The sequence below is a fragment of the Veillonella parvula genome, from assembly GCF_002005185.1.
GTDB classification, from domain to species: Bacteria; Bacillota; Negativicutes; order Veillonellales; family Veillonellaceae; genus Veillonella; species Veillonella parvula_M.
The window spans coordinates 1,200,001-1,257,671 of sequence record NZ_CP019721.1 but is presented as its reverse complement, the minus strand read 5'-3'; the positions used below and the strand labels follow the sequence as shown (position 1 = coordinate 1,257,671).

The 57,671-nt window shown below is 40.1% G+C and carries 49 protein-coding genes, 2 rRNA genes and 1 riboswitch (2 of these 52 only partly in view); of the genes, 3 read left to right on the top strand and 48 right to left on the bottom strand.

Features of this window, described 5'->3' with window-relative positions; translation table 11 throughout:
• From B1A77_RS05800 to B1A77_RS05715, 18 genes are all read right to left on the bottom strand, one after another.
• Positions 1–955: the 5' end (the start) of a SpoIVB peptidase S55 domain-containing protein gene (locus B1A77_RS05800; RefSeq protein WP_077708244.1), read on the bottom strand. Its footprint begins 1,028 nt before the window's first position; only the first 955 of its 1,983 coding nucleotides appear in the window; it begins with the start codon at positions 953–955; the stop codon falls past the left edge of the window.
• A 12-nt stretch (positions 956–967) separates the two neighbouring features.
• Positions 968–1,252, bottom strand: coding sequence for a biotin/lipoyl-containing protein (locus B1A77_RS05795; RefSeq protein WP_004695449.1), 285 nt, complete (start codon positions 1,250–1,252; stop codon positions 968–970).
• 88 nt (positions 1,253–1,340) lie between these two features.
• Complete coding sequence (locus B1A77_RS05790; RefSeq protein ID WP_077708243.1) at positions 1,341–2,681, bottom strand: phosphodiester glycosidase family protein; 1,341 nt, start codon at positions 2,679–2,681, stop codon at positions 1,341–1,343.
• A 213-nt stretch (positions 2,682–2,894) separates the two neighbouring features.
• On the bottom strand, positions 2,895–4,280 hold the full coding sequence (gene mreB / locus B1A77_RS05785) for a rod shape-determining protein (RefSeq protein ID WP_012864056.1): 1,386 nt from the start codon (positions 4,278–4,280) through the stop codon (positions 2,895–2,897).
• Complete coding sequence (murA, locus tag B1A77_RS05780) at positions 4,261–5,526, bottom strand: UDP-N-acetylglucosamine 1-carboxyvinyltransferase (protein WP_004695444.1); 1,266 nt, start codon at positions 5,524–5,526, stop codon at positions 4,261–4,263. The genes mreB and murA overlap by 20 nt, the downstream gene beginning before the upstream one ends.
• Positions 5,527–5,727: 201 nt before the next feature.
• On the bottom strand, positions 5,728–6,690 hold the full coding sequence (glpX, locus tag B1A77_RS05775) for a class II fructose-bisphosphatase (RefSeq protein WP_004695442.1): 963 nt from the start codon (positions 6,688–6,690) through the stop codon (positions 5,728–5,730).
• A 59-nt stretch (positions 6,691–6,749) separates the two neighbouring features.
• On the bottom strand, positions 6,750–7,394 hold the full coding sequence (fsa, locus tag B1A77_RS05770) for a fructose-6-phosphate aldolase (RefSeq protein ID WP_058948504.1): 645 nt from the start codon (positions 7,392–7,394) through the stop codon (positions 6,750–6,752).
• Positions 7,395–7,407: 13 nt separating this feature from the next.
• A complete protein-coding gene (serS, locus tag B1A77_RS05765) occupies positions 7,408–8,688 on the bottom strand; it encodes a serine--tRNA ligase (protein ID WP_004695438.1) in 1,281 nt (426 codons plus the stop codon).
• A gap of 125 nt (positions 8,689–8,813) precedes the next feature.
• Complete coding sequence (locus tag B1A77_RS05760) at positions 8,814–9,767, bottom strand: cation diffusion facilitator family transporter (RefSeq protein ID WP_021147868.1); 954 nt, start codon at positions 9,765–9,767, stop codon at positions 8,814–8,816.
• Positions 9,768–9,919: 152 nt separating this feature from the next.
• Positions 9,920–11,206, bottom strand: a complete 1,287-nt coding sequence (guaD, locus tag B1A77_RS05755) for a guanine deaminase (RefSeq protein ID WP_021147867.1) — start codon at positions 11,204–11,206, stop codon at positions 9,920–9,922.
• 129 nt (positions 11,207–11,335) lie between these two features.
• Entirely contained in the window at positions 11,336–12,685 is a 1,350-nt protein-coding gene (locus B1A77_RS05750; protein WP_024060965.1) for an NCS2 family permease, read from the bottom strand.
• Positions 12,686–12,738: 53 nt separating this feature from the next.
• A riboswitch (purine riboswitch) is annotated at positions 12,739–12,837 on the bottom strand.
• Positions 12,838–12,987: 150 nt separating this feature from the next.
• Positions 12,988–14,307, bottom strand: a complete 1,320-nt coding sequence (potE, locus tag B1A77_RS05745) for a putrescine-ornithine antiporter (RefSeq protein ID WP_021147865.1) — start codon at positions 14,305–14,307, stop codon at positions 12,988–12,990.
• A 62-nt stretch (positions 14,308–14,369) separates the two neighbouring features.
• Entirely contained in the window at positions 14,370–16,544 is a 2,175-nt protein-coding gene (locus B1A77_RS05740; protein ID WP_021147864.1) for an ornithine decarboxylase, read from the bottom strand.
• Positions 16,545–17,100: 556 nt separating this feature from the next.
• Complete coding sequence (gene lysS, locus B1A77_RS05735; protein WP_021147863.1) at positions 17,101–18,615, bottom strand: lysine--tRNA ligase; 1,515 nt, start codon at positions 18,613–18,615, stop codon at positions 17,101–17,103.
• A 29-nt stretch (positions 18,616–18,644) separates the two neighbouring features.
• Positions 18,645–19,118 carry a transcription elongation factor GreA gene (greA, locus tag B1A77_RS05730; protein ID WP_004695428.1) on the bottom strand — a complete coding sequence of 158 codons (474 nt, stop codon included), beginning with the start codon at positions 19,116–19,118 and terminating at the stop codon, positions 18,645–18,647.
• Between the two features lie 123 nt (positions 19,119–19,241).
• Positions 19,242–20,228 (bottom strand): tRNA dihydrouridine synthase DusB, encoded by a 987-nt coding sequence (dusB, locus tag B1A77_RS05725; RefSeq protein WP_021147862.1) that lies wholly within the window; start codon positions 20,226–20,228, stop codon positions 19,242–19,244.
• 94 nt (positions 20,229–20,322) lie between these two features.
• Positions 20,323–21,090, bottom strand: coding sequence for a type III pantothenate kinase (locus tag B1A77_RS05720; RefSeq protein WP_004695423.1), 768 nt, complete (start codon positions 21,088–21,090; stop codon positions 20,323–20,325).
• Between the two features lie 9 nt (positions 21,091–21,099).
• On the bottom strand, positions 21,100–22,074 hold the full coding sequence (locus tag B1A77_RS05715; RefSeq protein ID WP_008715815.1) for a biotin--[acetyl-CoA-carboxylase] ligase: 975 nt from the start codon (positions 22,072–22,074) through the stop codon (positions 21,100–21,102).
• A gap of 171 nt (positions 22,075–22,245) precedes the next feature.
• On the opposite strand from B1A77_RS05715, the gene B1A77_RS05710 reads away from it, so the two are divergent.
• Complete coding sequence (locus B1A77_RS05710) at positions 22,246–23,589, top strand: threonine/serine exporter family protein (RefSeq protein ID WP_004695419.1); 1,344 nt, start codon at positions 22,246–22,248, stop codon at positions 23,587–23,589.
• A 53-nt stretch (positions 23,590–23,642) separates the two neighbouring features.
• On the opposite strand, the gene ftsH is transcribed toward B1A77_RS05710, so the two are convergent.
• From ftsH to B1A77_RS05605, 21 genes are all read right to left on the bottom strand, one after another.
• Complete coding sequence (gene ftsH, locus B1A77_RS05705; RefSeq protein ID WP_021147861.1) at positions 23,643–25,571, bottom strand: ATP-dependent zinc metalloprotease FtsH; 1,929 nt, start codon at positions 25,569–25,571, stop codon at positions 23,643–23,645.
• 88 nt (positions 25,572–25,659) lie between these two features.
• Positions 25,660–26,205: a hypoxanthine phosphoribosyltransferase gene (gene hpt, locus B1A77_RS05700; RefSeq protein WP_021147860.1), complete on the bottom strand. Its 546-nt coding sequence runs from the start codon at positions 26,203–26,205 to the stop codon at positions 25,660–25,662.
• A 23-nt stretch (positions 26,206–26,228) separates the two neighbouring features.
• Positions 26,229–27,227, bottom strand: a complete 999-nt coding sequence (gene tilS / locus B1A77_RS05695; protein ID WP_021147859.1) for a tRNA lysidine(34) synthetase TilS — start codon at positions 27,225–27,227, stop codon at positions 26,229–26,231.
• Entirely contained in the window at positions 27,196–28,092 is an 897-nt protein-coding gene (locus B1A77_RS05690) for a Ppx/GppA phosphatase family protein (protein WP_004698482.1), read from the bottom strand. The genes tilS and B1A77_RS05690 overlap by 32 nt, the downstream gene beginning before the upstream one ends.
• Positions 28,093–28,189: 97 nt before the next feature.
• Positions 28,190–28,591, bottom strand: coding sequence for a S1 RNA-binding domain-containing protein (locus B1A77_RS05685; RefSeq protein WP_077708241.1), 402 nt, complete (start codon positions 28,589–28,591; stop codon positions 28,190–28,192).
• A 69-nt stretch (positions 28,592–28,660) separates the two neighbouring features.
• Positions 28,661–28,993 carry an FtsB family cell division protein gene (locus B1A77_RS05680; protein ID WP_004698500.1) on the bottom strand — a complete coding sequence of 111 codons (333 nt, stop codon included), beginning with the start codon at positions 28,991–28,993 and terminating at the stop codon, positions 28,661–28,663.
• Between the two features lie 177 nt (positions 28,994–29,170).
• Positions 29,171–30,118 carry an L-lactate dehydrogenase gene (locus B1A77_RS05675; RefSeq protein ID WP_058948503.1) on the bottom strand — a complete coding sequence of 316 codons (948 nt, stop codon included), beginning with the start codon at positions 30,116–30,118 and terminating at the stop codon, positions 29,171–29,173.
• Between the two features lie 94 nt (positions 30,119–30,212).
• The gene (locus B1A77_RS05670) at positions 30,213–31,028 is read right to left on the bottom strand and encodes a hypothetical protein (RefSeq protein ID WP_058948502.1); all 816 of its coding nucleotides are present in this window, start codon (positions 31,026–31,028) and stop codon (positions 30,213–30,215) included.
• Between the two features lie 101 nt (positions 31,029–31,129).
• Positions 31,130–31,600 (bottom strand): 2-amino-4-hydroxy-6-hydroxymethyldihydropteridine diphosphokinase, encoded by a 471-nt coding sequence (gene folK, locus B1A77_RS05665; RefSeq protein ID WP_058948501.1) that lies wholly within the window; start codon positions 31,598–31,600, stop codon positions 31,130–31,132.
• Positions 31,600–31,962: a dihydroneopterin aldolase gene (gene folB, locus B1A77_RS05660; protein WP_058948500.1), complete on the bottom strand. Its 363-nt coding sequence runs from the start codon at positions 31,960–31,962 to the stop codon at positions 31,600–31,602. The genes folK and folB overlap by 1 nt, the downstream gene beginning before the upstream one ends.
• Positions 31,962–32,795 (bottom strand): dihydropteroate synthase, encoded by an 834-nt coding sequence (gene folP / locus B1A77_RS05655; RefSeq protein WP_077708240.1) that lies wholly within the window; start codon positions 32,793–32,795, stop codon positions 31,962–31,964. The genes folB and folP overlap by 1 nt, the downstream gene beginning before the upstream one ends.
• Positions 32,788–33,357 carry a GTP cyclohydrolase I gene (gene folE, locus B1A77_RS05650; RefSeq protein WP_077708238.1) on the bottom strand — a complete coding sequence of 190 codons (570 nt, stop codon included), beginning with the start codon at positions 33,355–33,357 and terminating at the stop codon, positions 32,788–32,790. Before folE ends, folP begins: the two co-directional genes overlap by 8 nt.
• Before the next feature lie 8 nt (positions 33,358–33,365).
• Positions 33,366–34,922, bottom strand: coding sequence for an ABC-F family ATP-binding cassette domain-containing protein (locus B1A77_RS05645; RefSeq protein WP_077708236.1), 1,557 nt, complete (start codon positions 34,920–34,922; stop codon positions 33,366–33,368).
• 110 nt (positions 34,923–35,032) lie between these two features.
• Positions 35,033–36,172 carry an amidohydrolase gene (locus tag B1A77_RS05640; protein WP_008603490.1) on the bottom strand — a complete coding sequence of 380 codons (1,140 nt, stop codon included), beginning with the start codon at positions 36,170–36,172 and terminating at the stop codon, positions 35,033–35,035.
• A 126-nt stretch (positions 36,173–36,298) separates the two neighbouring features.
• The gene (locus B1A77_RS05635; RefSeq protein ID WP_004695389.1) at positions 36,299–37,237 is read right to left on the bottom strand and encodes a S66 peptidase family protein; all 939 of its coding nucleotides are present in this window, start codon (positions 37,235–37,237) and stop codon (positions 36,299–36,301) included.
• Between the two features lie 89 nt (positions 37,238–37,326).
• Positions 37,327–38,928, bottom strand: coding sequence for a peptide ABC transporter substrate-binding protein (locus B1A77_RS05630; protein WP_077708234.1), 1,602 nt, complete (start codon positions 38,926–38,928; stop codon positions 37,327–37,329).
• A complete protein-coding gene (locus B1A77_RS05625) occupies positions 38,925–39,743 on the bottom strand; it encodes a serine hydrolase (RefSeq protein ID WP_077708233.1) in 819 nt (272 codons plus the stop codon). The genes B1A77_RS05630 and B1A77_RS05625 overlap by 4 nt, the downstream gene beginning before the upstream one ends.
• Before the next feature lie 12 nt (positions 39,744–39,755).
• A complete protein-coding gene (locus B1A77_RS05620; RefSeq protein WP_077708232.1) occupies positions 39,756–40,703 on the bottom strand; it encodes an ABC transporter ATP-binding protein in 948 nt (315 codons plus the stop codon).
• Positions 40,703–41,683, bottom strand: coding sequence for an ABC transporter ATP-binding protein (locus tag B1A77_RS05615; RefSeq protein ID WP_008603495.1), 981 nt, complete (start codon positions 41,681–41,683; stop codon positions 40,703–40,705). The genes B1A77_RS05620 and B1A77_RS05615 overlap by 1 nt, the downstream gene beginning before the upstream one ends.
• On the bottom strand, positions 41,683–42,582 hold the full coding sequence (locus B1A77_RS05610; protein WP_008603497.1) for an ABC transporter permease: 900 nt from the start codon (positions 42,580–42,582) through the stop codon (positions 41,683–41,685). The genes B1A77_RS05615 and B1A77_RS05610 overlap by 1 nt, the downstream gene beginning before the upstream one ends.
• Entirely contained in the window at positions 42,575–43,507 is a 933-nt protein-coding gene (locus B1A77_RS05605) for an ABC transporter permease (protein ID WP_004695374.1), read from the bottom strand. The genes B1A77_RS05610 and B1A77_RS05605 overlap by 8 nt, the downstream gene beginning before the upstream one ends.
• 135 nt (positions 43,508–43,642) lie before the next feature.
• Here B1A77_RS05605 and B1A77_RS05600 point away from each other — a divergent pair, with 135 nt between their 5' ends.
• Positions 43,643–44,476, top strand: coding sequence for a pyridoxamine kinase (locus B1A77_RS05600; protein WP_077708230.1), 834 nt, complete (start codon positions 43,643–43,645; stop codon positions 44,474–44,476).
• Between the two features lie 21 nt (positions 44,477–44,497).
• Positions 44,498–45,082: a DUF805 domain-containing protein gene (locus B1A77_RS05595; protein ID WP_042466700.1), complete on the top strand. Its 585-nt coding sequence runs from the start codon at positions 44,498–44,500 to the stop codon at positions 45,080–45,082.
• 129 nt (positions 45,083–45,211) lie between these two features.
• Here the strand turns inward: B1A77_RS05595 and B1A77_RS05590 are convergent, their stop codons facing one another.
• The 9 genes from B1A77_RS05590 to B1A77_RS05550 all read right to left on the bottom strand — a co-directional run.
• Entirely contained in the window at positions 45,212–46,381 is a 1,170-nt protein-coding gene (locus tag B1A77_RS05590; protein WP_004695368.1) for a hypothetical protein, read from the bottom strand.
• Between the two features lie 272 nt (positions 46,382–46,653).
• Complete coding sequence (gene cydD, locus B1A77_RS05585) at positions 46,654–50,241, bottom strand: thiol reductant ABC exporter subunit CydD (RefSeq protein WP_077708228.1); 3,588 nt, start codon at positions 50,239–50,241, stop codon at positions 46,654–46,656.
• Positions 50,242–50,441: 200 nt separating this feature from the next.
• Complete coding sequence (gene cydB / locus B1A77_RS05580) at positions 50,442–51,461, bottom strand: cytochrome d ubiquinol oxidase subunit II (RefSeq protein WP_077708227.1); 1,020 nt, start codon at positions 51,459–51,461, stop codon at positions 50,442–50,444.
• Positions 51,452–52,840, bottom strand: a complete 1,389-nt coding sequence (locus B1A77_RS05575; RefSeq protein WP_077708226.1) for a cytochrome ubiquinol oxidase subunit I — start codon at positions 52,838–52,840, stop codon at positions 51,452–51,454. Before B1A77_RS05575 ends, cydB begins: the two co-directional genes overlap by 10 nt.
• An 84-nt stretch (positions 52,841–52,924) precedes the next feature.
• On the bottom strand, positions 52,925–53,356 hold the full coding sequence (locus B1A77_RS05570; protein WP_021147851.1) for an RrF2 family transcriptional regulator: 432 nt from the start codon (positions 53,354–53,356) through the stop codon (positions 52,925–52,927).
• Positions 53,357–53,581: 225 nt separating this feature from the next.
• Positions 53,582–54,076, bottom strand: a complete 495-nt coding sequence (locus tag B1A77_RS05565; protein ID WP_077708224.1) for a MogA/MoaB family molybdenum cofactor biosynthesis protein — start codon at positions 54,074–54,076, stop codon at positions 53,582–53,584.
• A gap of 8 nt (positions 54,077–54,084) precedes the next feature.
• Positions 54,085–54,945, bottom strand: coding sequence for a polysaccharide deacetylase family protein (locus tag B1A77_RS05560; RefSeq protein WP_077708222.1), 861 nt, complete (start codon positions 54,943–54,945; stop codon positions 54,085–54,087).
• A gap of 639 nt (positions 54,946–55,584) precedes the next feature.
• A 5S ribosomal RNA gene (gene rrf, locus B1A77_RS05555) occupies positions 55,585–55,701 on the bottom strand.
• A 222-nt stretch (positions 55,702–55,923) separates the two neighbouring features.
• A 23S ribosomal RNA gene (locus B1A77_RS05550) occupies positions 55,924–57,671 on the bottom strand (it continues 1,187 nt past the right edge of the window).

Sequence of the window (57,671 nt, the reverse complement as noted above, 5' to 3'; positions counted from 1 at the left end):
TCATTTCACCATCTTCAATAACCTTTACAGAGCTAGTTCTATCACGTCCCATATCAAGATCTTTTAAATGGAAGCGCAATGGAATACCAGGAGAAATCACGCCAGATACGCCAGCAATGCCTGCCCCTCTATCTTCAGTAACTGAGCCTATTTCTTTCCCCATGGAGCCAAGTTTAAAAGCAGCATTATAGCTTTTTACAACGGTAAAGATACTTGCATTGTGCATGAAATAATTAGATGAACCATGTTTTAAGAATGGATGACCAAAGGCAACAACCTTTTCACCATCTACATGAGTCACAGTACCAATAGCGCCCAATTTGAGGTCACCATCAACTAACAAAGCAGCTACAGAGCCACCAGCCTCTAGTGGTTTTGCAATTTCATCACCACTAGCACTTGCGGTATCATATGTTTCATATTTATATTGTGGTAGCTTCGATTTAAAGTAATCCATTGATGCCGCATCGAAGCCATACGCCATAAGGGGAGTACCTAAAGGAATCAATTGTGTATCATCCCAAGGTTTAGATAAGTTTTTCTCATATGGTATATTCCATAGTTTGACCATATCCTCAATAGGAGTAATCATACCTATCGTACCATCTGCAAACCCCCAGCCATAAGCAACAGCCCCAACGAGTTTACCATTTATATATACAGGGCTACCACTCATACCATGCGCAATGCCACCAGTTTGATCCATAACGGGTCCAGAAAACTTTGCTAAGATAAGATGACCAGATGGTCCCTTATCCTTCATGACACCCAGTACCTTTACATCAAAGGTAGAAATAGTATCCCCTACGATTACAGTTTTTGCAATACCTTCCATACCTGTTGTTACATCATTGACAGGCATAAAATCAATAGCCTGTGCAGTTGTAAGTGAAGTACAGAAGAAAAGCGCCAGTATCGATTTTCTATACCGACGCCAAGAATGAGAAAACTTCATTCCTTCTCTCCTTTATTTACTTTCTACAGTGACAACGATTTGATCACGAGAAACGTCTGAACCCACTGTAACATTAACCGCCGTTACAGTACCAGTTACAGTAGATTTAGCAGCAGCCATAGGACCAGCCAATGTCTCTACAGTCACCAAGGTTTGGCCTTCTGTTACAGAAGTACCAACAGAAACTGTAGAAGCAACTTTACCTGTTAATACACTTTGGTATGATACAGGGGCCGCCATTACAGAGCTAACACTTAAAATGCCTAATGCAGCTAAAGCTAACACTACTCTTTTCATAACGATCCCTCCTTTTACAAAATTAGTTATGTATTTATAGTATACTAAATTATTAGTAATATTTCAAACAAAATTGTATGCAACGAATCTATTTTATGATTACTATATCCTCATAACTCATAGGTGCAGAAGATTTGTGTACATAATCATCATTGATAACTATATCTATGCTACCTTGATTTGATAATTCAGCGCCATCAACAACACCTAATTTAGACAATAACTGAGCTCCTTCTTTTTGAGTCACACCTACAGATTGAAGTTCGGATTTATCAACTGTTAGCACAACTAAATCATGTTCCTTTGTGGTTCCAATGAAGCTACGACCTTTGTTATTAGATTCATCAGCTCCTACATAGCGACCGCCTTTCATCACCATAGTGCCCACTTCTAAACTAGCTCCACCAGTAGTACTAACTTGAGCAAGTTCTTCTCTATTTTGAATCATAATAGGTGTTCCAACTTTTAATTTACGTAAAGCATTTCCAGATTCGCCATGACCAGACAATACGTATTGGTTTTCCCCAATTTTAGAATTTCCCTTTTGTTTACTAATAACCTTGCCATTAGCTACAGTCACTTCATAACCATATTCATTGGTCTTTGTAGAAGGACCATAAGTTGACGTATAAAGGGTCAAGGCATTCTCTTTACGAACCGTATCAACGGAGGTGATTACAAAACTCTCATTCTTTGTTTTAGCTTGAAGCAAAGGTTTTTTCTCTTCTATAAAGTATCCTCTATTAGGCGTATATCGTAACGTACCACGATTAGAAATACGCTCTAAATCAATGGCTCCATCACTCGCCACTGAGTAAGGTCGTTCAAAACTGCCCCCTTTTACCTTTGCTCCAATGATAGCTGTATGAGCTTGAGTAACAGAAGATAATGGTTTACCTTCTGGAACATGCGCCACCACCATAGGTGAATCATTATCTACGGTCAATGCAAAGGCTTGAATTTTCCCTTCAGCTACGGTGTTATTAATTTTGCTATACGTTACAGATTTATTTACATCTTTTGTAGTCTGTTGCGCATAGCCAGAAAATAAATCCACTACTATACGCGAAGGCTTTTCTAATGCAAACTCATGATGTTGTACATCCTTATTCGCTGTTAATGTTACTCGTAAGGCCCCATTAATCGGTTGTAAGCCAATGCCTTTAAGAACTCCCGTTTTTTTATCATTTTGTGATATGGGGCCAGTTAAACCATTTGTAGTACCCCCTAAATTCAATGTAAGAGCATGTGTTTCTTCATTATAGGATTGAGTCCAAGATACAGGCATTTCAGATACATCTAAAACAATTCGGCTTGTACCTTCATGATTAGATACGCGCACCCCTGTTAAATTACCGGCCTCAGCATGAGGAACGGTACTACCCAGTAGACCTAAAACAGCAAAAGTCATATACAGATATCGTTTCATCTTTAATTCCTCTATAGCTACAAACCATAATAATGGCCTTATATTATTACATCAATTTTACACAATATACTTTTACTATAGTATACAGCATAAAGATAAAAAATTCAAAAAATAAACGAAAAACGAGGTTACAGTCTAAAGATACTCCATACATAAAATAGAATAACTGTAGACCATAACCTCGTCAATTTAAGCTTACATCATCATGATATATTATTGTAACTCATCTAATGTATCACGAAGCTGTGACATTTCATCTAAAGCCTTTGCAACACCTTTAATCACTGCATATCTTGGAGATTCTACAAGGTATGCCGCGATTCCAATAGAACGTGTAATAACACGGTCTAATCCATCGATGAGCGCGCCACCACCAGTAAGAATTATGCCATGATCGTTGATAGCGGCCACAAGTTCCGGTGGAGTTTTTTCTAGAATAGACTTAACGCCTTCCAAAACATTCATCACTTGTGCTTCTAGAGCACGTTGAATCTCTAAAGAATTCACCGCAACCATCTTTGGTAATCCAGAACTTGAATCTCGTCCTCGTACCTCAATCGTGCGCTCCTTTGCACGGCGATCCACAGTCCCTACAGAAATTTTAATTTTCTCTGCTGTTAGCGGACCAATAACCAAGCGTTTCTTACGACGGATATAGCGAATAATAGATTCGTTAAAAGAATCTCCACCGATGCGAAGTGATTCACTTACAACTACACCCGTATCACAAAGAACGGCAATATCCGTAGTGCCACCGCCAACATCGACAACCATCGCCCCTACGTGCTTAGCATCATTGAGGCCAGTCCCCATAGCAGCAGCCAATGGTTCTTCAATAAGGACTGTCTTTTTTGCACCAGTTCTGAGTAAAGCTTCCAAAATAGCGCGTTTTTCAACTGGTGTAATGCCCGACGGAACACATACAATAATACGCGTCTTCATCAATCTAGAAGCAGGTACAACGGAGCGAATAAAGTACTTCAACATGAATTCTGTCATATCATAATCTGCAATAACGCCCGCTTGAACTGGACGGATGACGGAAATCCCTTTTGGAGTACGGCCCACCATAGAACGTGCAGCCTCACCTAAAGCAAGAATATCACCGGTTTTATCATCCCGTGCAATATACGCAGGTTCATCTAATACCAAGCCTTTACCCTTCGCAAAAATGAGGATATTTGCAGTCCCTAAATCAATTCCCAAATCGAAGTTTAAGGATCGATTTAAACGACTCATAAAATCTCCGACTTGCTCAGGTCGAACTAAACGTTTTAATGTCATGGCTGGTGTTGTTTTAGCAATCGCTACAGTCTCACGACTACGTCGTTCAGCACGGCGCATTTTTGTAACTTTAATCATGGTCTCACGCATATTGGAGGCCAAATGATTAGCTTGCTTTGCCACGCCATTTGAAAGCTTAGTAGACTTACGTTTTGTCCTTCTCAATGGTTTGCGTGTAGTACTCACTTTCGAATTTTCAACCTTTGCAGCACCTAAGTTCTGTTGCTCGTTGTATAAAGCCGGCCCTTTAGAGCGCCGGCTTCTTTTCTTTTTATTTTGTTTTGGCTGTGTACTCTTATTCGTCAACCCGAACAATATCAGCACCTAACCTTTGCAATTTACCTACAAAATCATCATAACCTCGGTCAATATGATGTAAACGACCGACTTCTGTTCTACCTTCCGCAGTCAATGCAGCGCATACCAGCGCCGCTCCAGCACGCAGGTCAGTAGCATTCACTATAGCCCCGTGTAAGCTTGGCATACCTTCGACAATAGCTTGACGATTATCGATGTCAATATGCGCCCCCATTTTACGAAGTTCAGCAACATGCATAAAACGATTTTCAAATACAGTTTCTGTTACTGTACTAGTGCCTTCCGCAATCGTGGTAAGAGCCATGAATTGAGCTTGCATATCTGTTGGGAATCCAGGGTATGGCAAGGTTTTAATATCGACAGCTTTAATGCCTTTACCACTACTGATAACGCGAATGCCGTCGATTTCTTCCTCTACTGTTACACCAGCTTCCTTTAATTTAGCCACTACTGGTTTTAGATGTTCTGGCAATGCATTTTCTACGAATACATCACCACCTGCCATAGCAGCAGCGATTAAATATGTACCAGCTTCAATGCGATCAGGAATAACTGTATGAATAGCACCGTGTAATTGAGGTACACCTTCAATACGAATCACATTTGTACCAGCTCCGCGAATATTAGCTCCCATAGCATTTAAGAATGTAGCTAAATCAACAATTTCAGGCTCTTCTGCAGCATTTTCGATAACGGTTTTACCTTCCGCCATAGAAGCAGCCATAATTACATTCTCTGTAGCCCCCACACTTGGGAAATCCAAATAAATTTGAGTCCCTTTAAGTCCTTCCGGAGCATGAGCATATACATAATCTTCAGTAATTTCAATTTTTGCACCTAATGCTTCAAATGCTTTTAAATGAAGATCAATGGGACGTGCACCGATAGCACATCCACCAGGCATTGAGATTTTAGCCTCCCCTTTACGAGCCAAAAGTGGACCCATGACAAGAAAGGATGCACGCATTTTACGCACAAGTTCATAAGGAGCTTCCGTAGCAGTCAATGTAGAAGCATCGAAAACAATTTCACCATCTGCATTATTACGAGTGATTTTAACCCCCAAAGACTCGATAACTTGGCAAATCGTGCCTACATCTTCTAAATTTGGAATTTCAAGCAATTTACTAGGCGTTGATGCTAGCAAAGTACCGGCAATAATAGGGAGTACTGCATTTTTAGCACTACTAACACGTACACGTCCTTCCAATCGATTGCCACCTTGAATGATTAACTTTTCCAACAGAATTCCTCCTACACTTTATATCGTTCATCTTGTATAAGCTACAAGACCTTGTATTTATAACGTCATATACTAAATGTTATTATACTATTTTTCGATATATCTCATCAAGAGAATGAGAGAAAATACAAAGAAAAAAAAGCCCTGAATATATCTCAAAAATTTGTGCCAAATTTTTGAGTATATTTCAGGGCTTTATTCTTATTTAGCTTTTAATGTTTTAAGTTTATGATCCATATGCACTGTATCAAGGAAACGAACCGTACCAGTTTTAGACCGCATCACAATAGTATGTGTACGCGCACCACCTGGGAAATATTGAATTGGATTTAATAAGTTACCACGTGTAATGGCAGTAGCCGCAAAAATAACATCATCAGTACGAACTAAATCATTTAATGTGAGCACTTGGTTTACATCGGCAATGCCCATTTCATGGCAACGACGAATTTCTTCTTCCGTTTCTGGTTTTAAGCGAGCTTGCATATCGCCGCCTACACATTTTAAGGCTGCAGCCGCTAATACACCTTCAGGTGCACCACCAGTACCTACAACCATGTGCACCCCAGAACCTTCGATACAACATTCCATAGCTGGATTAACATCACCATCAGAAATGAGCATAATACGAGCCCCTACTTCACGAGCCTCTTTCATCAAGCCTTGATGACGCTCACGATCAAGCATAACCAACGTGATTTCATCTACATTACGTTCCATTTTAGCCGCTACATTTTTGATATTTTCGGTCAAAGATTTCGTAATATCGATAGCACCTGCACCTCGAGGACCAACACAAAGTTTCTCCATGTACATATCCGGTGCATGTAACAAGCCACCTTTTTCTGCAATCGCCATAACTGCAATAGCACCATTTTGACCTTTAGCAATCAAGTTTGTCCCTTCAATAGGATCAACAGCGATATCTACTTCTGGTCCGCCAGCACCTACGTGTTCTCCGATATAAAGCATAGGAGCTTCATCAATTTCGCCTTCTCCGATAACCACAGTACCAGAAATGCGAACAGAATCAAACGCTTGACGCATAGCATCTACAGCAAGACCATCGGCTGCATCCTTTTGCCCACGGCCAAGCAAACGACCGCTACGCAAAGCTGCGGCTTCAACGACACGAGCAAATTCCAAAGATAATGTACGATCCATAATGGGCCTCCTTATAAGTCCTCTATGTATTGATATGACTCTTACCTAGAGTCTCTAACTTATTGATTAGCTTGTTTCCAATCTTCCATAAATTTTGCAAGTCCTGCATCAGTCAACGGATGTTTCATAGCTTGCATGAGTACTTTAAATGGAACAGTTGCAATATGAGCACCTGCTTTAGCACATTGAATAATATGCAGCGGAGTTCTCACACTTGCAGCAATAATTTCAGTTTCAATTTCATGAATAGCGAAAATATCTGTAATATCTTGAATCAATGTAAGACCATCCATGCTGATATCATCAATACGACCCACAAATGGACTCACATAACTTGCACCTGCACGAGCAGCTAATAAGGCTTGGTTTGCAGAAAAAATCAAAGTCACATTCGTTTTAATGCCTTCTTTGCTCAAAATAGCAACGGCTTTAAGACCTTCTGGAGTCATAGGAACTTTAATAACCACATTAGAGCCTAATTTCACAAGGTCATGTGCTTCCGCCACCATGCCTTCAGCATCAGAGGAAATAACCTCTGCGCTAACAGGTCCATCAACAAGGTTTACAATTTCAGAAATAACTTGTTTCAAATCGCGTTTAGCTTTCACGATAAGCGATGGGTTTGTAGTTACGCCATCAATAAAACCAAAATCATAGGCCTCTTTAATCTCATCAAATTCTGCTGTATCAATAAAGAATCTCATAAAATGCCCCCTCTTATTTAGCCGGTGAAATCACTTCAACGCCACCCATGTATGGCACGAGAACTTTTGGAATTACAACGGACCCATCGGCTTGTTGATAGTTTTCCAAGATAGCAGCTACTGTACGCCCTACTGCAAGGCCAGATCCATTTAATGTATGAACAAATTCCGGTTTACCCTTAGGTCCACGACGGAATTTAATATTAGCACGACGAGCTTGGAAATCAGTCATATTAGAGCAAGAGGAAATTTCTCTATACTTGCCTTGTGCAGGCATCCACACCTCTACATCATAGGTTTTAGCAGAACCAAAGCCCATATCACCTGTGCACAGAGTGATAACACGGAACGGTAATTCTAATAAGCGCAATACTTCTTCTGCATTATCTGTTAATGTTTCTAATTCTTTGAAAGAATCTTCTGGTTTAGCTAATTTAACCATTTCAACTTTGTTAAATTGATGTTGTCGAATAAGGCCACGAGTATCACGCCCCGCGGAACCCGCTTCAGCACGGAAACATGCGGTGAATGCAGTATAGTATTTAGGCAATTCCTCTTCGCTCAAAATTTCACCACCGTGATAATTAGTCAATGTAACCTCAGCAGTTGGAATCAAGAAATATTCCGTTCCCTCTACATGGTACATATCTTCAGCAAATTTAGGCAATTGCCCAGTGCCCGTCAAAGTTTCACGTGTTACCATATATGGAGTCATCATTTCAGTATAGCCATGTTTATCTACATGAAGATCCACCATGAAGTTGATAAGAGCGCGTTCCAAACGAGCCCCTAACCCCTTATACACAGTAAAGCGAGCTCCACTCATTTTGCCTGCACGATTGAAATCAAGGATATCGAGGCTTTCACCTAAATCCCAATGAGCCTGTACATCAAAATTAAATTGACGTGGTTCGCCCCATTTGCGTTGCTCCACATTTTCATCTTCATCGGCCCCTACAGGAACAGATGCATCACACATATTTGGCAACATCAATGCCGCATCGCGCAATTTTGTTTCCACTTCGCGAATACGGTTATCAAACTCAGCAATCTCATCGCCTACTTTTTTCATTTCTGCGATTTTTTCATCAGCATTTTCTTTGTTGCGTTTTAATTTGCTAATTTCTTCTGTTACAGAATTGCGAAGCGCTTTTAATTCTTCTACTCGACCGATCAATTGACGACGTTCATCATAAGCGGATACAAAGGTTTTCAGATCGCCTTTTGTATGACGATTATCTAAATTTTGTTGCACTAAATCAATATTTTCACGGACAAATTTTAAATCTAACATACTATAAACCTCATTTTCCAACTATGTTACGCACAATATATTCAATACGTTTAAGTATACCATATATTGGTGTATTTATCATTAAATTATGTGCTATATACTAGACTTCTCACCAATATTTTATATTATTCATCCTCTTCTTCATCTAGCAAATAATCTTTTGCCATCCATTTACGCGTGCCTGTAAAAGAAATGGTCACCCATTTTTCCGTTGGGTTACCGCCGATTTCTTGGTCAATTTCATTGCGAATAGCATCAATTTCAGCAATGGTTTGATATGGAAAACTTTTAGGAACTAAAATATCAATTTCAATGATTCGAGTATTGCCATATACTTGCACGCTCGTCACATAATCTTTAAAATTATACTTTTCCATAAATCGATCCATAATTTCTTGCACTTCATTATGCAATGAAGTTGGTGCCCATCCTAATATTTGTTTCATGGATGGCACAATGATACGAAATGCAGAGGGTATCATCTGTACCGCTAAAATAATTAATACAATAGGGTCAATATAAGTAGCCCATCTAGCATATTCAGTACTTTCTAGCATAGTAGCTACAACGAAACTAATCAAGATAGCCGCTTCTAACAAAGCATCGACATACCAGCTTACATTATCAAATTTAATCAAGTTAGACTGCAAACTTTTATTAATACGACGTACATAAAGATAGTAAGCAGTATCCGCAACAGTAAAGAATATAGCATAGAAAATAGCTGGCCCGAAGTCTACGTGACGTCCACCAGACAAAAGATCTGTAATCCCACTAGATAAGGCATAAATTACTATGAGAAGAATAAAAAAGCCCTCCACGGCGAGCACCAGAGGTTCAAATTGCCAAAAACCGAATTGGAATCGCTTACTCGTTTCTCTAGCAACTAACTTAGCTGTCATAAGCATCATAATCTTAATAACAACATCAACGAAGGAGAATACCCCATCTAACAACACTGCACTAGATCCCGTTACAATCCCCATTATCGTACCGCTCACAGCCACCAAAGCCATAAGCCCTACGGATTGCATCAGCAGTTTCTGTTCAATGGAGCGCCTTGCCCCTAATATATCCATTGAGCACACTCCTTTCTGACTTATATACATCTTTATTATACACTAATCATCGAAGTGTATAAAATGTATTACAAAAAGTCCACCGTATACCTTATGCACGGTGGACCTTCAATAATCACTAACATATGAACTTTTATTCTATTATATGATAGCTACATAGCCATCGGAGGCTCATCTAACAATTTACCGGCTACATATCTCCCAACAATATGGCGATCATCACCTATATATAGCCACCGTTCCAGACGTTCCTCTATACTCCGTTCATTCGGATCAAACAATTCATGATCATCGATAACAAGAGCATCAAATTCATAGCCGGTTTCAAAGCTACCTACGTCACCAAAGAATTGTCCGCCTCCCTTAGTCGCCATATAGAAAGCTTCCGGTAATGTAAGCGATGCATAGCTGGCATCCACCTCGGCCCACTTCATCTTTGACAAACCCACGGCTTCGGTCAAAACCTTAGCCATACTGATGTCATGGCCTCCTGAAATGTCTGATCCCAGTGCAATGGAAATACCATGATTCAATAATTTTCGTATAGGTGCAATGCCGCTGGACAAATTCACGTTAGAATACGGACAGTGTGCCACCATCGTCTTCGTTTCATGCATCCGCTCCATTTCTTCATCGCTCAGATGAATACAATGAGCCATGACCGTCGGCACTGTACCCATCAGACGATGTTCACAGTATACATCCGTATAACTGGAGGAATCCGGATGAAGTGAATGAACCCATTCAATCTCACCATGATTTTCAGATAAATGCGATTGAATTGGCACATTATACTCCACCGCTAAATCTCCGAGACCACTCATCAGGCGGCTCGTACAGGATGGCACAAAGCGAGGGGTTACAATAGGTCGTACGAGCGGTCCAAACTGTCGAGCCTCTTCAAGCCATACTCTCGTATCATGTAAGGACTGGTCCGTATCCTCAATCAGATAATCGGGACTGTTCCGATCCATATTAACCTTGCCTACAAAAGCGGATAGGCCGGCTTCTGAAAGCAACCTCATCAATAGCAATGTGCTTTCTTTATGAATAGTGCCAAATAAAATACTGCGCGTTGTACCGTAACGCCATAATTCGTTAACAAAAGCGCTATATACCGTCTTTGCGTAGTCTAAATCCGAAAACTTCGCCTCCTCCGGAAATGTATACGTTTCAAGCCAAGGCAGCAATTCTTTATCCATGCCAAGGCCTCGATTGCAAAATTGAGGCGCATGAGCATGGGTATCGACAAATCCGGGAATAATTAAATTATCCCCGTAGTCCTCAACCGGATACGACTCAAATTCGGAGGGAATACTTTCACCACAATATGCGATACGACCGTCACGCACAATCATATAGCCGTTTGGAATCACTGCAAACTCCGCTGGTCGTGATGTATAAATAATATTACCTTTTACTATATAAACGGAATTCATCGAATAATCTCCTCTTTTCAACAATACCGCTTAACCGTAATATACGTACGTCAACTACAATGAACTATAATTGCTCGATGCTACTCTCTCAACAATAAAAACACATATAACAATCCCGACTCTCACAGCTTATATAGCAAAATGTATGATGAAAGCAATGGTCATTACATACATAACAGGATGGATTTCCTTACGACGTCCTGTAATAAGTTTCACCAATGTATAAGAGATAAAACCGAAGGATAAACCTTGCGCAATACTGAAGGTAAGCGGCATAAGAAGAATCGTTAAAAATGCAGGCAACGCTTCCGTAAAATCACCGAAGTCGATATGCGTCACTTCACTCATCATAAATACACCTACGATAACGAGTACCGGAGCTGTTGCTTGAGCAGGTACCAATAAGAATAATGGCGCAAAAAACAGAGCGATTAAATATAATATACCCGTTACGCATGCCGTAAGACCCGTACGTCCACCATCGGCAACAGCGGCCGCACTTTCAATATAGGAAGTTACCGTAGACGTACCGATGATTGCACCGGCCGCGGCACCTATAGATGTACATAGTAATGCATGATTTAACCGTTTAAATTTACCGTCCGCATCAACGAGATTCGCTTTTCGCGTGACACCGATAAGCGTACCGATGTTATCAAACATATCTACAATTGTAATAGAGAAAATAATAGACAAAAATCCATATTTAATAGCACTCATCACATCCAATTGAGCAAATGTATCCACAGGAAATGGCGGCACCAAGTTGAAAATATCCGCACTAGTTTCAGGGACCTTTGTATAACCGAAAATCATGGCCGCAACAGTCGTGATAATCATACCCAACAACAAACCGCCCCTCACCTGCTTGGCTAAGAGCACACTGGTGATGAGCAAACCGGCCAATGTCAACAATACCGCAGGATCCTGCATATTGCCAAGTGTTACGAATGTGGCCTTATCCGCTACGATAATATGAGCATTTTTAAATCCGATAAAAGCAATAAAGAGACCTATACCGACACCAATAGATGTTTTAAGTACCTTGGGAATACCGTCGATGATAAGATTCAAAATACGCGTTATTGTCAAAACAATAAAGACAGCACCGGAAATAAATACGGCACCTAGTGCGGTCTGCCAGGTCAGTCCCATCGATCCGCATATGGTATAGGCGAAGAATGCGCTAAGTCCTAGTCCCGGAGCGACGATAACCGGAACGTTCGCTACTAAACCGATTAAAATTGTCGTAAATGCGGTCGTCAAAATAACTGCCGCAACCGTACTTTCATGAGGCATACCGGATGCAACCAGCAAATTCGGTATAACCGCTAAAATATATACGGAAGCGATGAACATAGTTATGCCCGCAAAAATCTCGGTACGCACATTCGTACCATGCTGAGACAGCTTGAAAAATTTATCAAGCCAGCACCGGTCCTGTCCGTGTCTCACACTCTCATTCGACATCGAATTCATCTTACTTACCTCCTAACTTAAAGAGAAGAAAATAAATAAAAACGACTACAAGAGCATCACAAAATAGCTCTTGTAGTCGTGAATATCGGTTCCCGCTAGAAAGCCTTGACCCATCATGTCAAGGGTATACAAGGTATAGTCTTACTATGAAATTATATATATCAATTGTATAAAATATGTACCGAACAAATATGTCTTAGTTTAAGTATAAAATTATTTTTATATACTGTCAATAATAAATAATAAATAATAAATAAACATCCTAACAATGCGCCTCCCTCAGGAGGCGCATCGTATAAAGACTATTTCCCGAGATTTCGTTCCAAATCAAATCGGTCCGATACAAAGCCGTACAAGGTCCAGCCCGCAAAGGTTACAATGGCACCATATGTCATTGCTTCAAGACCGGATGCATATAGCGCATATAAGCTATAAATGGAGCCAATGAAAGCGATAAAGGTTGTCCCCTTCAATTCGCCGCCACTGCGGCCCGTAGCTTTCATCAACACGATGATAGCCCCCATCGACAAGAGGTATGGAATGATATTCGTTACAACCGCTAAATTAACGAGCGTTTCAAACTGTTCACTCAAAGATGGACTGATTGTCATCAAGCTGAGGAAGGATTGAATGATTGTAATCGTTACCATACCAACTACAGGTGCATCTTTAGATGTAATCTTGCTGAATAATTTAGGGAAATATCCTTCGTCCGCAGCACCTTTAAATACATTGGCAATGGTAAACTGCCATCCGAGTAAAGATCCGAAACACGACATAACCATAAGACCCATAACGATTTTACCGGCTACACCGTTAAACATGGATGCAAAGGCCAAACCAAACGGTGCATTACTGTTAACGAGTTCATTTGCAGGAACAATACCAAAGATCATATTGGTGGATACGATATAAATAACTGCAACCCCTAATGTACCACCGAGAACTGCTTTCGGTACATTCTTTTCAGGATTATCTACGGCATCCGCATTTGCACAGGCGGACTCAAGGCCAAGAAATGCCCATAAAGTCATAGCGATGGAATTAGTTGCCGCTTCGCCGAACGGCATATTATTAACATTCCAGTTCGCCACATACATATCTGTTGAGAAATAAGCCCAACCGACTGTACTGATTACGATAACCGGTGCAATAACACCCCATACCGTAAAGCTGGATACACGTCCCGTGATGCTGGCACCACCGAAATTCAACGTCGTCGCCAACCACAATGTGACAATCGTATAAATACCGGTCAACAACGGAGTCAACGTAACATCTGCAAAGGTCGCCGCATAGCCTACGGCTGAAATAGCGATAGCAATATTGGCGATTAAAAGAGACACGCCATACGTATAATTCGCCATGAAGTTCCCCGCCTTGCCAAAGGAATATTCGGCATAACCGCCCATACCGCCGCCTTTACGACTGTACATACCGCACTTTGCAAAAGCATAGGCCAAACACATGGAACCTACAGCTGTAATCAGCCATGATACGATTGACAATGATCCTACCTGCGCCAATTTTGTAGGCAGCATGATAATACCTGAGCCCATCATATTTACAGCGGTCAAAATTGTAAGCTGCAATACGGACATCTTATTTTTGCCTGTACTCATAGTTACCTCCTTTTATCTTGTGTATTGTACCGCCGGAAAACCTCCGACGGTACACAGAGGAATTATTTTTCAAATTCTTTTTTCAACACATAACCGAATGCTTTCTTCGTTCCATCCGGCTGTTCCGTAATGTATACGCCTTGAATTTCCGGAGCAAATCCAGGTAATTTGTTGATGCCTTCTTCCAACGCCAAGAAGTAATCACAAGCAGTTTTTGACCAACATTCGCCCGGTTGTACGCACAATACCCCTGGAGGATAAGGAAGCGCACCTTCAAGAGCGATGCGCCCTTCCGCTTCGCTCAACGGTACAAGTTCACCTTTGCCGCGCTGGAATTCAAAATTAGCTTCCTGAGGATTCATAACATATTCCGGGAAGTAATCATATAAGAACAATCGTTGTTGCAAGATACTTACATTCCGGTCTTTATAGAAGTCATGCATTTCCTGACATAGCTGACGAATGTGATATCCCTTGTATTTATCCAAGTGGCTGTAATAAATGGACGGCAATACATCTTGCATAGGTGCATCAGCTTCAATCAATTGTTCAAATCGGACAAGTTGCGCCACTAAATCATCCATCTTCGTCTTTGTTTCCGCCGGTGTCATCAAGAACAGAATGGTATTCAAGTCACATTTTTCAGGAATGATTCCGTTTTCACGCAAGTAGTTTGCAAGAATATTGGCATGAATACCGAAATCTTCGTATTCACCCGTTTCCACATTAATACCCGGTGTAATCAATTGAAATTTACAAGGATCTATGAAATATTGACCTTTGCCATAGCCTTTAAAGGAATGCCATTTCGCATCCGGTTCAAATGCGAAGTAATCCACATCCTGTGCCATTTTCTTTGTGTCGCCGTCTTCCCACTTTTTACCATGTACAACCGGTGGTACTAACGGACGTAGATATTTACAGTGTTTCAATACGGCTTTACGAGCTTCGATAACCGTTTCCACACATTCAATCCATAATTTTTTACCCGCTTCGCCTTCATGCATTTTTGCATTTACGTCAAGGGCTGCAAACAACGGATAGAACGGTGATGTAGAGGCATGCATCATAAACGCATTATTCAAACGTTTATGATTTACATAGCGGTCTTGCCCCTTAATATGCTTATCCTTCTTATGAATCTGAGATGTCTGTGAGAAGCCCGCCTGCTGCTTATGAACGGATTGAGATACCAGGATACCAGGATCATCAGGACCAAGTTCCAAAAGCAACGGACTGCAGTCTTTCATCATAGGGATAAACTGTTCATAGCCGACCCAAGCGGAATCAAAGAAGATATAATCACAGAGATGTCCGATTTTATCGACTACCTGACGCGCATTATAAATGGTCCCGTCATACGTTCCCAATTGAATAACCGCCAACCGGATAGGCCGCTTTGCCTTTGCTTTCTTAGGATCTTTTTCAGCAATCAGCTTGCGAATATATTTTTCATCAAAGCAATGTTCTAAGATACCGCCGATGGACCCGAACGGATTACGTGCCGTTTCAAGATATACAGGTGTTGCGCCGGACATGACGAGCGACCCGTGACAAATCGATTTATGATTATTGCGATCGTATAAAACAATGTCCCCAGGAGTAAGTAATGCATTTAACACGACCTTATTAGAAGATGATGTTCCGTTCAATACAAAATATGTTTTGTCCGCATTATACACCTGTGCAGCATGTTGCTGAGCCTCAACTGCGGAACCTTCATGAATCAGAAGATCACCTAACTTAACGTCCGCATTACAAAGATCGGCGCGGAATACATTTTCTCCGAAGAAATCATAGAAAGCACGTCCTGCAGGATGCTTGCAGAAGAATTGCCCCCCTTGATGCCCCGGGCAGTCAAATTGAGAATTACCGTCCTCTACGTAATTTGCCAAGGCCTGGAAGAATGGCGGTAACATAGATGCTTCATATTTTGCAGCAGCCGCTTCAATCTGTCGTTTATATAAATCAAAATTTGTAGTTGATCCGTCGATAACACGTTCCACCTTACCGATAAAAGGAGAAATATCTACAGACTTATCAAACACAACCAAGAAAACCGGTATACCAAAGGATTGTACCAACTCATTTTCAAGTACATCTGTATCGGACTCGCTAATGACGATGGCCCCCACATCGGTAAAATCAGTTTGACTAAGCTCCACATTTGTACGCCCTTCCATAGAACCGAAGTAGAATTGCGCCTTATGAGAGAAAGCAATTTTTAAATGTTTCATGATGTGTTTCCTCCTAAATTATGTTAACAACGATAATTTAAAGAATATAACTTACACATAGGGTTGATTTATAAAATTTATTAATGAATTCACCTTTACTAAATACACCTCCTTGTTTTAAAGGTAATTCACGTATCTATATTTCTATCTTAACATCTGAATTTTTCATTTAAAAGTGTTTAATTATACACATATATCATAATTATACATTGTGCATGATTTAAATGTATAATCTATACTATTACAGGTATGTGTAAATTTAATCACATATATCTCTATAATATTGGAAAATCAACGATAAATACTATATATCCATGTTCTTTTATTTCATCACAAAGTAAATCAAAATTTTTTATGTATATCATAATGTAATCATAGATAATCCGTACACCATTTTTATATTGTATATCTAATCACACTTCATATATTTATTAATCAACATTATAAGAGTTGATAAAAGCCCGTATCAAAGTGTTTGATACGGGCTTTATATCGATTTTTTTTGTATGCTAAACAGCAAAAAGCTCACCACCATACACGGTAGTGAGCTTTAGAATTAATCTTCTTCAGCTTCAAAATGCTTAGGAGCTTCTGGTTTCATCAATGGGAACAATAATACATCTCGAATAGATGCAGAGTCTGTTAAGAACATAACAAGACGGTCGATACCAACACCAAGACCAGCTGTTGGAGGTAAACCGTATTCAAGAGCTGTAACGAAGTCTTCATCCATGCGGTGAGCTTCATCATCGCCCGCTTCACGTTCTTTTAATTGATCCAAGAAACGTTGTTTTTGGTCGATTGGATCATTTAACTCGGAGAAGCCATTTGCCAATTCACGACCATAGATGAAAGCTTCAAAACGTTCTGTAGCCAATGGATTTTCACGACTTGCTTTAGCAAGTGGAGAAATCTCTTTAGGATGACCATATACGATAGTTGGCTGAATCAAGTTTTCTTCTACATAATCTTCGAAGCAAAGATTTAAGATTTTACCAATACCATCATTTTCTGTGTATTCTACATTTAAGCGATCAGCAATAGCACGAGCTTCTTCTATAGTTGTGACTGCATCAAAATCTTCACCAGTGTATTTTTTTACACCTTCAGCCATTGTGATACGATTCCAAGGAGGAGTCAAATTAATTTCTGTACCTTGGTATGTAATTTCTTGTGTACCAAGTACTTCTTGAGCACAGTAGGACACAAGATTTTCTGTTAAGCGAATGGCATCCTCTACATCGCCATAGGCTTGGTACGATTCGATAGTAGTAAACTCTGGATTATGACGATTATCGATACCTTCGTTACGGAAGCAACGGTTCATTTCGAACACGCGGTCCATACCACCAACGATTAAACGTTTGAGGTACAATTCTGGTGCAATACGCATATAAATATCGATATCAAGCGCATTATGGTGAGTGATGAATGGACGTGCAGCAGCACCACCAGGGATAGCATGCATCATCGGTGTTTCCACTTCCATGAAGCCATCACGCATCATGTATTCACGAATTTTAGCAACGATTTGAGAGCGTTTTACAAATGTATCACGTACTTCAGGATTTACAATCAAATCAACATAACGTTGACGGTAACGAAGTTCTGTATCCTTTAATCCATGCCATTTTTCTGGTAATGGACGTAAAGACTTAGATAACAATGTTAATTTGTTAACTTTAATGGTAACTTCACCTGTATGAGTTTTAAATACGTGACCTTCTACGCCGATGATATCACCTATATCAAGCATTTTAACGTATTTATAAGCCTCTTCGCCCAAAACATCTTTACGGAAGTATACTTGAATATCACCAGATTTATCACGAATATTCGCAAATGCCGTTTTACCATGGGAACGGATTGTCATCAAACGACCTGCAATAACTACAGGCTGACCATCATATTTCAAGAAGAAGTCTTCTTTAATATCTTTTGCGTAATCTTTTACGACAAAACGTTGGCCGAATGGGTAAATACCATCAGCTTCATATTCGGCTAATTTATCGCGGCGAATTTGCATTTGCTCATTCAGCTCTTCTTGTATATTTTTAATTTCTTCACTCATGTTATCGCCTCTTTGTCGGTAATTGTAAATTATTGGATTGCTAACACTTTGAATGTTACAGGACCATCTGGTGTGGAAACCTCTACTTCATCGCCCTTACGTTTTCCCAAAATAGCTTTACCTACAGGAGATTCATTAGAGATACGATTGTTAAATGGATCCGCTTCAGAGGAACCAACGATAACATATTCCAATTCATCGTTGTACATAGTGTCAAGTACAGTAACTTTACTACCTACAGATACAACGTCACCTTTTACAGATTCATCGATGATCTTCGCAGTGTTAATCTTATTCTCTAACTCTACAATATGACCTTCAATAAAAGCTTGTTCATTTTTTGCATCATCATATTCAGAGTTTTCACTGATATCGCCATATTCAATAGCAGTTTTAATACGTTCAGATACTTCAATACGGCGTACAGATTTATAGTACGCTAATTCTTCTTCTAACTTCTTTAAACCTTCGGCGGTGAGTAATGTTTCTTTTACGTCTGCCATGGGTACCCCACTCTTTCTACATATAAATAATAAGAAAAAGTGTCATAATAAGATGACACCTTATCTCTTGTTTCTAAATTATCTCAATCATTATATAAAAATACTATTTATTTGTCAATCTGACTACCCTTCGGACAGTATTTTGCGATATGATTCTAGCTCATTGTGAAAGCTCGTTACAGTATGAATTGTATTCACTCGATTGCGCCAATATGCAGATTCCGGAAGTCCCTTCATATACCAGCCCGCATGAGTGCGTATCTCCTTAACGGCCATACTTTCACCTTTGTATTGGCATAACAAGTCAAAATGCTTTAATAACATATCTAGACGCTCTATATCGGTCGGAGCCGGCAATACTTCACCAGTGGCTAAATAATGATGAATACGACCAAAGATCCAAGGATTCCCCTGTGCACCACGGCCTACCATTACAGCATCACAACCGGTTTCATCAAGCATTTGCTTAGCATCTTCAGGATTCACAATATCACCATTGCCAAGTACGGGTACAGATACCGCTTCTTTCACAGCCTTAATATAAAACCAGTCCGCATGTCCACTATACATTTGCTCCTTTGTACGCCCATGTACGGCTATAGCAGCCACACCTGTAGACTCAATGCGTTTTGCAAAATCCACAACATTAATAGAGTCACTATCCCAACCGATACGCATTTTTACAGTAACAGGTACATCAACAGCCTCAACAGCGGCTTCTGCAACACGCGCCGCTAGATCAGGATTTTTCATAAGTGCCGAACCATCGCCAGAGGTAACTACCTTTTTTACAGGACAGCCCATGTTTATATCTACAATATCGGCACCCGCATCGGCCACAACCTTAGCCCCCAAAGCGATTGCTTCTGGATTAGAGCCAAAAATTTGCATGGATACAGGACGTTCTGCCTCTTCAATGCGCAATAATTCATGAGTACGTTCATTCTTATATTTAATACCCATAGCACTGACCATTTCGGTACATACCAAGGCTGCACCTTGTTCTTTGGCCAGTAGTCGATACGCAATATCGCTAACCCCTGCCATAGGCGCTAATATGGCTTGACCATCAATTTTGACAGCCCCAATTTGCCACTGTTTATTATTCATATAATTCTATTTCCCTTAATAAAAAAGGTACAGCATAAGCTGTACCCGAATGTACACTACTTCGTTACCTATACGTAACTATATTATAGTAGCATTATTTATTTCTTTCGTAAATAAGGCGTAAGCCTTCTAATGTAAGCATAGGTTCTACATGGTCAATGCAGTCTGTAGCACTGCTAATAAGCTGTGCCAAACCACCTGTAGCCACTACAGTTACATGATTCCCCATTTCCGCTTTCATACGAGACACGAGGCCTTCTACTTGACCTACATAACCGTAGAACATACCAGATTGCATAGAGGACACCGTATTTCGACAAATGACTTGCCCCGGGTCTCTCACATCGATACGAGGTAGTTTGGCCGCCCGTTGGAATAAAGCCTCTGCAGAAATTGTTACCCCTGGAGTAATAACCCCGCCCATATAATCGCCATTACCTTGTACCGCACAATAAGTTGTAGCCGTACCAAAATCGATGATAATTAAATCGCCCTTATAAAGCTCATGTGCTGCTACAGCATTTACAATACGGTCAGCCCCTACTTCACGAGGATTATCATACTTAATAGCGATGCCAGTTTTAGTACCTGGACCTACAATAAGAGGATTTACATTAAAGTAGCGCAAACACACGCGCTCTAATGTAGGCATTAATGGTGGTACAACCGAGGAAATAATGATAGCATTAATATCTTTTACATCAACCTTACGGTCGTGAAAGAATAAGTTCATCATCAGCATGCCATATTCATCGGTGGTACGGACCCGATCTGTGGAAATACGCCAGTGACCCACAAGTTCTGTCTTGTCGTATACACCGAGAACAATATTGGTGTTTCCCACATCAATTACTAATAACATTAATGCCTCCTATTTACGCGGACGAATTGATACGTCCCCTGCCACAATACGTTTAATTGTCCCATCTGAGATTCTTACTAATAAATTACCATCTTCATCAATATCTGTAGCCACCCCTTCATAGGTATTGCCAGGAGCACGCACTTCAATTTCTTCACCGAGAGTAACAGATAATTGCCGCCATTCATTAAGGGTTTCGTCAAAGCCACTATCGAGCACTTCATAATATTGATGTTCTAATTCTTCTAATATAAGTCTAAATGCTTCTGTGCGCTCAATATCAATATCTTCCATCGCAAGGGATGTAGCAATTAATTTTAACTCTTCTGGTAGTTCTTCTTGTTTTGTTTTTACGTTGACCCCAATGCCCATTACAATATGAGAAATTTCTTCCATAGAACCAGACATTTCTGTCAAAATACCTACTAGCTTACGACCATTCACAAGAATATCATTAGGCCACTTTATCCCCGCATCAGTGAGCCCCATCTTATGAAAGGCCTTTGTTAAAGCCACTGCAGCCATCAAAGTACACTTTGGAGCCTCTACAGGTGGAAAATCAGGACGTAAAATCAAGCTAAACCACAAGCCTTTGCCAAATGGAGAATACCAACCGCGAGATAAACGCCCACGACCAGCAGCCTGTTCCTCAGTAACCACAACCGTACCTTCTTCTGCACCTTGTTGAGCTAAACGACGAGCTTCTAAGTTCGTAGACTCCGTGGTATCCATATAAACATATCGTTTACCAAATACATCTGTTTTTAAGATTTGTTTCATTGCCAAGGGGCTCAACAAATCAGGTTCTTCCAATAATCGATACCCTCTCTTGGTATAAGATTCAATTTTGTAGCCTTTTTGACGTAACGCCTTGATATGTTTCCAAATAGCTGTGCGCGAAACATGGCAGGCTTCGGACATATCTTGTCCCGATACGAAACTACCTTGGTTTTGTCTCAAGAATTCTAGCACTTCATCACGCATAGTTTAGAGCCCCTTTCTTTGTCAACCTAGGTTTACAATTCGATTGTACAAGTGTACCTTGTAAAATGCAAGGATTATTTAAAATAATTAATGTTATAATGTATATAGTATAAAGGTATACATAAAAAAATAGATAACAATAATGCTATCTATTATCCTTCGGAGAGATATATGAAACAGTTTACATTAGAAGAGAAAAATCAAGTTTTAGAGAACCCTTTTATCCATATTCATCGAAAACTGGATGTACTACTCAATATAGGGAAGTTACTAATGGAATGTGGGGCAAATACAAATCGAATCATTGAGGAAATGCTAAAAGCCGCAACATTTATGGGAATTCCTCATGATTACTTAAATATCCATATTTCATATACCACTATTATGGTCAATCTATTACACAAAGAACGATCCATAACAGTCTTCAGAAAAACACCGGTTCATATTCCGAATATGGCTATGATCAATGCCGTATCAAAGCTCACATGGCGCGCCTTTGAGCGACATTACTCACTAACGACCTATGAACGACTAATTGCCAAACTGGATACAACTATACCAACGTATCCAAACTGGATAAAAGGACTAGCTTGTGCACTAGGTTCGGCAGGTCTTGCATACCTTTACAGTGGCGATATTATCGCATTCATCGTTACCATCATATGTTCTAGTATTGGTTATTTTACGCGCACCCTATCAGGCAGATTAGGGCTTAATGAATATGTAGGAATCGCATTAGGCGGATTTGGTGCCATGATATCGGCTTACGCTTTTTATAGTCATGTAAATAATGAATCCTTACTATATGTACTCGTTTGCTGTACCTTGTTCATGATTCCTGGGGTACCATTGATCAATTGTGTCATCGATATCATTAATAATCATATTTTATCGGGTATGACACGCGCTATTAGAACATTACTCATCGTGGGTAGCATGACTTTAGGTATGGCCATGGCACTCTACTTTAGCCCTGCACCAGCATTTAATTTTGTTGATATTAAACCTCATGTTATTTCCATTGAGCAAGTTATCGGTTCTTTTACAGCTGCAGCTGCTTTTGCGGTACTTTTTAATGCTCCTGTCAGACTATTAGTATCCATTGGTATTGGTGGCGTACTATGTGTATGTATTCGCAATATACTATCCGTAGAATTAGGATTTTCTACACCAGGTGCTACCTTTATTGGTGCTGCCATTATGAGTATTATTTTTGTAAAAGTTTCTACTTGGTTAAAAACATCTAGCACTATCATTATCGTGCCGTCTGCCATCGCATTAATGCCCGGTATACTGTACTACCGATTTCTCTTCGACATGTTACACATCAATGCATTAAATGATGCTAGTCTAATCCTTATGATACAAAATGGTGTAACTGGCACATTTACAACTATAGCTATAGCAATCGGTGTAGCTATACCAAATGTTTTAGCACAAAAATATTTGCAAAAACTAAAAGAACAACGCATGACAGAACTTCTTGCCACACGTCATATAAACGATGGACAGTAAAAAAGAGCTAGCCTTCTAAAAAGGCTAGCTCTTTTTCATTTGGACAAAATCCATTATTTAATTTCATTAGATGATGCTTCACTAGGATCTGCTACAGTACTAGTTATTTCTTTAGCATCAACACTCTCTGGTACTACGCTACCTTCTACTTCAGAAGCTACTTTAGGCTCCTCAGCTTCAGGTTCTTTTGTTGTACCATATTTGTAAAGATTATCTACCGCTTTCGCATCGATTGTTTCCTCTTCTAACAAAGCATTTGCCATGTCATGTAAGAATTTTTCATTATCGCTAAGAAGTTTTGTTACATCTTTATAAGCTTCTTCTACGATACGATGAATTTCAGAGTCGATTTTCGCAGCGATTTCTTCACTATAGTTGCGCTCATGGCCTAGGTTTTTTCCTAAGAAGATTTGTTCTTGTTGTTCACCAAACACGATAGGACCAAGCTCATCGCTCATCCCCCAACGCGTTACCATAGCGCGAGCAGTATTAGTTACACTTTGAAGGTCCCCAGAAGCGCCTGTACTGATTTCATCTAAAATCAAGGCTTCTGCAATTCGACCACCAAGAGCAACTCGAATATCTGCTAATAATTGAGATTTTGTTTTGTAGTTTTGTTCCTCAGTAGGAAGCATCATAGTGTAGCCACCAGCTGCACCACGAGGAATAATCGTTACTTTATGAACAGGATCTGCATGAGGCAATAGATGTGCCACGATAGCATGACCAGATTCATGGTATGCTGTCAACTTACGATCCTTATCGCTCACAATATGACTGCGGCGTTCAGGTCCCATGCTAACTTTTTCACTGGCTTCTTCAACTTCAGCCATAGTAATTACTTTTTTGTTAAGACGAGCCGCCAAAAGAGCTGCTTCGTTTAACAAGTTATTCAAGTCAGCACCAGTAAAGCCTGGAGTTTTCTTAGCAATCGTTTTCAAATCTACGTCATCAGCTAAAGGCTTATTACGAGCATGAACTTTCAAGATTGCTTCACGACCGCGTAGGTCTGGACGACCTACAATAACTTGACGGTCAAAACGACCTGGACGTAAAAGTGCAGGATCTAGAATATCTGGGCGGTTTGTTGCAGCGATAGTAATAATACCTTCGTTGGCACCAAAACCATCCATTTCAACGAGCAATTGGTTCAATGTTTGTTCACGTTCATCGTGACCACCACCAAGGCCGGCACCACGTTGGCGACCAACCGCATCGATTTCGTCGATAAAGATGATACATGGGGCGTTCTTTTTCGCTTGTGTGAAAAGGTCACGCACACGAGAAGCACCAACACCAACGAACATCTCTACAAAGTCAGAACCAGAAATCGTAAAGAATGGTACCCCTGCTTCGCCAGCAACAGCTTTAGCAAGTAATGTTTTACCTGTGCCTGGAGGTCCTGCCAATAATACACCTTTCGGAATTTTAGCACCGATAGTTGTAAATTTGCCTGGATCCTTCAAGAACTCTACTACTTCTTCTAATTCTTGTTTTGCTTCTTCAGCGCCAGCTACATCTTTGAAGCTAACCTTTACATTGCCTTCACCCATCAATTTAGCACGGCTTTTACCAAAGTTCATCACTCGGCCACCGCCACCTTGCGTTTGTTGCATGATGAAGAAGAACAATACTACCAAAATAATAATTGGAATAGCAGAACCTAACAAGCTCATCCACCAAGCAGGTTGCTCAGGAGGAGCTGCAGTAATTTCTACACCATTATCTTGTAAAGTTTTGATTAACGTTTCATCAGTTGGCGCATAAGAATTGAATTCTGTTCCATTTTTTAGTTTACCTTTAATACCATGATCATTGGTAATCGTTACGGACTCAACCTTTTTCTGTTGTACTTGTTGAATAAATCCTGTATAACTGAGTTCAGATTTATTCGCACTTTGACCAGAGAAAGCGTCAATGGCGATAACGAAAGCGGCAATGATAAGTAAATAAAGGACGATATTTTTAGTAAATCGACCCAAAATATTACCCCTTTCAATAATAGTTTAGTGGCATAAACGAATTGAGTACATCTCGTTGAGAGATGCACTCATATATTATATCATATTTTTAATCTTGATACATTTCTTCCTTTAAAATACCTATATAAGGTAAGTGCCGATATTTTTCTGCATAGTCTAAACCATAGCCGATAACAAAGTAATCGGGAATGACAAAGCCTACATAGTCTACTTCTACATCCATTTTACGGCGTTCAGGTTTATTTAATAACGCTGCTAGGCGTACACTTTTAGCTCCACGAGCATGTAAATTTTCTAGCAAGTAATGTAATGTTGTGCCCGTATCTACAATATCTTCTACAACGAGTACATGCTTTCCTTCTACAGATCGATCCAAATCTTTTAAAATTCGAACTACCCCTGTACTTGTTGTACCGCTGCCATAGCTAGAGCAAGAAATAAAATCGAAGCTTACATCCACATTCTCATCGATAGAGCGAGCTAAATCTGTAAAGAATACAATAGCACCTTTCAATACCCCTACGAGAACTACGGATTCCCCTTTATAGTCAGCACTGATTTGACGACCTAATTCGACCACACGTGTCTTTAATTGTTCCTCTGTATATAAAATATCTTTTGCATCTTGATGCATCTATATGACCTCCACGATTCATATTAATGTTTGCAATATATTTTTATTGTATCACATTGAGCACTTACTTTTATACTTTTAATATTGAAAGTTTTCCCTTCCCCAGTGTTAACAATGTCAAGTAATTGCTCTTGATGAGCAGTGGTAAGCTTGATTTCAGGATCAAAGATGCTCACCAGTCTTTGCCACAATCGACGTTGTATAGCCAACGGCTTCTTACGTAACCCCCTACGAGATATAAACGCGCCCTCATCAGAGATAGTTACTAACTCATCAAACGCCATATCCGTTAAATTAGAAATAAGAGAAATGTCTTCGCGTACAGAAGCCCCTAGCCTTACTATGGCATCGCTAACGATAGGATTAATGGCTTTTAACTCAGGTATAATGCGATGACGAATTCTATTTCTTTGATATCGTACATCCTCATTTGTACTATCTATACAGTAAGAAATATCTTTCTCTTTTAAATATAGAAGTAATTCTTCTTTTGTGACATCTAACAGAGGTCTTACTACTGGAACAGTATAATCATTACTAACAACGGCCATGCCTGTCAAACCATTAAGTCCAGTCCCTCTAATAAGATGTGCTAAAATTGATTCTGCTTGGTCATCTTTATGATGAGCTACTGCAATATAGTCATACCCCTCAGACTGTGCTATACCGGTTAGCCATTGATACCGAACTTGGCGGCCTATAGTTTCCTCTGATAGCTTTTGAGCTTGACTCAATTTAGGCACGTCAAAGACAGCCGTATAAAATGGCAGTCCTAGCACGTCCGCTTGATTTCGTAACCATAGGACCTCATCCTTACTTTCAAGACGAATACAATGATCTACGATAGCAACTCCAAGCTCATATACTGTATGGCGATGTGTAGCAATATCTTGCAATAAATGCAATAAAGCCATCGAATCAGGACCACCAGAACAAGCTACCAAGATACGACAATTCTCAGGAAATATATCATGTAATTTTAAAGTGTGATTAACGGTTCGAATGAGTGCTTTCACATTCACGGGCCATCGCCTCCATACCATCTTGGTCGCTCACAAATACATGAGGGACCTCATAGGAATCCATAAAGGACGTTAAAATCTCTGCCCCAGCAACAATAATGTCGGCACGCCCAGCGGGTAAACCTTTTACTTGTAGTCTCTCATCACGACTCATATACCGCAATTTCATAATAATGCCTTCCACTGTTTCACGGCTCAATTTATGACCTTGTACCTTTGTGCCATCATAATGGTCTAAACCTAAATCAATAGCAGCCAAGGTTGTTAGGGTTCCTCCAATACCGATAAATTCACCAAATTCACCTTCAATCCTCATCGGGTCCCAAAGAAAACGAGTTTCCTCCCACACTCGTTGAGGCCCTTCGTCAGATATAGATTGAAGGCGTACCGCTCCCACAGGATAAGAACGACTCCAGTACACTCCGTCCTTGTTACCTAATGCAAGTTCTGTACTACCTCCACCAATATCGATGGTCGTATAATGACGTCCATCCTTTAATTGATCTCCTAACGCACCATTAAAACCATAAATAGCCTCCTCAGCACCAGATAAAATTCGCCACTCCATAGGACAGTATTCATTAATACGTTCCATAAATGCAAGTCCATTGGCTGCTTCACGAACAGCACTCGTCGCAAAACCAAAGCAATAGTCAGCACCGTATTCATTTGCTATTTTTTGTATATCCGTAAAGGCTTGATAGGATGCTTCCATGGATTCATCTCGCAAGGTACCATCTGTATTTCGTTGACCTAAACGGGTAGTCCACAACTGCTTAGGCTCATAACGCCACTCGTTATTCTCATAGGTAGCCAATAATAAACGCACCGAATTAGAGCCAATATCTATAATTGCTAACTTCATAATTGCTCCTTACATATAAATAGCATTTTTCTAATACTATTATAGCGTTAATACTCTATACATAAGTAAAGAGATGGCTAGATGCCATCTCTCACTATTAATCTCGACGACCACCTCGGCCTCCGCGTTTTCCTTCGGTATTGCGTTTTAAATCGTGTAATCGTTCATTGCTATCGCGCAAGAATGATTTCATCTTCGCTTCGAAAGACTCTATGCTTTGTTTCGATTGAACACGATGAGGACGTTTTTCTTCGTCCATCCCCTCTTTAGGTTGTGTTTGACGAATGGAAAGTCCTATTTTATTACCATCAATAGATAAAACCTTAACCTTTACTGGATCCTCAACTTTTAAAAGGGTATTAATATCTTCGATATATCCATGAGCTACTTCAGAAATATGAACTAACCCTGTTTGCTTTTCTCCTAAATCAACAAATACGCCGAATTTTGTAATACCTGATACGGTACCATCAATAATGTTACCAACTTTGATTGCCATGCAACCTCCTAATTAATGCGGAAACCTTAAACTACAAACTGATGCAAAGAAAAAATAATAGAATATACTCTATTTTACATATGGTACTTCACCAGGTTTTACCAATCCTAGCTCCTCACGAGCAACCCCTTCTATGGTCTTTGGATCTTGTAACCTGGCCTTTTCCTGTTCTAACTCTTCATTTCGCTGCTGTAACTCTTGCAATTGTTGCTCTATATGTTGTTTTTCTTGATATACAGCCACCAAGCGATAAGCCTGCCCTAACAGTAACAGCACCATAATCCCTATACCAATTCGCTTGATCCACATGAGGATAATACGCTGATCCTGTGCTTTGCGATTAGGACGAACCCGTTTGCGCGGCCTTTTTGGGCGTTGTACATCCATAGTGTCCTGAGTCATAATGTCCCCCAAATATTCATCATCTGTATACTGTCATTTTTAGATTATACCACATAACAGAGCTTGGGACTAAAGAAAATTACAGATATTTCTCATTAAGAACGGTAACATAAATCCGTATAAATTTAAAACTCCATATGCAATGTAAACTTTCTATATACAAAAGTAAACATCCACTTACATAGACTCAGCCTTTACAACATGTTCACGAATGACAGCACAAGAAGTTTTAAATAAGGCTAGCTCTTCATTGGTTAGTTGCAGTTCAAAAACATTTTCGATACCATCTTTACCAATAACAGCAGGAGTAGATGCAAATATTCCTTCTTCTCCATATTGTCCATCTAAATAACAGGAGCAAGGCAATACCTTCTTTTCGTCATGAAATACAACGCGGATTAATTCTGTGGTAGCACTAGCAATCCCAAATTCCGTAGACCCCTTACCTGCTAGTACATGATAGCCACCAATTTTAACATCATCTAGTGTTTTTACATGGTCAAGTTCAGGAAATCTATGGGGTAGCTCTCGATGTAACTCTAAAAGTGGTTTCCCTTGTACACAAATATGGGACCATGGCACCATAGCACTACCTCCATGTTCACCTAAGCAGTAGGCCGTAATAGAGCGATTACTAATAGTAAAGATATGCGCTAATTCTTTTTGCAATCGAGCTGAGTCTAGAGCTGTTCCCGTTGAAATGATGCGTTTAGGATTCCACTCAAGATGTTTACATAAATAGGTAGCTACCACATCAGCGGGATTAGAAATCGAAATGATAAAGCCTTTGAAGCAAGATTGCTTGATACGTGGAATAACATCTTTAAGTACAGCTACGGTTTCACCAAGACTCTCGAGACGATCTTGATACAAATTTGGCAAAGGTCCCGCACTAAAAACGAGAATATCACAATCTCCACATTCTTCAATAGGACCTGATGTAGCAGTTACTTGATGTGGAATATAGCTAACGGCATCATTAATATCCATAGCTTGCGCTTGAGCTTTTTTCTCGTCAATATCCATCATATATAATTCATCAACCTCACCTTGTAAGGCCAAAGAAAATGCCACATGAGAGCCTACATGTCCAGTACCAATAATACCTACCTTGCGTAACTTCATAAGAGCCTCCATACCTTAGCATAAAACGATAACATATCCTCAAATGCCAATTATTTAAATCACGTATATCCGTATATAATTTACCTTACTAGAATCATAACTCATTTAAATTCATCTCATTCAAATTGAGTGGGAACAAATCTTTTTCTTCCATCGCTTGAGGAGATTTTTCTAAATATTGTTTACGCATGGACCATAAGATATCCAAATCTTTAGGATCTAATTTGGATAATGCATATATCATAATAAAATCAGAACCATAATGTCCACGTAAACTATCAGGCACCCCCTTAGAGCCTTCACCACTAATGCGGTTATTAAAGAACCCTTGGATACGACGATTATCTAAATCTATAATAATAAAACCTGATCCATCATACACATATAATGTATGATTAACACGTTTTAATGCACGTACTGTATTCGTAATAAAATACTGGTCCTTCAAATCAATGAGAGACGACTCATAACCAGAATGGTAAAAGTCACCATAATAATGGGCCCCTCCATCGGTAGAGTCCAACAAACTTTTAAATTCATCTTGCTCATCATTACTGAAGTCAGACAATGCTTTTACCTTTGTTATATTCCGTAAACCTCGTTGGTAATCATCCGATTTAGGAGGTTCTATATGTTGCCCTCTAAAGGTAATGGGCATCAAGCGAAGTGTATTATCAGATAAATTATAAATCCCTAGTCCTTCATAACCTAAGAAGTACACTTGTGAGCCACTGGTCTTCATCGCTAATATTCGTTTTGAAATAATGGCATCACTAGAATTAACCAGTGTATGCGCTTCTGGATCAATACGTACTGTTTTACTATCATAATTTGCCCCTACAGCAAGCCAGTAAGATATGCCCATTATAATAAGTGCCAGTGCAAATAATCCAATACGTTTTATATTCATCTACGCTCTCCATGACTCCCCAATCATAAAACGTAAAAGCATGCGTACAATATGTATCGTGTTTACAATGTATCTAACATTAGCTTATATACGATTCTAGCTTATACATCCAATTGAGATAATCGGTCGGCAACCTTAACCCCTTTATATGTGAAAGTTGGTAACAGCTGAGATAGCGGTTCTAGTACAAAATTACGATTCCAAAAATGAGGATGCGGTATCACAAGACTTTCATCACACAGAGAAATCATTTTCCCCTCTGTATCGTACACTAAAATAATATCCAAATCTAATGTGCGAGGGCCCCAATGAATCAATCGTTTTCGTCCAGCCGCCTGCTCTAATTGCTGAATAAGGCTGAGCATTTGATGTGGTTCTAGAGTGCTTTCACAAGACCATACGCCATTAACAAAGGTATCTTGTTCCGTATATCCCCACGGCTCAGTTTCAATAAGAGAAGAAGTGACTAGCTTAGAAATTGCCCCATGTTGTTGTAAGGATTGAAAAGCAGAATTGATGTGGTCTCTCTTGTCCCCTATATTCGAGCCTACACTGATGTAATAGGTATACATCAAATTTGTCCTCTTGTAGTGATAACCTCAACATAATCCAAAATACCTGAAATCGGTACAGATGGTTTACGCACCGTTACAGAGAGACCTACAATACCTTGATAATGTTGGTACAAGGAATCGGCGATAAGCGTCCCTAATCGTTCTAAAAGATTGTAGTTTTCACCAGTCATAATCGCTTCTACAATTTCATATACCTCTACATAATTGATTGAGTCCTCTAATTGATCACTTTGACCGGCCTTTGTAAGATCAGTTATTATTTCTACATCTACAAAAAATCGTTGTCCTTGTTCTTGCTCAGATGCCAAATTTCCGTGGTATCCGTAGAATGCCATATTTTTTAAAACGATTCTATCCATTATTCACCTCGTAACAAGCCGTCTGCTACTGCTAAGGCGCGTTTGTGCATTTTCACATTGTGAACACGCACCATATCAACGCCTTGGAATACACCTGTAATACAAGCTGCTACCGTACCTTCATCGCGATCTTCTGGAGGCAATCCGCCTAACATAGATCCGATGAAACGCTTGCGGCTTGGAGCAAGTAAAACAGGATATTCATAAGCCGTTAACTCACCCAAGCGTTGCATAACTTCAATATTTTGTTCTTCAGTTTTACCAAAGCCAATACCTGGGTCAAGCCAGATTTGTTGTGGCGTTACCCCCTCTTTCAACGCTTTATCGATAGCACAGAAGAAGAACGCTTTCATATCTTCAATGATATCACCATAATTTGTATCATTACTATTATGCATGATGATAACAGGTACCTTATATTTAGCCACCACCGCGGCCATGTCAGGGTCATAATGTAAGCCCCATACATCATTTAGAATATGTGCCCCTTTTGAGAAAGCATATTCTGCGGTTTTTGCATGATATGTATCGATAGATACAGGAACGGTAGAGGCCTTTAACACAGGTTCTATCAATAAAGAAAGACGTTCTATTTCTTCGTCCGTAGTCAAAGGTGTAGAACCTGGTCGTGTAGACTCAACGCCTAAATCGATAATATCTGCACCATCTTCAATCATTTGTTTCACATGAGCAGTAGCTGTTTCTGGTATATTAAATTGCCCCCCATCAGAGAAGGAGTCAGGTGTACCATTCAGTATACCCATGATAAGAGTACGATCACACAAAGATAAGCTTTTGCCATCATTCCATGTATAATTTCTACGTTTAAACATTTACCTGTCCTCCGCCTAACATTGCCAACGCTTCATCCCTTACTGTACCTGTTTCAGCTAATACGCCTCGGCTTTCTAATGTAATTACCTTTGAATCTTGCTGCATAGTTCCTTTAATAAGCATACATAATTGAGTCGATGTAATACGAACAAAAACACCATGAGCAGATAAATCATTCATTATCGCATCTGCTAATTCAGATGCTAACCGCTCTTGTAATTGCGGTCTGCGACTGAGTATATTAACAACATCTTGAAACTTACTGAGCCCTGCCACACATCCATCCTTGGGTTGATACACAATGTCTACAGTCCCAAAGAATGGCAATAAGTGGTGCTCACACATAGAATAAAAGGAAATACCTGTAACGGCTATAAGTCCCTTGTAATCAGTGCTAAACGTTTCACCCCATACCGATTTTGTTTCGACTCCTACGCCACTAAATAACTCACTATATAATTCTGTTACACGACTTGGTGTCTTTTCTAACTCTGGTGCCTCTGTATCAACAGATAAAGCCTCTAAGAATTGCTTTATCCCGTCATTTGCACGTTGATTCATCGGTCCTCCTAAACAATCTTTGTCGTCCAATCTTCAATATTCCAAATATCCGTAACCCAATCTTGATAGAATTCAGGCTCATGACTTACCAATATAATTGTACCTTTAAAATCACGTAGTGCACGGCTCAGCTCTTCTTTTGCATATATGTCTAAATGGTTAGTCGGTTCGTCTAGGACCAACACATTGTACTTATTCTGCATGAGCTTGCATAGACGAACCTTCGCATTCTCACCACCTGAAAGTACGCGCATTTGAGACGTAATATGTTCATTTGTAAGGCTACAACGAGCTAATGCTGCACGCACTTCTGCATTTGTCATCGCCGGATATTCATTCCAAATATAATCTAATGCTGTTTCAGAATTGGATGGCGTATCCTCTTGGGCAAAATAGCCAACTTGTAAGAATTCACCTTTTACCAACTCACCACTAACAGGCTTTAATAGACCTAAAATAGTCTTCAACAACGTTGTTTTACCTAAACCATTGACACCGCGAATAGCAATTTTTTTGTTTCTTTCAATTTGAAAGTCTACTGGTCTTGTTAATGGTTCATCATAACCTAATTGCAATCCAAAAGCCTCTACGATAAAGCGACTTGGCGTACGGCCTTCTTTAAAGCCAAAAGTGGGCTTGATATACTCTTTTGGCTTTTCTAGAATTTCCATCTTTTCTAAGCGCTTTGCTCGAGAATTTGCCATACCACGTGTTGCAACGCGCGCTTTATTGCGCTGAATAAAGTCTTCCATACGCTCAATCTCTTGCTGTTGACGTTCATACGCCTTAGCTGCTTGCGCTTTTTTCACCTCGTAAGCAGCTTGGAACTGATGATAATCACCAGTATAACGCGTAAGCACCGCTTGTTCGATATGGTAAATAACATTGACTACGGAGTTTAAAAACTCCATATCATGAGAAATCAAGATAAAGGCATTTTCATAATTTTGCAAATAGTTTTGCAACCACTGAATATGCTCCACATCAAGATAGTTTGTCGGTTCGTCTAAGAGCAAAATAGTCGGTTTCTCTAGTAATAGTTTTGTGAGCAAAACCTTGGTACGTTGACCACCGCTGAGCTCTGTTACATCTCGATCTAAGCCGATATCCATAAGTCCCAATCCGGCAGCGGTACGCTCAATAACCGCATCAATTTCATAGAACCCACGTTGCTCAAGAATTTCTTGCCATTCCCCTACCTGTTCAAGTAGCTTATTCATTTCATCTTCGGACACATCACCCATGCGATTATACGCATCGTTAATGTTTTGCTCCATGACGAATAAATCATCAAAAGCACGTTGTAATACATCACGGATGGTCATACCTTTTTCAAGAACAGCATGTTGATCCAAATACCCAACAGTTACCTGATTGGACCATTCAATTTTCCCCTCATCAGGTGGCAATTTACCTGTAATGATATTAAGAAACGTAGATTTACCTTCACCATTTGCACCAATGAGGCCTACATGTTCACCTTTTAGCAAACGGAATGATGCATCATCTAAAATTTGTCGCGCTCCAAAACCATGAGTTACATTTGAAACGGTTAAAACACTCATATCTATCTCCACCGGAATAAAAGCCGTCTTGTTGAAGACGGCTTATTTCATACTTACTTAAATATTATATCTATTGTACCTTTTTGACCTCTATATGTCAAAAATTGAACTTACTTACACATCGCATAACGCAAGGCTACAACAGCCATAATCTTAGCACCCTTAATCGCTTGGTCTAACCCATAGTCAGATCCAGCAGCACAAGTAAATTCTGGCGTATGCGCTTCTAAACCTAATCCAATCTGCAAGGTAGGCTGTGCTGTTGGTACTTCGTAAGACACATTACCTACATCAGTGCTACCATCCGCCTCATCATCAGGCAATATACGTGGGCTTTCACCAAATTCAGTCATCACATCTTTAAAGAGATTTAATAACTGTTTATCTTGACGCATATCCTTAAAGAGTGGCTCATAGTGATGCATCTCAACTTGAGCTCCATAGGATGAACCGATTTCTTGGGCTGCCTCTTTAATAGCCGGCAAAATAATACCTTCTAAATCATCCACTGTACTACCACGAACAGTCATACGAATCGTAGCCTTTGGTGTAACCACATTTGGTGCCGTACCTGCCTCTGTAAAGATGGCACCTACAATAGCACCTTTAGGAAAGGTCTTTTTTAAATCTTTTACCCTTTGATATAAGTCTACCGCACAATCTAAGGCATTAATTCCTGAATCTGTTAAGGATGCAATATGACAAGAACGTCCATGGAACGTAACCTCTAGAGGATGTGTCGCCAATGATGTACCTCCCACCTCATTTTCTCCACCTGGATGAATGATAAGTGCTGCCTCATAGCCTTTAAAAAGACCGGCTTCTGCCATATATACCTTACCACCGATAGTTTCCTCTGCAGGGCACCCAAAGAATGTTGTACCCCAATCCTGTGGTGCACTTTGACTAAAAGCAACAGCAGCACCTAAGCTCATCATAGCAATAAGGTTATGACCACAGCCGTGGCCTAGTTCCGGTAACGCATCATATTCACCTAAGAAGGCTATTTTATGCCGTGCAGTACCGTTATAGTCGCCCCGTAACGCTGTTTGTAACTCTGGCCGATTAGTTAGACTTACATGAGATATAAAATTATGTGTTTCTAAGAATTGGTGAATTACCTTTACTGCTTTATGCTCATTCAAGCCCAATTCAGGATTATCGTGTAAATATATGGAAACTGCACGCAATTCCCGTGCCATACTATCTATGATGGCACAGGCGCGAGCCTCTCGTTCTTGTAGTGTCATAACTCCCCTTGTTATTATCTAATATCTTATTACCTATTATTTTATTACCTAATATCACGGTAACTACTATTTTTATCTAATATCTATTTGCCTATTAAGTAAAATCGTTCATCCAAAAGCTCTTAACTATTTCGTATAAGGATGAACGATGATGGTATTAGAAATATATCTAAAGCTAATCGTCGCTCCTAGCGGTAATGTTTGATGTGGCGCCCCATGTCCCGTTGGCACATAGCATACAAAAGGATCTGGTAATTTTGGATTTCTATTTTCCTCCATATAGCGCAATGCTTCATAACCTAAATCGTAATCACGCTCATCTTCATCTCCTTCACAATCTGTAAAGATACCAATGACTAAGCCTTTAATACGGCTCAACAAACCGCTGAGTCGAAATTGTTGTAACATGCGATCCAGCTTATAAGGAGCCTCCCCTACATCTTCAATAAATAGTAAGGTATCTTCCCATGATTCATTCTCTAAAAAATAAGGCGTTCCCGATAACATGGATACCATCGTCATATTACCACCTCGTAAAATACCCTCACCGAGTTCTGTGCCAATCGCACCTCGGGGAGGCTCTGGCAAGGGTTCTATAACTTTTAATTTGCCTTCTAAAGCATTAAATAGCGTATCAATATCTGACTTACGGTCTAATTTAAAATCTACCCCCATAGGTCCATGATAAGTAATGAGGCGGCTATATCGATTAATAGCCATATGAAGTGCTGTACAATCACTATATCCAACAAAAGCCTTCCGATACTTACGAATCGCTTTATAATCTAATAAATCTAAATAGCGCATCGTGCCATAACCACCGCGCAAGGCAAGAACCGTATCACAAGGAGCCACAGTCATCATGTATTGAAATTCTACGGCTTGCTCCTCAGGTGTGCCTCCATATAGCCCCTTTCTCCTTGCACTTTCACCTACAAGCACCTTATAGCCTTTAGCCTTACAAATTTCTTCTATTCTATGTAAATCTTCATCGCTAGCACTAGCAGGTGCCATAATACCTATGGTCATCCCCGGTGCCAAACGTTTTGGTTCAATCCAGTCCATATATCCTCAGAAAATACCTGTTAACTTATAATATATTAATATTCCCATACAACAAAAGACGTACACAAGGTGTACGTCTTAAGTGTATCTTATTTGTATGCTTTTTTAAAGTCAACAAGTCCCAATGTGGTCCAGAAATAATTTTGAATTGTTCCGTTTGTCACATATGGTTGTGTTGTAAAGTACAACGGCATAACAAGAGATTCATCAAAAATCATTTTTTCTGCTTCATGCATCAACGCATCACGAGCAGCCCCATTTGGAGTTGTACGAATGCGAGCAATCAACTCATTATACTCATCACTATGGTACTGTCCATCATTATCTTCAGCAGAGAATACCTCTAAGAAGTTTTGTGGATCGCTATAATCAGCAACCCAAGAAGCGCGCGCAACTTGGTACTTACCAGCTTCACGGTCTGCTAAGAATACCTTTGTCTCTTGATTTTGTAAGCGTACATCTGCACCAAATGCATTTATCCAAGCATCTTGAATCGCTTCTGCAATAGCTTTATGTAATTCACTTGTATTATACAAAATCGTAATTTGTGGCAATGGACGATTCTTACCATAGCCAGCCTCTTTAAGGATTTCCTTGGCTTGCTCTACATCTTCGTATACGAGATAACTACCAGCTTCACGGAAGTCTTCACGGCCATTGCTTTCGAGCATACCATATGGTACAAACGCATAAGCTGGTTCTTTACCGCCTCTAACAATATTATTAACAATGTTAGCACGGTTGATAACCATAGAAAAGGCTTTACGCACATTTGGATCTGTGAAAGGTTCTGCTTTCACATTGAATACGTAATAGTAGTTACCAAGCATAGGGCCAATATGTAATAGGCCTGCTTCTTCTAAACGTTTTTGATCCGCTACAGGAGGCTCAACAGTCATATCAGCTTCGCCACCTTCAACTAAGGTGAGACGCGTACTTTGAGACTCACTAATAGGCCAATTCATTTTCTCTGTTTTCACAGATTCTGCGTCCCAATAATTTGGATTCTTGATGAAATCCATTTCCCCATTATGCTTCCAAGAAAGCAAGCGGTATGGACCATTGGATACTATAGTTTCCGCATTAGCTGCCCAATTTTCATGAGCCTCTACTGCTTTTTTGCTCACTGGATAATAGCTATGAGACGCTAATAGTTTCAAGAAATAAGCTGTTGGATTTTCTAAGGTAACTACCAATGTATCCTCATCAGTAGCCTTAACACCAACCTCTTCAGCCGTGGCTTTGCCAGTATTAAAGGCTTCGCCATTTTTCAATACATATAGCATGTATGCATTGTCCGCATGGACTTCAGGGTCTAATACGCGTTTCCAAGCGTATTCAAAGTCATAAGCCGTCAAAGGCTCTCCATTAGACCATTTCAAATTAGGTCGTAAGTGGAAGGTATACTCACGGCCATCATCGGAGATTTCCCAATTTTTAGCAAGTGCTGCTTCTGGTTCACTTTCATCATTCAAACGAACTAGACCATCGAATAATTGAAGTTGAACCGTAGCCTCCGGAGAGGTAGTAGACTTTGCGGGATCCAATGTGGATGGTTCCTGCTCAATAACATAGCGGATTGTGTGTTCATCGATTGGTTGAACACCACGAGGGTACCCAAATACAAATAAGAGTACGCTCACCCCTAGAGCGAGGACCATGAGTTTTAACAAGTTTCGTTTATCCATCATGGCAATGCTTCCTCTACAAATTCTTTCATGATGCGCCCAACTTGAGCGCCTAATTCTTTACCTCGGCCATTATCGATATCGCTCATTAAAAGAATAAAGCAAAAATGACCTCTAAATGTTTCTATTACACCCCCATCATGCTCTACGCGATCAAGGGATCCTGTTTTATGGTGAAAGCGTATGCCTTCTCCCCAGTAAAATGGTAAGATATCACGGAATTGTTGGCGACCTAAAATATTCCACATTTCTCGGCCATAAGCATCTCTATCACGATATTCAAAAATATGTTTATACAGACGAGCTAGTGACATGGCTGTAATATAATTATCACGCCCTTCAACCAAGGCGTTAAGGTCCATCATCATGCGATTAAGCTCCATCTCATCCAGGCCAAGCTTTTCCGCTCGAGCATTGATATTTTCCATTCCAAGCACTGTGATGAGTAGATTTGTCGCAATATTATCACTAAGAACCATCATGAGACGGCACAACTCAAGATAGGTAAAACTATGTTTACCTACTAACTCTTGTAGTGCACCGCCACCTTCAACGCGTGGAGTTCTAGATAAAGGAACGGTATCATTAATGTCCAATTGCTCAGTACGAGCTAAATGAAAGACATATTCCATGATAAGTACCTTAATTAAACTCGCACCAGAATGTACAGTATTTTCACCTCTAGCTGCGATGAGTATTGGTTCCTCTTCATCATCAAATTGTAACACTGCATAAGATATATTTCCTGCTGGGGCCAATTCTTTAATGACTGTATCTAGTTGATGTTCCAGGGACTTGCCAACAATTAGTTTTTCCATACTATTCTCCCATTATATGTGCCAGCATGCAATGCGGCGATCAGCCCAGTCTCGAAGTGGTGGACGTTCTGTAAAACAACGACCTTCCGCTTCTGGACATCGACCACTAAACAAACAGCCTTTTGGCGGTTCTAGTGGATTAGGTGGATCCCCTTTAAGAGGTGCCCCAATTGGTGCATGTGGCATAACTGGACCATTTAGAGCCGTCAATGCACGGGTATATGGATGTTGTGGAAATTCATATAAGTCCAATGCAGGACCTTCTTCCATAACAGCACCTAAATACATAACAACCATGCGATGACTAATGTAGCGCACCATATTTAAATCATGAGAAATAAAGAGGTACGAAATACCATGTTGTTCTTGTAACCGTTCTAGTAATGTCATAATTTGCACTTGGATAGATACATCTAACGCAGAAATCGGCTCATCACAGATGATACATTGAGGCTCCATAATAAGAGCCCGTGCAATGCCGATACGTTGACGTTGCCCACCAGATAGTTCATGAGCATAACGCTCACCAAATGACATATTTAAGCCAACTTGGTCAAGCACCTCTTTTACACGAATCACGCGATCTCGAGGTGTATACTTTGGATCCAGTTCTAAAGGCTCCTCTAAAATCGCATTAACCGTAAGCCGCGGATTAAGGGATGCATAAGGATTTTGAAATACCATTTGCATCACCGGGTGAACAGACTCTCTATCCACATAAGGGTTGATATGTCGACCATTCATATAAATAGAACCAGATGTAGCTTGATATAAACCCATCAAAGTGTAACCAAATGTAGATTTACCACATCCAGATTCACCTACGATACCTAGGGTTTCCCCTGGTGATTGATATAGACTCACGCCTTGTACGGCATGTACCGTTTGTTTTGGCTTAAATAAGCCGCCTGACAGGGTGAACTCTTTAACGAGATTGTCAGTCTCCCATACGTAACTCATTAAAGTCCCTCCAACTTAGCTAACCAACATGTAAACTGGTGACTTTCACCAACATTTGTAACCATCGGAACCCGACTACCACAGATTCGCATAGCCCATTTACAACGAGGATTAAATGCGCATCCACGAGGTAAATCAAATAGATCAGGTGGTTGACCTTCAACAGCCTTCAATTCGCCGTGCCATTTACCTTGAGGCAATGCAAGCAACAGCCCCAAAGTATATGGATGACGAGGCTCGCTAAAAATACCATCTACTGTAGCAGACTCAACACATTTACCTGCGTACATAACCATAACCCGATCACAAATTTGAGCAATAACACGTAGGTTATGAGAGATAAAGATAATCCCTATGCCAGCCTCTACGGCTAATGTTTGCATAAGGCGCAAAATTTGTGCCTCTGTAGTAATATCAAGAGCTGTTGTGGGCTCATCACAAATTAAAATCTTGGGACGACCGGCCACTGCCATAGCAATACATACGCGTTGGCGCATTCCACCGCTCAACTCATGAGGATATTGAGATAACCGGCGTTCCGGTGTAGACAGCCCCATCTTCTTCAATAAATCGATGGCAATGGCCCTTTCATCGTAATCTTCACCATACGCATTTGTACGACGGATAACCTCATACATTTGCTCTCCAATGGTCATGATAGGATTCAAGGAGGTCATAGGATCTTGGAACACCATGGCAACCGTCGTACCACGAAGTTCATTCCAATCATCTTCAGTAAATCCTAAACAATCATGACCATCAATCATGAATGTATCCGCTTTAATTTTAGTTTTACCATATGGCAATAAGCCCATTAAAGAGTTAACTAAAACGGATTTACCACACCCAGATTCCCCGACTATACCTAAAATCTCACCAGGGTATAAAGAAATATCTTGATTGCGAATAACTCGCAACGGACCTTGGAAGGTATTGATGGTAATAGATACATTACGTACATCAACAATAGCATTATTCATTATCTATCTCCTTCCTTAGGGTCTAATACATTACGTAAACCGTCGCCAAAAAATGCGAAACCAAGCATGGTAATACTAATAGCAACAGCTGGGAAAATCAATTGGAACGGATAAGAGCGCATGCTACTAATACCTTCAGAAGCTAGTACGCCCCAGCTCGCCATAGGTGCATTTACACCTAAGCCGATAAAACTAAGAAATGCTTCTGTAAAAATAGCCTCAGGAATGGCCAATGTTAAAGTAATAATGATCGGTCCTACACAGTTTGGTAAAATATGACGTAATAAAATTCGACGCTTAGGAATACCCATAGCTTCTGCTGCAATGATGTATTCTTCGTTTTTAACTTTCAAAATTTGGCTGCGTACGATACGGGCCATATTAAGCCAATACGCAATCCCCAACGCTACAAAAATAGAGATTAGCCCAGGTCCAAGTACAACCATCAATAAGATTACGTATAGTAAAAGTGGAATACCATACAAAACATCTACGATCCCCATCATGATACGGTCTACCTTGCCACCTATATAACCCGCAATGCCGCCATAGGCAACGCCAATCACAAGATTAATAAAAGCTGCTACAAAACCAATGGTTAAGGAAATACGAGCGCCGTACATAACACGTGTATAGATATCACGGCCCAATGTATCCGTACCAAACCAATGGCTAAAGCTTGGACTTTGGTTCGCATCAATTAAGGATTGGTCCGCATAGGTATAAGGTGAAATAAGTGGACCTAGAATAGCAAGCACCATCATCACAATAATGATGGTTGCACCAACTACAGCTAAACGATTTACCTTAAATCGTTCCCATTTACTAGGACGTTTTATAAAGCTAGTAATCTCTTCTTGAGGGGCTCGTTCAATAGGTAAAAAGTCTTCCTTATTCATCTGTCCCCTCCTCCGTTGTAACTCGTGGATCGATTAATGGATAAATCATGTCCACCAAAATATTAAGAAATACTACAAGCGCACTATAGAAAATCGTAATACCAAGAATAACCGTATAGTCTCGGTTATAAATAGATGTTACAAAATACTGACCTAGACCAGGAATCGCAAAAATTGTTTCTACGATAAAGCTGCCTGTTAACAAACTAGCTGCCAATGGACCTAAGTACGTAATAACTGGCAAAATTGCATTGCCAAGGGCATGACGTGTCAAAATGGTCCAAGAACCTAGACCTTTTGCGCGAGCTGTACGAATGTATTCTTGTTGATACACGTCAAGTAAACCACTGCGCGTTAAACGAGCAATAAATGCCATCGGTTGCGCTGCTAATGTCAACACAGGTAACACCATGTAAGAGGGGCCACGCCATAAGGCTACCGGGAACCATCCCAATTCAAAGCCTACTATGTACACAAGAACAGCACCGATAATAAATGTTGGTACCGAAATCCCTATTGTAGATAATACAGTTACCGCATAATCTACAATGCTATTAGGTCTCATGGCACTAATCGCACCAGCTGTAATACCACCAACTATAGCTACCATTAAAGATAATAAACCAAGCTGTGCGGAAATTGGGAATGCATCACCAATTATATCGTTTACACTACGGCCTTCATATTTAAATGATGGGCCCAAGTCACCTGTAATGACGCCACCTAAATAATCTCCATACTGTTTCCATACAGGATCATCGAGATGATATTTAGCCTCGATACTTGCTTTCACCTGAGGCGGTAATTTCTTTTCTGTTGTAAAAGGCCCACCAGGTATCGCATGCATTAATGCAAATGTTACGGTAATGATGACCCATAAGATTATGATTGCGCCACCTAGGCGTCGAAATACATACCTCGTCATTGTCACTTTCCTCCATAAAAAGTCTATTCGTTTTATTATACTACATTATGAAGTTAATTTCATGATTAACATCATTACATTTACAGAAAGGCTCACATAACGTACAATAAAATATATGATTATTTGGAGGTGTCTATGATAGCAGTACCTAGAGTTTTAACAATTCAAGACATGAGCTCTATCGGACGCTGTGCCCTTACCGTTATGATTCCTATCATCAGTGCCATGCGCTGTCAGGCGGTTCCTTTGGCGACAGCGGTACTAAGCAATCACTTAGAGTATCCACACTATGAATTCGTTGATTTATCTGCTCATATGAGAGATTTTATGGACTGCTGGGATAAAAACGAAATTGACTTTCACGCTATCGTAAGTGGATTCTTGGCATCACCAGAACAAATTCACCTCGTTGAAGAAGCAATCGATCGATTTGCCTCTAATGGTCAGATGGTTATCGTCGATCCCGCAATGGCCGATGATGGTCGCCTCTATTCCATTTATACTCCTGATATGGTTGTAGCTATGCGCCAACTTGTATCTAAGGCCCACATCGTAAAGCCAAACTATACTGAGGCATGCTTCTTATTAGATATTCCATTCTCAACAAATCCTATTAGCGAAGATGAATTACGTGAGCGATGTAAACAATTACATCACATGGGCCCTGAAATGGTTATCATGACCAGCGTCCCATCGAAAACACATGCTGTTATTGCGGTCTATGATGGACCTACAGACTTTTTAAAAACATACTCTATACCTCTGGTTCCTGTAAAAGCTACAGGGACAGGAGATATTTTTACTGCTGTATTATCTGGTGCTGTAATGAAGGGATATTCTCCTTATGATGCGGCAGAACTGGCAATGAATTTTACTACCAACGCGATTCAAGCAACGTTAGATACAGTACAATCGCTAAAACATGGAGTCGCATTTGAGTTAGTTTTGCCAGAATTAACTCAACTATAAGCTATAAATAAAGGGGAACTTATGGATTTACTTTATGTTGTATTAAGAACACTGCTCATATGTACCATCGGTTTACTCATTGCATTCCAAGGACGTCGCATGGGTTTATCGATTTTTAACTTAACAGGACGGTTAAATCGACTACAATTTATCATATGCTTCATCGCTTTAATGATTTTATTTCATATTGTCCACTACATCGATAACATATTCTTGGACTTTGTTGTATCACTACCAGCATATTGGTTGACTAGGGTCATTATTTGGCTCTTACTGGCAACCCTCTTTCCTTTATCTTGTGTCTTATTTGGCCGTCGTATTCACGACATCGGCTTCAATGCATGGGCAGGAATCCTCTGGTCTGTAATCATGATTTTCATCAATACCTACTCTGCCGTATCTCCATTCAATTACATGCTAGAGCTTTTTATATGGCTCATCGGCTTCCTATTCTGGGTATTACCAGGACAACCTGAGCCTAATCAATATGGTAACCCTCCATTTATGAATGTAAATCGGACAGTTTATGAACCAATACAGCCACCTATATCTAACAAAAAACAAGAAGGTCGAAAAACAGTTCGTAAGCGACGCAAAAAGCGATAATTAAAAATTAACACCCTACAATAAAAAACGTATCTCTATAAGTAATATATACCTTCTTTACTGGACAACCAGTAAAGAGAGTACATATCAAAGAGATACGTTTTTATTATGTCTTCTGTTTGTACAACATTAGTTCATTAACAACATCAACTCAATCAAGGTACAACCTATATATGCAATAATAAACTTAACCTTTTGTTTACGCGCTCTATCATCATCTGCAATTTTAAGTCGATTTGCAAGGAATCGTTTATCGCGAATTTGCAACAAAAGGTGTTTAATTCGCTCTTGGCTTTCATTAGCAGTATACTCATCACAATCAGCTGTCAATGTAGCTTGTTGCATGAAGATGCGTCGGTGTAGTTTACGCATTTGAATTTTAATATTGTTATGTACAAATGCACTTTGCCACTGTTTGCGAGAATCAAAATACATGTACAAATACCGAGGAATATTCATAACCAAGAAGGAAATGATAAAAATCCCTAAGGAAATTAAAAAGTACGTAGAGAATGAAAATTCCAATGTTTCTGTCGGTAAGTAGTGATGCAAGATAATAAATGTAATCCATACACCTATTGGCAATAAAAGGACTGCTGCAATATCGATAGAACGAAGCCAGCTAGTACGAGTTGGCACATCAGGTACTGTAAAAGTATCTACAGGATCATGGAATGCATAGTAATCCAACTGTAACACAGATTGACTGGTCCGCGGGTTACCCAAGAGAACAGGTCCATTACTACCAATATGGCGCTCAGGCATGGGTATGAATTTCTTCACTTGTGTATTAGGTAATAAGTCAAACTGAATTATACCTTTCTTCTCAAAGCGTACAGTAGATCCTTTTTCACCTAATGCAATAGGGTTAAAGAAAATACCGAAGAGACTTAGACACCAGTTTCCCAACAAGTGTAAAATAGAGTTCAAAATAAACCCACCTGTATCTATATTATTTGTATCTAAACGAATGGCAAAGGATGATGAATAATCATCGAACCATAAATCCTCTAAGGTGAATTCCACATTAATCACATTCCCCCATTTTGTAATAATGGATAGGAATATTTGATTGTTTGGTTCAAATTCAAATGTTACAGCATAAAAGAACCAATGATTACGAAGAGCGGCACGCAACATGCGATTAACCATATCTTCTTCTATATATAATAAGCGATGGTCAAACAAATCTTGTTCTAAAGGTGCTTTTTCTAATACGGGCGCCTTATCCACCACCGCATCTCGATCAGATAATGCTTCATCCACCAAAGCTCGTAATTTGGTGAAGATTTTAGTCATAACCCCTCCAAGGGTGAAATAATAGCTCTTAACACAAAAATTATACCATATATTGCATGATTTATCGATAAAAGTATACTACATATACTATTAAATATAAATATAATTAAAGCCCCTTTTTGCATAGTAAAAGGGGCCTTATTAATGTAGTTAAACATTAGTCGTATTATAATTTAATATTCATAATAGATCTTAAATTGCAACGTAATATTAAACATTGTCCAAATCTATAATTAAGCATTAATAATAGATACTTTAAATGATATTTAGTTTTATTGAATACTTGCCATGGATAAATAACAATATTCATAGAAACGACCTTTAAGCGCCATTAGCTCTTCATACGTTCCATCTTCAACAATTTGCCCTTTATCCATAAATAAAATCCGGTCCATTTGTTCTAAACCTTCCAATTGATGCGTAATATATAGACATGTCCTACCCTCTACATAATGCATCAAGTCACGATGTAAGGCTTTTCTTGTGACTTGATCTAAGCCCTCTAAAGGTTCATCTAATAAAACGATTTTAGGATTGCGCAAGAACAATCTAGCTAATGCAACTCTTTGACGTTCACCACCACTCAAACCTTGCCCTCCACTCCCTACAATCGTATTCATACCTTCTGGTAATTTTTCAACTACCGATCGCAATGATGCACGATTAATGGCTAGCTCTAAATCCTCCATAGAAGCTTCAGGTCTTGCAAGTAGTATATTATCCTTAAAGGAAGCATTAAAAATATACGTATCTTGAGTTATAGTCCCCAATGCATTACGCCAAGTATCAATTGAAATATCCTTCAACTCCACCGAGCCTATACGAATGGATCCACCATAATCATATAACCTCTCAAGCATATTAAACAATGTCGTCTTTCCAGACCCACTAGCACCTACGATAGCAATGGATTCCCCTTGTTGAATATGTAGTCTGAGATTCTCATAAATATGGCGATATTCATCATAACCAAAGGATACATCTGTAAAAATAATATCCTCATTAGGATTAAATGATTTTGGTGATATAGGTTCTACAATAGATATCGGTTCATTACTGAGAGCCATGAGACGACTTGTGGCAACTTTACTTTCTGCACCATGATGAACAGCAGCAATCATAGGTTGTAACGCTTCAAACCAAGCCTGTGTGCCAATGGCAGCCACCGCTACCATAACACTAGCCCAAGCGCCTGTTAACACATTAGAAGCCATAATAGCTACAATAACTACAGTTAACTGAACGCCGCCTATGAATAGTGTATTACCCATATTCATGCCCCGCTCAATAGTACCTTTTTGAGCATCTACATTGCGCATCATATGCTGAATACGCTTATATACCATGTCTTCGTTACCATAACTAATCACATCTTCCAGACTATCCATAGTATCACTTAAAAGCGCTTTATAATCGCCTTGTTGAGGCCCAATCGTACGTAAAGATTCTTTATTATACAAATAAACAACCAAAGGTACTATTACACCTAAAACAAAGGCCGACAAAAGAATAGGTATAATCAAACTATTGTCAATTGTAGAAACTCCATATGCAATCAATATAGTCAAGGCAACGGCTGCTACGGGTGGGATCAAAGTGCGCAAGTAGAAGAATTGTAATACCTCTATATCCCCCATGATGCGTCCCAACATATCACCCGCCCCAAACCGTTTGAGTATAGCAGGTGCCAATGGTTCCAAATGAGCATAAAACCACAAGCGCAAGCCATAGAGTCCTTGGAATGCCATGCGATGAGATGTATAGCGCTCAAAATAACGACATACAGCACGACTAACACCGAAGAATCGAACTCCTACGATTGCAAGACTTAAATAAGTGAGCCCTGGTTGCAATGCGGCAGATGCCAATAGCCAAGAGGATACTGTTAAAAGCCCAACATTCATGAACACTGTTAAGAACGTAAATAGCAAAGCTAATACTAATGACCACTTAGCGGGATTTAATACAGAAAACAACAACTTCCAACCTTGTATGCCCATATTAGAACCTTTTGCATTATCTTTAAAAGTCTCAGTATATTTAACAGATTTAACAAAATGCTCTATGCCATTGATAGGTGTATCTATGCCCAATGTATTCTCTGAACCAAATTGTTTTCCAATATACAACGGTTCTTCAAGAGTTGCTGAAAATTGACCTAAGCCAGATGTAACAAGTTCTTTAAAATAACCATCTTCTTGAAGTAGGTCATGATAAGAACCTTCTTGAATAATTAATCCATTTTTCAAGACATATAGCTTAGATGCCCAATGCATAGTTTGTAAGCGATGTCCAATAATGATAACAATCTTATTTTTCATCAAACGTTGGATAGCTGCACTTATAATGGATTCTGTTTTTACATCTAGATGTGCTGTCACTTCATCAAGAATCAATACTTGACCCTTCCGGAGAAATGCACGAGCTAAAGCAATACGTTGCCGCTCGCCGCCACTAAGACCTAATCCACCTTCACCGATAACCGCATCAAGCCCATCTTGTTCTCGATTAATAACATCTAATAGCTGAACTTCTTTGCAAGCATCAAGAATCTCTGCATCACTTACATCCATACCAAAGGATAAAACCTCTCGCAAGGACCCTTTCATAATATGTGGATGTTGAGATACATAGATAATTTGCTGACGCCACCAGTTGATATCTAAATCACATATATCAATGCCATCGATAGTGACTGTTCCTTTCGGAGCCTGTAAAAAACCTCCAACAATATGGGCCATAGTAGATTTACCAGCTCCGCTTTCACCAACGAGCATAATAGGTGCATTACGTTCAGCCTGCAGCGTAATATGGTGTACCCCATTCTCACTATTTTTATAGGTGAAAGTTAAATCTTTAATTACAATTTCCTGTATAGGCTTATCAAGTTTAGACTCACCACCTACTGGTAAAGAAGGTGGACGCTGCATGAATTCTTCATACTTCAGAATAGATGTTTTTCCTGCCATCCCTGTGTGGAAAGCTGCCCCCAATTGTCTAAATGGAGTATAGAACTCCGGCGCTAACAACAAAATAAAGAAGGCTGAAAAGAATGTGACTTCACCATCTAATAAGGTTAAACCTAAATATACCGCAATCAGAGCAGTACTAATTGTACTCACTAATTCAAGTACTAATGCAGATAAAAAGGCTACGCGCAACACGCGTAAAGTGGAATCTTTAAACTCTTGAGATAATCGACCAATAACCTTAATTTGATCCTTTGCACGACCAAAGAGCTTTAGCGTAGTAATCCCTTGTAGTACATCTAAAAAATGCCCCGATAGGAAGCTCATACGTTCCCATTGTTCCTTATTTAATCGATCAGCTTGCTTCCCAATTAAGATCATAAAAAATGGAATTAAAGGCACCGTAACAATCAAAATAATACCAATTATTGGTAATGTATTTACAATGGCAATCCCCATAATAAGAGGAATCATAATAGCATATAAAATCTGCGGAATATAACGTGCTATGTAAGCATCTACTTGTTCTAAACCATCGGTAAGCATATGGATAACATCGCCATGACGTTCCTTATGCTGTACACCGAGCTTAAACATATGCTCCAAAGAGCGTTCTCTAAAGGATGCTTTTACAGCACTCCCCAAATGATTTGCCACCGCCTCTTGAACATAATGAGCCACCAATCTCACAATAATAGCAATAAACAAATAAATAATGGTGTTCGTTTCGTCAGCTAGTGTATGCTCCAAAAATATAAGATTATTTATTAAGGTTCCAAAGAACCAGGCTTGCCCAACAATGGACAGACTTTCTACTAAACAGGTGAAGCCGAGTAGCACAAGCTGTCCTTTATGTTCTAGCAGCGCTTTAAATGCGGTACGCTGTATCATACTATCCTCTACGGTAAATCTATTTAAATATATAAACTCAAACAAATTTAAATCCCTATTACTAAGCCTACAAGAGTCCAAGTGAATCTAAATTTATCAATATTATATTCATCTTACCATAAAAAAGAGGCGTGCCGCTACGGCACGCCTCACATTAAGACCTAATTTTTACAACTTACATAAGTTGTAAAGCTATGCGATTAATAATGTAAATCTTTTTCTGTTACACGATGACGGAATGTCCAATATACCCAAGATTGGTAAACCAAAATAATTGGCACAAATACGAAGGCTACACAAGTCATCAAAGTCAACGTATAAGTAGAGTTAGCTGCATTAGTAATAGTCAAGCTCCACTCAGGATTCAAAGAAGAAACCATGATGCGAGGGAACAAACCTGCAAAGTATGCGGCTGTTACAGAAATAACAGATAAACAACTGAATAAGAAACCCCATTTTGTATTTCGAGTGCGTGCTGCACCCCAAGAAATGAGGAAGGACACGATAGCTAATGCAAAGCAAACTATAGCTAATACAGAATTAAATAAATCTGTATATACGTAAGTTGCGCCTACCAATGCCAATGCACCAATAGCTGTAGGAACACCTACTACCAATGATGCAGCACGAGCACGTTCAGAAATAGCACCAGCTGTTTTAATAGAAGTAAATAAGCCACCATGGTATGTAAATACCAAAATGAACGCAATACCACAAAGTATAGTGTATGGACTTAATAAATCAGAAAAAGTACCAACATATGTCATACTTGCATCAATTGGAGTACCTTGAATCAAGTTACCTACTGTAACACCCCACAATAGTGCAGGAATCAAGGAACCAAAGAAGATGCAGTAGTCGAATGTTTTACGCCATAACAAATTAGGGCTCTTAGAACGGAATTCAAAGGATACACCACGAATAATAAGAGCTGCAAGCATCAAGAATAGAGCCAAGTAGAATCCACTAAATAATGTAGCATACACGTGAGGGAAGGATGCGAATAATGCCCCTCCGGCAGTAATCATCCAAACTTCATTACCATCCCACACAGGACCTAAGGCATTGATCATTTGTCGACGTTCAACGTCAGTTTTACCAATGAATGGTAACAAAATACCAGTACCATAGTCAAAACCTTCTAATAAGAAGAAGCCAGCGAATAGTACAGTAATTAAGATAAACCATACCACTTCAAGGTTATTAAAAATTAATTCCATAATCTTGCCTCCTCTTTTTCAACTACATCATGAGATGGATTTCCATCTGGACCTTTTTTAATGTGTTCTACAGCAAGGTAGATAGCCGCGATAGCAGCCACGATATACACAAGTGTAAAGCCGATGATTGTAGTCATAATTTCTGGAGCCGTTACGGATTTAGACGCACCATCTGCAGTCAATTGCAAACCATATACAAGCCATGGTTGACGACCTGCTTCCGCTACAAACCAACCAGTGGAGTGAGCGATGAATGGCAATGGCAACATCCAGAACATAATTTTTAAGAATGTACGATTTTCAACAAGCTTGTCTTTTGCATTTAGGATAAGCCCTACAAAGGCAACAAGTAACATAAGAGAACCGGATGCTACCATGACACGGAATGTCCAGAAGATTGCTGGAACATCTGGAATATAGTTGCCAGGGCCATATTGAGCCTCTGATTTTGCTTGAAGGTCTTTGATACCTTCTACCTTACCAGACGTAAAGGAGTTTTGAGTCAAGAAGGATAAACCACCAGGAATTTCAAGAGCACCTGTATTCTTTTGTGCTTTAGTATCAATATTAGCTACCAAAGAGAATGGCGCTGGATCTTGTGTTTCCCACAACGCTTCCATAGCTGCCATTTTCATAGGTTGTACTTTTGTGATGTATTGACCTTGATGATGACCAGCTAATGCACCTAAAGTACCAAATACAAGGGCAATAACCATGCCCCATTTAGCGGAGCGACGGTAGAACTCTGTCGCATTATTACGCAATAAGTGCCATGCACTGATTGCCATAATAATTACACCAGCTGTTAATAAACCATTTAATACGATATGGAAAAATTGTCCAGGTACATAGCCATTTTGAACGATGGTCAGGAAATTTTCCATCTCTGCACGGCCATTGCGTAATACAAAGCCTACAGGATGTTGCATAAAGGAGTTTGCTACGAGAATCCAGAACGCAGATAAGTTAGTACCTAACGCTACAAATGTAGCTACAAGGGCGTGAACACATTTATGTAAGCGGTCCCAACCGAAAATCCAAACGCCCATGAATGTAGATTCCAAGAAAAATGCCATTAATGCTTCAAGGGCCAATGGGGCACCAAAAATGTCACCCATAAAACGAGAATATTCTGCCCAGTTCATACCGAAATGGAATTCCTGAACAATACCAGTCACCACACCCATGGCAAAGTTAATTAGGAACAATTTACCCCAGAACTTAGCCATTTTTTTGTATACTTCTTTACCAGTCGACACATAGGTCCACTCTAAAGCAGCAACAGTCACTGTCATACCTAGTGTGAACGGCACAAATAACCAGTGATAGATAGATGTTAGCGCGAATTGCAATCGGGCTAAATCTACAGCTTCAAACATGTGTTTTCCTCCTTAGAATAAAATACTAACATCACTTGACGAGCTTTTACAAAAAACCTTGCATCATTGCGACTGTAAAAAAGCTCAAGCCTCAGCAATAATCAACTGTTCTCGTTGGGCAAGGGTCTTAAAATTAACCGCTTCCAACTGATTGACCAATTGATGCTGAATCACGCCCATTGCTTCATTTATAGCGCAATGCCCCTTACAAGACTTAGAGCAAGAACCTACATCATATAAACAACGTTGTAAATACGCATCCCCTTCTACTGCTCTAATCACATCGAGCAACGATATCTCTTGAGGGCTTCGATTCAGGGCAAATCCGCCATCTACACCGCGAAAGGATTTCATAATCCCTGCTGCAATGAGACTACGCATAATCTTAAGCAAAAAGCGTTCTGGAATCAACTCTTGCTCAGCCAATACAGCACCAGTTATCTTCGAACCCGAAGGTAATAGCGCCATATGTAAGACCATGCGAAATGCATAATCCGTGGCCTGATTTAACTTCATAAAGTCTCCTTTCTCATGCACTCGGACGAACGTATTACTAAATCTAGTATAAATGAAATAAAACAATACTGCAATGGTATTGTTTTATTTATAACGAAAAAATTCACTTAGTTCTCATGCACATGCTTTATGTCCCCAATGACGGATTTAATCTCCACAAAATGCTTATTATAATCGCACTTTCAAAAAAGACTGCTTCACAAAAGAGCAGTCTCAATATATGTATTATTTTGTAATTTCTCGCACCAAATGCCCCATTTCAGGAATGATGAGTTTGCTCATCGCCAAGATAACAGCTCCTACAGACCCAGGAATGGAGAACATTAAAGTATTGTTATTAACACCGGCTTCTGCACGAGATGCCATTGCTTTTGTTCCAATATCCTCCGTATAGGATAAATATCTAAAAATTTCACCAAAACCTGGAATATGCTTTTCATATAAGCTATTTACAGCCTCGATGGTAACATCTCTCATAGCAATACCAGTTCCCCCAGTAGATATAATGACATCAATAGACTCATCATTACACCATGGAGTCATAGCATTTATTATAGCCTCACAATCATCAATTACAATTTTTCGATCTGCTACAATATGATTTGCTGCTTCCAAAAATTCTTGAACTTTGTTGCCTCCTTTATCAGTTTCTAATGTACGAGTATCAGATACAGTTAATACTGCAACACGTAATGGTCTTGCTACAACTTCGTAAGACATAGTTCCTCCTAAAATAAAGGCACAATAGACGCCAATATCGTCCATCCATTATCGCGTAATGTATCACGCAATGCCCATGTATACTTAATAAGCGGTGCACAATGTAGGCGCAACCAGAAAGATAAATACGGTGTATCTCCTTGGAATACAGCTAGTCGATTTAGAGCATATAAATTATCCCCTGGCTTTACTGTTCCTGGTTGGACTGTGAAAGCCATTTTATACCCAGACTGTTTAGTAACATATTGAACGAGCATATCATTAAAACCACCAGGATACGCCAAATAATTGATAGGTTCTCCTAAGATACCTTCCATAGATGTTTTACCACCGAGAATGGCATCAGGCAATTCCGTAGGATCCATATGAGTTAGTATCTTATGATGATTTGTATGCCCTTGAATGTCAAAACCAGCAGACTCCATTTGGTGCATTTGTGCAGTGTTTACAAAACCAGGCGTATTGGCTGCGTCACTAATCATGAACAAAGTAGCTTTCATATTATATTCTTTTAATATAGGCAATGCATGTTCATAATTATCTACATAACCATCGTCAAATGTTATTACTATAGGCTTCTCTGGTAAATCCGAACCATTTTGTAAATAATCATACAACTGATTCAATGTAATCGTATTATAGCCATGATTATGGAGGTATTCCATCTGCTCCTTAAACTGATCCACATGCAATGTTAAAGCGGAGTGTTTCTCATCATTTATTTGATGGTAATTAAGTACTGGTACACCATATAACTTGTAATCTGAAGACAGGCCCCACATAACCCCAATAGAAACCGCTAAGATTGCAATACATATTGCCATACAATATAACAACTTTTTAATACAACTCTTGCCATATTTATACATATAAAATAATCACTCCCATCCACTTACATACATAATGAGAATACCATATATAAGTGATTATTATCAAGAAAAACCCTCATAAGATTAATATAAAAACTGTTGATGCAATGAATCTATCGTCGCTTAATTCTTATTACCTTTAACTTTCCCTACTTGCTTCCTCACTGTGGATTTCCCTTTACCGCTTCGCAGTTTGGTAAAGCTTACGTTTGGAAGAAAGTGATGCAGTGAATCTGTCGTCGCGTTGCTCCTCCATCTTCTACTGCCCTACTTTTACTGTCCTGCTTACCAGGTCCCCTCGGAGGATAGGAAGCTATACATAAAAAAAGGCACACCCTCAGGTGTGCCTTTAGCTTAATCAGCGGCTTCCTATCACACTCGCCCATGGCAGTTTTAAGATTATAATCAAAATTAAAATATATACCTTAAGGTCTTCGTCGAACCTGATGCAATGGACGTATGCGTCGCTGCGCTCCTTTACGCCCTATTGCCCTAGGCTTCCCACGCCGTCTCTATTGATCAATACACATAGACAATACTTCTACAACCTTGGCTGGAGGCTGCTCTAGTAGGGTTAGCTAGTCGAAGACTAGCAAAAAGAAAAAGGCCTACCTTTAGGTAGACCTTTTTCTTTTAGTCAATCAGCGGCTTCCTATCCTCCCAGGCCGTCTCCAGCCAAGTACTTTCGGCGTTTATGAGCTTAACTACTGTGTTCGAGATGGGAACAGGTGGATCCTCATAGCCATCGCCACTGAATCTGTCAGAGTTTGTACTCTGAAAACCACATAGAAGTATATATATATTTGTTGCACATTCTGCTTAATGTTTTTGTTGTATGTTGCGTCCCATACTCAAAGTACACGTCTGGAGGATTGCGTCGAAGCCTGTGGATTTCACTTCGTGAAATCTTACGTTTCGACGTAAGCGACTCCACGCAACTTGTGCGTCGCGTTGCTCCTTCAAGTTGGTTACGCTGCTTAAGTAAAGCCCTCGATCGATTAGTACCAGTCAGCTCCAAACCTCACGGCTCTTCCACACCTGGCCTATCTACCATGTCGTCTACATGGGATCTTACTAGCTTTTGCTATGAGAAACCTCATCTCAAGGCTGGTTTCACGCTTAGATGCTTTCAGCGTTTATCCGTCCCGAACGTAGCTACCCAACTGTACCCTTGGCAGGATAATTGGTACACCAGCGGTTCGTCCACTCCGGTCCTCTCGTACTAGGAGCAGCCCCCTTCAAGTTTCTTACGCCCGCGATGGATAGGGACCGAACTGTCTCACGACGTTCTGAACCCAGCTCACGTACCACTTTAATCGGCGAACAGCCGAACCCTTGGGACCTACTTCAGCCCCAGGATGTGATGAGCCGACATCGAGGTGCCAAACCTCCCCGTCGATATGGACTCTTGGGAGAGATTAGCCTGTTATCCCCAGGGTAGCTTTTATCCGTTGAGCGATGGCCCTTCCACTCGGCACCACCGGATCACTAAGCCCGACTTTCGTCCCTGCTCGACCTGTCCGTCTCGCAGTCAAGCTCCCTTCTGCCTTTACACTCTTCGAGCGATTTCCGTCCGCTCTGAGGGAACCTTTGGGCGCCTCCGTTACTCTTTTGGAGGCGACCGCCCCAGTCAAACTGCCCGCCTAAGACTGTCCGGCCGGTCGTTACTCGGCCCGTTAGAAATCAATTAATGAAAGGGTGGTATCCCAACAGCGACTCCCCTAAAACTAGCGTCCTAGGTTCTACGTCTCCCACCTATCCTGTACATTCATTAACTAAGTTCAATCTTAGGTTGCAGTAAAGCTCCATGGGGTCTTTCTGTCCAGTCGCGGGTAACCTGCATCTTCACAGGTACTTCAATTTCACCGGGTCCCTCGTTGAGACAGTGCGCAAGTCGTTACACCTTTCGTGCGGGTCGGAACTTACCCGACAAGGAATTTCGCTACCTTAGGACCGTTATAGTTACGGCCGCCGTTTACTGGGGCTTCAATTCAGAGCTTCGACCGAAGTCTAACCCCTCCTCTTAACCTTCCAGCACCGGGCAGGTGTCAGCACCTATACATCAGCTTTCGCTTTAGCAGGCACCTGTGTTTGTGGTAAACAGTCGCTTGCGCCTCTCTTGTGCCACTCATTCATGCTCCAAGCGCTTCTGCTCTTCACACTACATGAGTCCTCCTTTTCCCGAAGTTACGGAGGCATTTTGCCGAGTTCCTTAACGAGGGTTTTCCCGCGCACCTTAGGATTCTCTCCCCGCCTACCTGTGTCGGTTTTGGTACGGGCGATGTGTCTCTACCTAGAAGCTTTTCTCGACAGTGTAGGATCAATCACTTCGCGACTATTGCTAGTCGCTCGTCATCACATCTCAGCTTTTAGAGCTACGGATTTGCCTATAGCTCAACCTACCTGCTTAAACACGCTCTTCCAATCGCGTGCTGACCTACCTTACTGTGTCACTCCATCGATCAAACGATTCACACCGGTACAGGAATTTCAACCTGTTGTCCATCGCCTACGCTTTTCCGCCTCGGCTTAGGTCCCGACTTACCCTGAGACGACGATCGTTGCTCAGGAACCCTTAGGCTTTCGGTGGAATGGATTCTCACCATTCTTTTCGCTACTCATACCGACATTCTCACTTCTCATCAGTCCACAACTCCTTACGGTACTGCTTCAGCCCGATGAGAACGCTCCCCTACCCATATACATTGCTGCATATGACACGACTT

What these genes read in the sequence shown, in the direction of transcription:
- B1A77_RS05795 (WP_004695449.1), bottom strand. Translation starts at nt 1,252, where the DNA reads ATGAAAAGAGTAGTGTTAGCTTTAGCTGCATTAGGCATTTTAAGTGTT.
- B1A77_RS05610 (WP_008603497.1), bottom strand. Translation starts at nt 42,582, where the DNA reads ATGAATAAGGAAGACTTTTTACCTATTGAACGAGCCCCTCAAGAAGAG.
- cydD (WP_077708228.1), bottom strand. Translation starts at nt 50,241, where the DNA reads ATGATACAGCGTACCGCATTTAAAGCGCTGCTAGAACATAAAGGACAG.
- glpX (WP_004695442.1), bottom strand. Translation starts at nt 6,690, where the DNA reads ATGGATCGTACATTATCTTTGGAATTTGCTCGTGTCGTTGAAGCCGCA.
- B1A77_RS05750 (WP_024060965.1), bottom strand. Translation starts at nt 12,685, where the DNA reads ATGAATTCGATGTCGAATGAGAGTGTGAGACACGGACAGGACCGGTGC.
- B1A77_RS05790 (WP_077708243.1), bottom strand. Translation starts at nt 2,681, where the DNA reads ATGAAACGATATCTGTATATGACTTTTGCTGTTTTAGGTCTACTGGGT.
- hpt (WP_021147860.1), bottom strand. Translation starts at nt 26,205, where the DNA reads ATGCATCAAGATGCAAAAGATATTTTATATACAGAGGAACAATTAAAG.
- B1A77_RS05600 (WP_077708230.1), top strand. Translation starts at nt 43,643, where the DNA reads ATGATAGCAGTACCTAGAGTTTTAACAATTCAAGACATGAGCTCTATC.
- B1A77_RS05640 (WP_008603490.1), bottom strand. Translation starts at nt 36,172, where the DNA reads ATGACACTACAAGAACGAGAGGCTCGCGCCTGTGCCATCATAGATAGT.
- folP (WP_077708240.1), bottom strand. Translation starts at nt 32,795, where the DNA reads ATGTTTAAACGTAGAAATTATACATGGAATGATGGCAAAAGCTTATCT.
- B1A77_RS05595 (WP_042466700.1), top strand. Translation starts at nt 44,498, where the DNA reads ATGGATTTACTTTATGTTGTATTAAGAACACTGCTCATATGTACCATC.
- B1A77_RS05590 (WP_004695368.1), bottom strand. Translation starts at nt 46,381, where the DNA reads ATGACTAAAATCTTCACCAAATTACGAGCTTTGGTGGATGAAGCATTA.
- lysS (WP_021147863.1), bottom strand. Translation starts at nt 18,615, where the DNA reads ATGAGTGAAGAAATTAAAAATATACAAGAAGAGCTGAATGAGCAAATG.
- B1A77_RS05565 (WP_077708224.1), bottom strand. Translation starts at nt 54,076, where the DNA reads ATGTCTTACGAAGTTGTAGCAAGACCATTACGTGTTGCAGTATTAACT.
- B1A77_RS05670 (WP_058948502.1), bottom strand. Translation starts at nt 31,028, where the DNA reads ATGAATATAAAACGTATTGGATTATTTGCACTGGCACTTATTATAATG.
- B1A77_RS05605 (WP_004695374.1), bottom strand. Translation starts at nt 43,507, where the DNA reads ATGACGAGGTATGTATTTCGACGCCTAGGTGGCGCAATCATAATCTTA.
- greA (WP_004695428.1), bottom strand. Translation starts at nt 19,118, where the DNA reads ATGGCAGACGTAAAAGAAACATTACTCACCGCCGAAGGTTTAAAGAAG.
- folK (WP_058948501.1), bottom strand. Translation starts at nt 31,600, where the DNA reads ATGTATACCTATTACATCAGTGTAGGCTCGAATATAGGGGACAAGAGA.
- B1A77_RS05615 (WP_008603495.1), bottom strand. Translation starts at nt 41,683, where the DNA reads ATGAATAATGCTATTGTTGATGTACGTAATGTATCTATTACCATCAAT.
- B1A77_RS05630 (WP_077708234.1), bottom strand. Translation starts at nt 38,928, where the DNA reads ATGATGGATAAACGAAACTTGTTAAAACTCATGGTCCTCGCTCTAGGG.
- dusB (WP_021147862.1), bottom strand. Translation starts at nt 20,228, where the DNA reads ATGAATAATAAACAGTGGCAAATTGGGGCTGTCAAAATTGATGGTCAA.
- cydB (WP_077708227.1), bottom strand. Translation starts at nt 51,461, where the DNA reads ATGGAATTAATTTTTAATAACCTTGAAGTGGTATGGTTTATCTTAATT.
- B1A77_RS05575 (WP_077708226.1), bottom strand. Translation starts at nt 52,840, where the DNA reads ATGTTTGAAGCTGTAGATTTAGCCCGATTGCAATTCGCGCTAACATCT.
- B1A77_RS05710 (WP_004695419.1), top strand. Translation starts at nt 22,246, where the DNA reads ATGAAACAGTTTACATTAGAAGAGAAAAATCAAGTTTTAGAGAACCCT.
- potE (WP_021147865.1), bottom strand. Translation starts at nt 14,307, where the DNA reads ATGAGTACAGGCAAAAATAAGATGTCCGTATTGCAGCTTACAATTTTG.
- B1A77_RS05560 (WP_077708222.1), bottom strand. Translation starts at nt 54,945, where the DNA reads ATGTATAAATATGGCAAGAGTTGTATTAAAAAGTTGTTATATTGTATG.
- B1A77_RS05720 (WP_004695423.1), bottom strand. Translation starts at nt 21,090, where the DNA reads ATGTTATTAGTAATTGATGTGGGAAACACCAATATTGTTCTCGGTGTA.
- guaD (WP_021147867.1), bottom strand. Translation starts at nt 11,206, where the DNA reads ATGAATTCCGTTTATATAGTAAAAGGTAATATTATTTATACATCACGA.
- B1A77_RS05690 (WP_004698482.1), bottom strand. Translation starts at nt 28,092, where the DNA reads ATGAAGTTAGCAATTATAGATATTGGCTCTAATTCGGTGCGTTTATTA.
- B1A77_RS05570 (WP_021147851.1), bottom strand. Translation starts at nt 53,356, where the DNA reads ATGAAGTTAAATCAGGCCACGGATTATGCATTTCGCATGGTCTTACAT.
- folB (WP_058948500.1), bottom strand. Translation starts at nt 31,962, where the DNA reads ATGGATAGAATCGTTTTAAAAAATATGGCATTCTACGGATACCACGGA.
- B1A77_RS05620 (WP_077708232.1), bottom strand. Translation starts at nt 40,703, where the DNA reads ATGAGTTACGTATGGGAGACTGACAATCTCGTTAAAGAGTTCACCCTG.
- B1A77_RS05685 (WP_077708241.1), bottom strand. Translation starts at nt 28,591, where the DNA reads ATGGCAATCAAAGTTGGTAACATTATTGATGGTACCGTATCAGGTATT.
- B1A77_RS05680 (WP_004698500.1), bottom strand. Translation starts at nt 28,993, where the DNA reads ATGACTCAGGACACTATGGATGTACAACGCCCAAAAAGGCCGCGCAAA.
- B1A77_RS05645 (WP_077708236.1), bottom strand. Translation starts at nt 34,922, where the DNA reads ATGAGTGTTTTAACCGTTTCAAATGTAACTCATGGTTTTGGAGCGCGA.
- B1A77_RS05760 (WP_021147868.1), bottom strand. Translation starts at nt 9,767, where the DNA reads ATGGATATATTAGGGGCAAGGCGCTCCATTGAACAGAAACTGCTGATG.
- B1A77_RS05740 (WP_021147864.1), bottom strand. Translation starts at nt 16,544, where the DNA reads ATGAAACATTTAAAAATTGCTTTCTCTCATAAGGCGCAATTCTACTTC.
- B1A77_RS05675 (WP_058948503.1), bottom strand. Translation starts at nt 30,118, where the DNA reads ATGAAGTTACGCAAGGTAGGTATTATTGGTACTGGACATGTAGGCTCT.
- B1A77_RS05635 (WP_004695389.1), bottom strand. Translation starts at nt 37,237, where the DNA reads ATGGACTGGATTGAACCAAAACGTTTGGCACCGGGGATGACCATAGGT.
- B1A77_RS05715 (WP_008715815.1), bottom strand. Translation starts at nt 22,074, where the DNA reads ATGCGTGATGAAGTGCTAGAATTCTTGAGACAAAACCAAGGTAGTTTC.
- fsa (WP_058948504.1), bottom strand. Translation starts at nt 7,394, where the DNA reads ATGAGATTCTTTATTGATACAGCAGAATTTGATGAGATTAAAGAGGCC.
- B1A77_RS05625 (WP_077708233.1), bottom strand. Translation starts at nt 39,743, where the DNA reads ATGGAAAAACTAATTGTTGGCAAGTCCCTGGAACATCAACTAGATACA.
- serS (WP_004695438.1), bottom strand. Translation starts at nt 8,688, where the DNA reads ATGTTAGATTTAAAATTTGTCCGTGAAAATATTGATTTAGTGCAACAA.
- folE (WP_077708238.1), bottom strand. Translation starts at nt 33,357, where the DNA reads ATGAATCAACGTGCAAATGACGGGATAAAGCAATTCTTAGAGGCTTTA.